39 protein-coding genes and 1 pseudogene (1 of these 40 cut by a window edge) are annotated in these 48,005 nt (G+C 69.7%); 22 read left to right on the forward strand and 18 right to left on the reverse strand.

The genetic code is table 11. The features are described 5' to 3' along the window. The 3 genes from ACTJKJ_RS13325 to ACTJKJ_RS13335 all read left to right on the forward strand — a co-directional run. Positions 1–1,042, forward strand: partial view of an efflux RND transporter permease subunit gene (locus ACTJKJ_RS13325; protein WP_440820740.1) — the end only. It extends 2,147 nt beyond the left edge of the window; only the last 1,042 of its 3,189 coding nucleotides appear in the window; its start codon lies beyond the left edge, outside the window; its stop codon occupies positions 1,040–1,042. A 195-nt stretch (positions 1,043–1,237) separates the two neighbouring features. Next, positions 1,238–1,459 carry an AbrB/MazE/SpoVT family DNA-binding domain-containing protein gene (locus ACTJKJ_RS13330; protein ID WP_091724734.1) on the forward strand — a complete coding sequence of 74 codons (222 nt, stop codon included), beginning with the start codon at positions 1,238–1,240 and terminating at the stop codon, positions 1,457–1,459. Between the two features lie 83 nt (positions 1,460–1,542). After that, a complete protein-coding gene (locus ACTJKJ_RS13335) occupies positions 1,543–1,770 on the forward strand; it encodes a hypothetical protein (protein WP_297382166.1) in 228 nt (75 codons plus the stop codon). A 58-nt stretch (positions 1,771–1,828) separates the two neighbouring features. On the opposite strand, the gene ACTJKJ_RS13340 is transcribed toward ACTJKJ_RS13335, so the two are convergent. Genes ACTJKJ_RS13340 through ACTJKJ_RS13350 form a run of 3 tightly spaced genes read right to left on the reverse strand, consistent with a single transcriptional unit; the run spans position 1,829 to position 4,604 of the window. Then, entirely contained in the window at positions 1,829–2,884 is a 1,056-nt protein-coding gene (locus tag ACTJKJ_RS13340) for an aldose epimerase family protein (RefSeq protein WP_440820741.1), read from the reverse strand. Next, a complete protein-coding gene (locus ACTJKJ_RS13345; protein WP_440820742.1) occupies positions 2,881–3,855 on the reverse strand; it encodes an SMP-30/gluconolactonase/LRE family protein in 975 nt (324 codons plus the stop codon). Before ACTJKJ_RS13345 ends, ACTJKJ_RS13340 begins: the two co-directional genes overlap by 4 nt. Beyond that, positions 3,852–4,604 (reverse strand): SDR family NAD(P)-dependent oxidoreductase, encoded by a 753-nt coding sequence (locus ACTJKJ_RS13350; RefSeq protein WP_297382172.1) that lies wholly within the window; start codon positions 4,602–4,604, stop codon positions 3,852–3,854. The genes ACTJKJ_RS13345 and ACTJKJ_RS13350 overlap by 4 nt, the downstream gene beginning before the upstream one ends. Positions 4,605–4,787: 183 nt before the next feature. Between ACTJKJ_RS13350 and ACTJKJ_RS13355 the strand changes: the two genes are divergently transcribed. The 11 genes from ACTJKJ_RS13355 (at position 4,788) to ACTJKJ_RS13405 (ending at position 17,037) form a co-directional block, all read left to right on the forward strand. After that, positions 4,788–5,717 (forward strand): dihydrodipicolinate synthase family protein, encoded by a 930-nt coding sequence (locus ACTJKJ_RS13355; RefSeq protein ID WP_091724729.1) that lies wholly within the window; start codon positions 4,788–4,790, stop codon positions 5,715–5,717. Between the two features lie 71 nt (positions 5,718–5,788). After that, positions 5,789–7,237 carry an aldehyde dehydrogenase family protein gene (locus ACTJKJ_RS13360; protein WP_183479730.1) on the forward strand — a complete coding sequence of 483 codons (1,449 nt, stop codon included), beginning with the start codon at positions 5,789–5,791 and terminating at the stop codon, positions 7,235–7,237. Positions 7,238–7,344: 107 nt separating this feature from the next. Beyond that, entirely contained in the window at positions 7,345–8,289 is a 945-nt protein-coding gene (locus tag ACTJKJ_RS13365; protein WP_440820743.1) for an arabinan endo-1,5-alpha-L-arabinosidase, read from the forward strand. A gap of 71 nt (positions 8,290–8,360) precedes the next feature. Then, positions 8,361–9,452, forward strand: coding sequence for an ABC transporter ATP-binding protein (locus tag ACTJKJ_RS13370; protein WP_440820744.1), 1,092 nt, complete (start codon positions 8,361–8,363; stop codon positions 9,450–9,452). Further along, positions 9,449–10,375, forward strand: a complete 927-nt coding sequence (locus tag ACTJKJ_RS13375; RefSeq protein WP_183491739.1) for a carbohydrate ABC transporter permease — start codon at positions 9,449–9,451, stop codon at positions 10,373–10,375. The genes ACTJKJ_RS13370 and ACTJKJ_RS13375 overlap by 4 nt, the downstream gene beginning before the upstream one ends. Further along, a complete protein-coding gene (locus tag ACTJKJ_RS13380; protein ID WP_091724724.1) occupies positions 10,372–11,208 on the forward strand; it encodes a carbohydrate ABC transporter permease in 837 nt (278 codons plus the stop codon). The genes ACTJKJ_RS13375 and ACTJKJ_RS13380 overlap by 4 nt, the downstream gene beginning before the upstream one ends. Beyond that, complete coding sequence (locus ACTJKJ_RS13385; protein WP_147240503.1) at positions 11,208–12,551, forward strand: extracellular solute-binding protein; 1,344 nt, start codon at positions 11,208–11,210, stop codon at positions 12,549–12,551. The genes ACTJKJ_RS13380 and ACTJKJ_RS13385 overlap by 1 nt, the downstream gene beginning before the upstream one ends. Before the next feature lies 1 nt (position 12,552). After that, positions 12,553–14,172, forward strand: a complete 1,620-nt coding sequence (gene arfA / locus ACTJKJ_RS13390; protein ID WP_440820745.1) for an arabinosylfuranosidase ArfA — start codon at positions 12,553–12,555, stop codon at positions 14,170–14,172. Positions 14,173–14,223: 51 nt separating this feature from the next. Beyond that, positions 14,224–15,177: a glycoside hydrolase family 43 protein gene (locus tag ACTJKJ_RS13395; protein WP_440820746.1), complete on the forward strand. Its 954-nt coding sequence runs from the start codon at positions 14,224–14,226 to the stop codon at positions 15,175–15,177. Between the two features lie 132 nt (positions 15,178–15,309). Beyond that, positions 15,310–16,071: a FadR/GntR family transcriptional regulator gene (locus tag ACTJKJ_RS13400; RefSeq protein ID WP_297382185.1), complete on the forward strand. Its 762-nt coding sequence runs from the start codon at positions 15,310–15,312 to the stop codon at positions 16,069–16,071. Positions 16,072–16,086: 15 nt separating this feature from the next. Continuing rightward, positions 16,087–17,037, forward strand: coding sequence for a LysR family transcriptional regulator (locus ACTJKJ_RS13405; protein ID WP_440820747.1), 951 nt, complete (start codon positions 16,087–16,089; stop codon positions 17,035–17,037). Between the two features lie 21 nt (positions 17,038–17,058). On the opposite strand, the gene ACTJKJ_RS13410 is transcribed toward ACTJKJ_RS13405, so the two are convergent. The 5 genes from ACTJKJ_RS13410 to ACTJKJ_RS13430 all read right to left on the reverse strand — a co-directional run bounded on the left by ACTJKJ_RS13410 (position 17,059) and on the right by ACTJKJ_RS13430 (position 22,745). Continuing rightward, positions 17,059–18,048, reverse strand: a complete 990-nt coding sequence (locus ACTJKJ_RS13410; protein WP_440820748.1) for a glycoside hydrolase family 43 protein — start codon at positions 18,046–18,048, stop codon at positions 17,059–17,061. A 37-nt stretch (positions 18,049–18,085) separates the two neighbouring features. Continuing rightward, positions 18,086–19,069 (reverse strand): galactofuranose ABC transporter, permease protein YjfF, encoded by a 984-nt coding sequence (gene yjfF, locus ACTJKJ_RS13415; protein ID WP_440820749.1) that lies wholly within the window; start codon positions 19,067–19,069, stop codon positions 18,086–18,088. Further along, positions 19,066–20,049, reverse strand: coding sequence for an ABC transporter permease (locus ACTJKJ_RS13420; RefSeq protein WP_147241643.1), 984 nt, complete (start codon positions 20,047–20,049; stop codon positions 19,066–19,068). The genes yjfF and ACTJKJ_RS13420 overlap by 4 nt, the downstream gene beginning before the upstream one ends. Before the next feature lie 201 nt (positions 20,050–20,250). Continuing rightward, positions 20,251–21,771 (reverse strand): sugar ABC transporter ATP-binding protein, encoded by a 1,521-nt coding sequence (locus ACTJKJ_RS13425; RefSeq protein ID WP_440820750.1) that lies wholly within the window; start codon positions 21,769–21,771, stop codon positions 20,251–20,253. Next, positions 21,771–22,745, reverse strand: coding sequence for an ABC transporter substrate-binding protein (locus ACTJKJ_RS13430; protein ID WP_440820751.1), 975 nt, complete (start codon positions 22,743–22,745; stop codon positions 21,771–21,773). The genes ACTJKJ_RS13425 and ACTJKJ_RS13430 overlap by 1 nt, the downstream gene beginning before the upstream one ends. 363 nt (positions 22,746–23,108) lie before the next feature. Between ACTJKJ_RS13430 and ACTJKJ_RS13435 the strand changes: the two genes are divergently transcribed. Both ACTJKJ_RS13435 and ACTJKJ_RS13440 read left to right on the forward strand, forming a co-directional pair. Beyond that, positions 23,109–23,543 (forward strand): DUF1801 domain-containing protein, encoded by a 435-nt coding sequence (locus ACTJKJ_RS13435; RefSeq protein WP_440820752.1) that lies wholly within the window; start codon positions 23,109–23,111, stop codon positions 23,541–23,543. Between the two features lie 211 nt (positions 23,544–23,754). Next, on the forward strand, positions 23,755–24,258 hold the full coding sequence (locus ACTJKJ_RS13440) for a hypothetical protein (RefSeq protein ID WP_440820753.1): 504 nt from the start codon (positions 23,755–23,757) through the stop codon (positions 24,256–24,258). Positions 24,259–24,391: 133 nt separating this feature from the next. Here ACTJKJ_RS13440 and ACTJKJ_RS13445 read toward each other — a convergent pair whose 3' ends face one another. Next, complete coding sequence (locus ACTJKJ_RS13445) at positions 24,392–25,303, reverse strand: pyridoxal-phosphate dependent enzyme (protein ID WP_440820814.1); 912 nt, start codon at positions 25,301–25,303, stop codon at positions 24,392–24,394. A 289-nt stretch (positions 25,304–25,592) separates the two neighbouring features. On the opposite strand from ACTJKJ_RS13445, the gene ACTJKJ_RS13450 reads away from it, so the two are divergent. Continuing rightward, positions 25,593–26,006, forward strand: coding sequence for an HD domain-containing protein (locus tag ACTJKJ_RS13450; protein WP_440820754.1), 414 nt, complete (start codon positions 25,593–25,595; stop codon positions 26,004–26,006). Positions 26,007–26,089: 83 nt separating this feature from the next. Here ACTJKJ_RS13450 and ACTJKJ_RS13455 read toward each other — a convergent pair whose 3' ends face one another. Next, positions 26,090–26,551 carry a carboxymuconolactone decarboxylase family protein gene (locus ACTJKJ_RS13455; RefSeq protein WP_297382204.1) on the reverse strand — a complete coding sequence of 154 codons (462 nt, stop codon included), beginning with the start codon at positions 26,549–26,551 and terminating at the stop codon, positions 26,090–26,092. Positions 26,552–26,804: 253 nt separating this feature from the next. On the opposite strand from ACTJKJ_RS13455, the gene pdxR reads away from it, so the two are divergent. Both pdxR and ACTJKJ_RS13465 read left to right on the forward strand, forming a co-directional pair. Continuing rightward, a complete protein-coding gene (gene pdxR, locus ACTJKJ_RS13460) occupies positions 26,805–28,256 on the forward strand; it encodes a MocR-like pyridoxine biosynthesis transcription factor PdxR (protein WP_440820755.1) in 1,452 nt (483 codons plus the stop codon). An 86-nt stretch (positions 28,257–28,342) separates the two neighbouring features. Beyond that, a complete protein-coding gene (locus tag ACTJKJ_RS13465; RefSeq protein WP_440820756.1) occupies positions 28,343–29,461 on the forward strand; it encodes a DUF4126 family protein in 1,119 nt (372 codons plus the stop codon). 10 nt (positions 29,462–29,471) lie between these two features. Here the strand turns inward: ACTJKJ_RS13465 and ACTJKJ_RS13470 are convergent, their stop codons facing one another. The 8 genes and pseudogenes from ACTJKJ_RS13470 to ACTJKJ_RS13505 form a co-directional block, all read right to left on the reverse strand. Continuing rightward, positions 29,472–30,617 carry a sterol desaturase family protein gene (locus ACTJKJ_RS13470; protein WP_440820757.1) on the reverse strand — a complete coding sequence of 382 codons (1,146 nt, stop codon included), beginning with the start codon at positions 30,615–30,617 and terminating at the stop codon, positions 29,472–29,474. Between the two features lie 117 nt (positions 30,618–30,734). Continuing rightward, on the reverse strand, positions 30,735–31,451 hold the full coding sequence (locus ACTJKJ_RS13475) for a MipA/OmpV family protein (protein ID WP_440820758.1): 717 nt from the start codon (positions 31,449–31,451) through the stop codon (positions 30,735–30,737). 300 nt (positions 31,452–31,751) lie between these two features. After that, positions 31,752–34,361 (reverse strand): beta-L-arabinofuranosidase domain-containing protein, encoded by a 2,610-nt coding sequence (locus ACTJKJ_RS13480; protein WP_440820759.1) that lies wholly within the window; start codon positions 34,359–34,361, stop codon positions 31,752–31,754. Next, on the reverse strand, positions 34,361–35,935 hold the full coding sequence (locus ACTJKJ_RS13485) for a glycoside hydrolase family 43 protein (protein WP_297382215.1): 1,575 nt from the start codon (positions 35,933–35,935) through the stop codon (positions 34,361–34,363). Before ACTJKJ_RS13485 ends, ACTJKJ_RS13480 begins: the two co-directional genes overlap by 1 nt. Positions 35,936–35,937: 2 nt before the next feature. Then, positions 35,938–37,491, reverse strand: a complete 1,554-nt coding sequence (locus ACTJKJ_RS13490; protein WP_310732150.1) for an alpha-N-arabinofuranosidase — start codon at positions 37,489–37,491, stop codon at positions 35,938–35,940. Between the two features lie 99 nt (positions 37,492–37,590). Then, a pseudogene (locus tag ACTJKJ_RS13495) lies at positions 37,591–39,331 on the reverse strand (IlvD/Edd family dehydratase). Positions 39,332–39,426: 95 nt separating this feature from the next. Continuing rightward, positions 39,427–40,395 carry a glycoside hydrolase family 43 protein gene (locus tag ACTJKJ_RS13500; protein ID WP_297382217.1) on the reverse strand — a complete coding sequence of 323 codons (969 nt, stop codon included), beginning with the start codon at positions 40,393–40,395 and terminating at the stop codon, positions 39,427–39,429. Between the two features lie 10 nt (positions 40,396–40,405). After that, a complete protein-coding gene (locus ACTJKJ_RS13505) occupies positions 40,406–43,036 on the reverse strand; it encodes a TonB-dependent receptor (protein ID WP_440820760.1) in 2,631 nt (876 codons plus the stop codon). Positions 43,037–43,469: 433 nt separating this feature from the next. On the opposite strand from ACTJKJ_RS13505, the gene ACTJKJ_RS13510 reads away from it, so the two are divergent. The 3 genes from ACTJKJ_RS13510 (at position 43,470) to ACTJKJ_RS13520 (ending at position 47,587) form a co-directional block, all read left to right on the forward strand. Next, the gene (locus ACTJKJ_RS13510) at positions 43,470–44,159 is read left to right on the forward strand and encodes a response regulator transcription factor (RefSeq protein ID WP_217648414.1); all 690 of its coding nucleotides are present in this window, start codon (positions 43,470–43,472) and stop codon (positions 44,157–44,159) included. A gap of 304 nt (positions 44,160–44,463) precedes the next feature. After that, positions 44,464–46,251 (forward strand): hybrid sensor histidine kinase/response regulator, encoded by a 1,788-nt coding sequence (locus tag ACTJKJ_RS13515; protein WP_440820761.1) that lies wholly within the window; start codon positions 44,464–44,466, stop codon positions 46,249–46,251. A 94-nt stretch (positions 46,252–46,345) separates the two neighbouring features. Then, positions 46,346–47,587 carry an MFS transporter gene (locus ACTJKJ_RS13520; RefSeq protein ID WP_440820762.1) on the forward strand — a complete coding sequence of 414 codons (1,242 nt, stop codon included), beginning with the start codon at positions 46,346–46,348 and terminating at the stop codon, positions 47,585–47,587. Positions 47,588–48,005 lie beyond the last annotated feature (418 nt).

Raw genomic sequence — 48,005 nt, forward strand, 5'->3', positions numbered from 1 at the left:
GGTCAACGTCGAGCAGACGACCGGCCTGCCGATGCTCACGGTGGACATCGACCGCGAGCAGGTTGCACGGCACGGCCTGAACCTGCTGGACGTGCAGGAGCTGGTGGCCACGGCCACCGGCGGCGCGACCGCGGGGACGCTGTTCGAGGGCGACCGGCGCTTCCCGGTCGTGGTGCGCCTGCCCGAGGCGCTGCGCACCGACCTGTCGGCGATCGAGCGGCTGCCGGTGCCGCTGCCCAAGGGCGCGGACGGCGCGGTGCGTTTCCTGCCGCTGTCGGCGCTGGCGACGCTGTCGCTGGCGCCGGGGCCGAACCAGGTCAGCCGCGAGGACGGCAAGCGCCGGGTGGTGGTCAGCGCCAATGTGCGCGGCCGCGACCTCGGTTCCTTCGTCGCGCAGGCGCAGCGGGCGGTGAGCGAGCAGGTGATGCTGCCGTCCGGCTACTGGCTCGGCTGGGGCGGGCAGTTCGAGAACCTGCAGTCCGCCAGCGAGCGCCTGCGCGTGGTGGTGCCGGTGGCGCTGGGGCTGGTCTTCGCCCTGCTGTTCGCGATGTTCGGCAACGCGCGGGATGGGTTGCTGGTGTTCTCGGGCATTCCCTTCGCGCTGACCGGGGGCGTGCTGGCGCTGTGGTTGCGGGGGATCCCGCTGTCGATCTCGGCGGCGGTGGGCTTCATCGCGCTCAGCGGCGTGGCGGTGCTCAACGGGCTGGTGATGATCGCCTTCATCCGGCAGTTGCGGGAACAGGGCCGACCGCTGGACGTGGCCATCCACGAGGGCGCGCTGACGCGCCTGCGGCCGGTGCTGATGACGGCACTGGTGGCCTCGCTGGGCTTCGTGCCGATGGCGCTGGCCACGGGCACCGGGGCGGAGGTGCAGCGACCGCTGGCGACGGTGGTGATCGGCGGCATCCTGTCGTCGACGGCGCTGACCCTGCTGGTGCTGCCGGTGCTGTACCGGTGGGCCTACCGGCGCGATGAGCCGGTGTTGATGCAGGCGTCTGCGCTGCCTGATCAGGGTCCGACGCGGGACCCGGTGGCGTCCTGAGGCGGGCGCTCCGACCCGGGTGATCCGCGCAACCCGGACGTCGGGAGACGACCCGCGTGGCGGCGCGCTGCCCCGCATCGGAGGCAGTGCGCTGCCTTGTCGAAGTCGGCGTGAGGCGATCTCGACACATGAGGGCCATGGAACTCCGCGGGCCGTCTTCCTAGAGTGGGCAGCTCACTTAGCAAGGAGAGGGCCATGCCCATTTCGACGATGTCCGCGAACGGACGCCTGACGGTCCCCCGGGAGATTCGTCAGGCGGTGAATGCCAAGCCGGGAACCGAGTTCCTCTGGGTCCTGATGAGGGACGGGACCATCCAGGTGGTTGCCAGGACGGTGACGTTCGAAGAGCTCGCCGGCATGCTGAAGCCCGCACCCGGCATCAGCGTGTCCGTGGAAGACATGAACCCGTTCCGATGATGTGTGCGGTCGACACGAACATTCTGATCCGGTTGATGCTGGCCGGCGCTGAACTCATGCGCTGAGGCCGCCAGGAGACTCAGGTGCCGATGACCCGCATGGAGATGAACGGCCGGATCCTCGTCCCGAAGGAGATCCGCAAGGCGACGGGCGCGAAGCTGGACACGCGGTTCTTCTGGGAGCTGCAGGAAGACGGGAGCGTGCGCGTGACCGTCAAAGCCGCTCCCGCAACTGTGGTCGTGGAGCCGTGGCCCAGGCGCGATGAGTCGTCCCACGACGAAAGAGACGACAACGCGCCCGCCGCGCTGTGATCTGTGGGGTCATCGACGACCGCACCGTGGTGCGGTCGTTCGTTTGACGAGCCCCGGCTCAGGCAGCGCCGAAGCGATGCAGCGTCACGCTGCGATAGACCTCGCCGGGTCGCAGGATCGTGGACGGCCAGTCGGGGCTCGCCGGTCGGTTTGGCGAGTCCGGATGGTGTTGCGTCTCCAGGCAGAGGCCATCTCCCTGCCGATAGAAGGCGCCCTCGCTGCCGAGCAGGCTGCCGTCCAGGAAGTTGCCGGAGTAGAACTGCATCGCCGGCTCGGTGGTCAGGACCTCCATGCTTCGGCCCGAGACGGGATCGCGCAGCCGTGCCGCCAGGTGCAGTCGACCATCGAAAGGCGCGTCCAGCACCCAGTTGTGGTCATAGCCCTTGCCGCGCTGCAACTGCGGATGCGCCTGGCGCAGCCGCGACTCGATCACCCGTGGCTCGCGGAAGTCGAAGGGTGTTCCGGCCACCGTCGCGATCGCGGTCGGAATCAGCGCTTCGTCCACCTCGCAATAGCGGCTGCCGAAGATCTGCAGTTCATGGCCCAGCACCGACCCGCGACCCGCCAGGTTGAAGTAGTCGTGATGCGTCAGGTTGACCACCGTCGGCGCATCGGTCGTGGCTTCGTACTCGATGGCCCAGCCCATCTCGTCATCGAGCCGGTACCGCACCACCGCCCGCAGCCGGCCCGGGAAGCCCTGGTCGCCCGCCGGGCTGTCGAGTTCCAGCCGCAGGCAGCTGTCGCTTTCGGCCTCCGCCCGCCACAGCAGGTGGCCGAATCCGCGTGGGCCGCCGTGCAGGCAGTTGCCGCCGTCGTTGGCCACCAGCGTGTGGCGTTCACCGTCCAGCCGGAAGGTGGCGCCCGCGATGCGGTTGCCATACCGGCCGACGATCACGCCGAAATGCGGATTGCGCAGCACGTAGTCCTCGAGCGTAGGCAGGCCCAGCACGACGTTGGCCGATTCGCCCCGCGCATCCGGCACCTCCAGCCGCGTGACGATGCCCCCATGGGTGATCGCCGACAGCCGCAGGCCGCGTCCGTTGTCCATCGTGAATTCATGCACCGGCCGGCCGTCGGGCAGGTGGCCGTAGACCCGTTGTTGAATCGCTGTCATCGTGTGTTGAACCGGTGAGGAACCTGGCCGCGATGGCCGTGTGGATCGAGCTCGAACAGCGCGCCGGCCAGCGGCTCATGTTCGCATTGCCGGCGCGCAGTCGTGACGAAGAGCCGGTCCAGCGCCGGCCCGCCGAAGACCGGACAGGTCGGCTGCGAGGCCGGCACGGACAGGCGCAGTGTCTCGCGGCCTTGCGCGTCGAAACGGATCACCACGCCATCGCCCCAGATGGCCGACCACAGGCCGCCGTCGGCATCGACCGCCGCGCCGTCCGGCTCGCCGCCGTCCATCGGCAACTGCGCGAAGACGCGGCGCTCCCCGAGCCGCCCGTCGGCGTGGTAATCCATCGCCCAGATCGTGCGGGTGGGGGAGTCCGTGTAGTACAGCGTGCCGCCGTCGGGGCTGAAGTTCAGCGAGTTGCCGACGATCCCCGGCGGCAGCGGCAAGCGCTCGATGGCCAGGCCGCGGCCGATGCCGACGCCCGCCATGGCCGCGCGGTAATAACCGCCCACCGCCGCGCCGTGCGGGTTGAACATGCCGAACACGAAACGCCCCTGCGGATCGCAGCGGCCGTCGTTGATGCGGGTGCGCGGCTCATCGGCCTCGACCGGCGTCAGCGGTCCGACCTCGCCGGTGGCCAGGTCGAACATCGCCACGCCCGAGGCCAGCCCCAGCAGCAGCTGCCCCGGCTGGTCGCACAGCGCGAAGCTGCCCAGTGGCTCCGGCATGGGCCATTCGGTGATCTCGCCGGCCAGCGCCGGCCCGCCCGTCTCGCGGGTGGCCGAGGCCTCGGCCCGCCAGCGGAAGAGCCGCTGGTTGTCGATGTCGGTCCAGTACAGCGCCTGCTCGCGCTCGCACCACAGCGCGCATTCGCCGAGCCGGTCCCGCCCGTCCACATGCACGCGGGCCGCTTCCGCCGCTCCGGCGGCGCCGCGCGGGGCGGCTGCCGGCGATGCCAGCCCGGCGCTCATGCCCAGCCCCCGTCGACGATGTAGTCCTGCGCGCTGCACATCGCGCTGTCGTCCGCCGCCAGGAACAGCGCCATGGCCGCGACATGGTCCGGCATCAGCGGCTGCTTCAGGCACTGGTTGGCGTCGATCTCCTTCTTGGTCTCGTCGTTGACCCAGAGCTTGAGCTGCTTCTCGGTCATCACCCAGCCCGGCACCAGCGTGTTGACGCGGATGTTGAAGGGCCCGAGGTCGCGCGCCAGCGAGCGCGTCAGCCCCTGCACGCCGGCCTTGGAGGTCGTGTACGCCGCCATGCCGCCCTGCATCAGCATCCAGCTGAAGGAACCGAAGTTGATGATCGAGCCGCCGCCCAGCGCCTTCATGTCCGGCGCCACCGCCTGCGCGGCGAAGAACTGGTGCTTGATGTTGACGGCCATCGCCTGGTCCCAGAACTCGGGCGTGACGTCCTCCAGCGGATGGCGCTTGTCGTTGGCGGCGTTGTTCAGCAGCACCTTGAACGGGCCGCCGAGCTGCTCGCGCAGCGTCGCGATCGCGGCGCGCAACTGCGCGATGTCGGTCAGGTCGGCCGCGACGAAGGCGCAACCCGGCAGCCGCGCCGCGAGCTCGCGCCCGGCGTCCGCGGCGATGTCGATGAATCCCACCCGCGCGCCCTGGGCGGCGAAGCGCTCGACCAGCGTCGCGCCGATGCCGGTCGCGCCACCGGTGATGAGCACGCGCTGCTCGCGCAGGCTGGGATAGAGGGCGCTGGTCATGGTGTCTCCGTCGTTGTCGGACGCGAGTGTCGCGCCCTTGTGGGTGTGTCGTGGTGCTGATTCTATAAGTCTGACTATTTGAGAAGTGAAGAAGCCATGAATGAGGGTTTGCACCGATACGTGAATCAATAAAGTAATACTTTAATTCGATCCAACAAGAATCACCGATCCTCTGGAGACAAGATGAGCCTGAGCTTCCCCCGGCCCTACAAGGGCGTGTTCCCGGTCGTGCCCACGACCTTCAACGCCCAGGGCGGCCTCGATCTGGAAAGCCAGAAGCGCTGCATCGACTTCATGATCGATGCCGGCTCCACCGGCCTGTGCATCCTGGCGAATTTCTCCGAGCAGTTCGTGCTCGGCGACGACGAACGCGCGGTGCTGACGCGCACGATCCTGGAGCATGTCGCCGGTCGCGTGCCGGTCATCGTGACCACCACCCACTACAGCACGCAGATCTGCGCCGAGCGCAGCCGCCTGGCGCAGGACCTGGGCGCGGCGATGGTGATGGTGATGCCGCCGTACCACGGCGCGACGCTGCGGGTGGGCGAGGCCGGCATCTTCGAGTTCTACGCGCGCCTGTCCGATGCGATCGACATTCCCGTCATGATCCAGGACGCGCCGATGTCGGGCACGCCGCTGCCGGCGCCGTTCCTGGCCCGCATGGCCAAGGAGATCGAGCAGGTCCGCTACTTCAAGATCGAGACCGCCGGCGCCGCCAGCAAGCTGCGCGAGCTGATCGCGCTGGGCGGCGAGGCGATCGAGGGTCCCTGGGACGGCGAGGAGGCGATCACGCTGTTGGCCGACCTGGATGCCGGCGCCACCGGCGCGATGACCGGCGGTGCCTATCCGGACGGCATCCGTCGCATCGTCGACGCCTACGCCGCCGGTGACCGCGAGACCGCCGTGGCCGAATACGGCCGCTGGCTGCCGCTGATCAACTACGAGAACCGCCAGGGCGGCATCCTGACCGCCAAGGCGCTGATGAAGGAGGGCGGCGTGATCGCGTGCGACGCACCGCGCCATCCGTTCCCGACGATGAACCCGCAGGTGCGGGCCGGCCTGCTCGACGCGGCAAGGCGGCTCGATCCGCTGGTGCTGCGCTGGGGCCGCTGAGTCCGCCTTCTTCTCCCTCACTTTCAGACCCGCCGTGACGCCGTGAGCGACGCGGGTCAGCAAGGACCGTCATGAGCGCCATTCCTGAATTCAAGAACTACATCGCCGGCGAATGGGTCGCCGGCGTGGACCAGCGGCCCAACATCAATCCGTCCGACACCAGCGACGTGATCGGGCTGTACGCGCAGGCCGACGCCGCGCAGACCGAGGCCGCCATCGCCGCGGCGCAGGCCGCGTTCCCCGCATGGGCGGCGAGCACGCCGCAGCAGCGCTTCGACGTGCTGGACGCGGTCGGCAACGAGCTGCTGGCGCGCCGCGAGGAGATCGGCCGGCTGCTGTCGCGCGAGGAAGGCAAGACGCTGCCCGAGGGCATGGGCGAGACGCACCGCGCCGCGATGATCTTCAAGTTCTTCGCCGCCGAGGCGCTGCGCTGCGGCGGCGAGACGGTGGCCTCGGTGCGTCCCGGCGTGTCGGTGGACGTGTTGCGCCAGCCGGTGGGCGTCGTCGGCCTGATCGCGCCGTGGAACTTCCCGATCGCGATCCCCGCCTGGAAGATCGCGCCGGCGCTGGCCTACGGCAACACGGTGGTCTTCAAGCCGGCGGAGCTGGTGCCGGGCTGCGGCTGGACGCTGGCGGACATCCTGTCGCGCACCGCGCTGCCCAAGGGTGTCTTCAACCTGGTGATGGGCGCGGGCTCGCAGGTCGGGCAGACGCTGGTCGACTCGCCGCGCGTCAAGGCCATCAGCTTCACCGGCTCGGTGGGCACCGGCCGCCGCATCATCGCCGCCTGCGCCGCGCGCCAGGCCAAGGTGCAGGCCGAGATGGGCGGCAAGAATCCGCTGGTCGTGCTCGACGACGCCGACCTGGACGTGGCCGTGAACTCGGCCGTGCAGAGCGCCTTCTTCTCGACCGGCCAGCGCTGCACCGCGTCGAGCCGCATCCTCGTCACCGAGGGCATCCACGACCGCTTCGTCGAGGCCGTCGTCGCCAAGCTGGGCACGCTGAAGATCGACCACGCGCTCAAGGCCGGCACCGACATCGGCCCGGTGGTCGACCAGCGCCAGCTCGAGCAGAACCTGCGCTACGTCGACATCGCGCAGCGGGAGGGCGGAACGCTCGCCTTCGGCGGCGATGTGGTCGAGCGCGAGACGAAGGGCTTCTACCAGCGCCCGGCGCTGATCACCGGCACGACCAACGCGATGACGATCAGCCGCGAGGAGGTCTTCGGCCCGGTGGCCAACGTCGTGCGGGTGCGCGACTACGACGAGGCGCTGGCGCTGGCCAACGACACCGAGTTCGGCCTGTCCGCCGGCATCTGCACCCGGTCGCTGAAGCATGCGAGCCACTTCAAGCTGCATGCGCAGGCCGGGATGGTGATGGTCAACCTGCCGACCGCCGGCGTCGATTACCACGTGCCTTTCGGCGGCACGAAGGGCTCGAGCTACGGGCCGCGCGAGCAGGGCACCCATGCCCGCGAGTTCTACACGACCGTGAAGACCGCCTACACCTTCGCCGGCTGACCATGCAAGGCGCGCAGCCCCGTCATCGTCCGCATCGACCTGCGCGTCGGGTCTCGCTCGCACGGGCGGCCAGCGTTGCGCTGACGGCCTGGCTCGCAGCGGCATTGATGGCGGGTTGCGCGCCCATCGCGCCGTCCGTCGCGTCGTCGGGTGGCGACCGGCAAGCGGCGGAGCTCGCCCCCGGCGCGCATGACCCGACGCTGATCGAGCGCGACGGCGTGCTGCACGTCTTCACCACGGGCAACGGCATCCAGCACCTGCGCTCGGAGGACGGCCGCGGCTGGTCGCGCCTGGCGCCGGCGCTCCAGCAGGCGCCGGCCTGGTGGGCCGAGGCGGTGCCCGCGCATCGCGGGCTGGACGTCTGGGCGCCCAAGGTCTTCGCGCTGCACGGGCGCTACTGGCTGCTGTATTCGATCTCGACCTTCGGCAAGAACCGCTCGGCGATCGGGCTGACGAGCAGCGCGTCGCTGGACGGGCCGTGGCGCGACGAGGGCCTGGTCGTGAAGAGCGTCGAGGGCGACGACTTCAACGCGATCGATCCCGACCTGTTCATCGATGACCGCGCGGCGGGTGGCGACGGCCGGCTGTGGCTGAGCTACGGCTCCTTCTGGGGCGGCCTCCGCGTGGTCGAGTTCGACCCCGCCACGATGCGGCCGACCGGGCCGACGCGCTTCATCGCGCGCGGCCACGGCAAGGACGGCGTGGGCAGCGGCGACGCGATCGAGGCGCCGACCATCGTGCGGCATGGCGAGTGGATCTACCTGTTCGCCTCGCACGACTTCTGCTGCCGCGGCACGGCCAGTACCTACAACATCCGCGTCGGCCGAGCGCGGTCGGCGACGGGCCCTTTCCTCGACCGCGACGGCCGGGCGATGCTGGACGGCGGCGGCACGGTGGTGGAGCAGGGCGCCGGGCGCTGGATCGGTCCGGGCCACCAGGACGTGGCCGGCCGCTGGATCGTGCGTCACGCCTATGACGCCGAGGACGGCGGCAAACCCAAGCTGCGCATCGACGCGCTGCGCTGGACCGAGGACGGCTGGCCCCAGCTGTAGGCGAATTTCATGCGGCCGGAGAAGATCGACACGATCCTCGGCCTTCCCATCAGGATTCAGGAGACATTCCGTTGGCAGCCCTCAAGCTGGAGCAGATCGGCAAGCGCTATGGCGCGGTGCAGGTCATCCCCGACCTGTCGCTCGACGTGGCGCCGGGCGAGTTCATCGTGTTCCTCGGCCCGTCGGGCTGCGGCAAGACCAGCCTGCTGCGCATGATCGCCGGGCTGGAGGAAGTGACCGCCGGACGCATCCTGATCGGCGGGCAGGACGTCACCCATGCGGCGCCGGGCCTGCGGCAGCTGGCCATGGTGTTCCAGCACTACGCGCTGTATCCGCACATGACGGTGCGCGACAACCTGGCCTTCGGCCTGCGCAACATCAAGCTGACCGAGGCCGAGATCGACCGCCGCATCCAGGAAGCGGCGCGGATGCTGGAGCTCGACGCGCTGCTGGCGCGCAAGCCGGGGCAGCTGTCCGGCGGCCAGCGGCAGCGCGTGGCGATCGGCCGCGCGGTGGTGAAGGAGCCGGCGATCTTCCTCTTCGACGAGCCGCTGTCCAACCTGGATGCGGCGCTGCGCGGCCGCACGCGGCTGGAGTTGGCGCAGCTGCACCGGCGCCTGGGCGCGACCATGGTCTTCGTCACCCATGACCAGATCGAGGCGATGACGCTGGCCACCCGCATCGTGGTGATGAATGCGGGCCGCATCGAGCAGGTCGCGCCGCCGGCGGAGCTTTACCGCCGGCCGGCGACGCGCTTCGTGGCTGGATTCATCGGCACGCCGGGGATGAACTTCATCCCGGTGCGGCGGCTGGCGGACCGGCAGGGACGGGCGGTGGTCGAGCTGCCGGGGGGCCAGGAGATCGGGACGCAGGTCGAGGCGGCGGTGCCGGGCAGCGAGCTCACGCTCGGCATCCGTCCCGAGCACCTCGTCACCGCGGCGCGCGGGCCGCTGCCGGCGCAGGTGGAGATGGTCGAGTTCCTGGGTGAGCGGACCCTGGCGCATGTGCGGTTGGTCGACGGCACCCGCGCGATCGCCACGGTCGCGGGCGTGTCGCCGACGGCCGGGGAGACGGTGCAGCTGGACCTCGCGATGGACGAGGCGCATCTCTTCGACAAGCAGGGACTGGCGCACCACGCGTCGGCGCAGGGAGCGGTGGCATGAGTCCAGAGGTCCCGAGCGGTGCGGGGACGCGCGCGGCGGTGGGCCTTCGCGCCTCGCGCCCGGCGCATGCGCTGTTCGTGCTGCCCTTCGTCGCGGTCTACGCGCTGCTGCTGCTCTGGCCCTTGGCCAAAGGCTGGTTCATCAGCTTCCACGACCACGACCTGCTGTCCAACGACAGCTTCTTCATCGGCTGGCAGAACTACCGCGAGCTGCTTGCCGACGACGTCTTCCACCAGGTCGTCTGGAACACGATCCGCTTCGTGCTGCTGAGCGTGCCGGTCTTCGTCGGCCTGTCGCTGATGCTGGCGCTGGCGCTGAACCGGCCGGGCAAGCTGGCCGCCTTCCTGCGCGCCGTCTTCTTCTGCGCCAGCGTCTTCTCCGTCACGCTGATCACGCTGGTCTGGCAACTCGCGCTGATGCCCGAGCGCGGCCTGATCGCGCAGGGCAGCGCCGCCCTCGGCCTGCCGCAGCTGCCCTGGCTCACCAGCGACCTGCTGGCCCTGCCCACGCTCGCGCTGGTGACGGTGTGGTGGATCATCGGCCTGCCGATGATGCTCTTCCTCTCGGCGCTGCAGCAGATCCCGTCCGACGTCTACGAGGCCGCCGCGCTGGACAACGCCAGCCGCTGGCGCACCTTGACGCATGTCACCTTGCCGGCGCTCAAGCGCACGGTCGCGCTGGTGGCCGTCATCGAGGTGATCCGCCAGTTCCAGGTCTTCCCGCAGATCATGCTCATGACCAACGGCGGTCCCAACAACACCACCCGGCCGATCGTGCAGTTCATCTACGAGCAGGCCTTCATGCAGCTCTCGCTGGGCTACGCCACGGCGGCGTCGCAGGTCCTGCTGGCGGTGATGCTGGTCGGCGTCAGCGTGCAGATGTGGCTGGAGCGGCGCGAAGCCGCGCAAGGAGCGCGTCGATGACCCCGATGTTGCGCAAGGGCTGGTTCGACCGCGCGGTGATGGCCGCGCTGGTGCTGCTGGCCGCGTTGTGGATGCTGCCGTTGCTGTGGGTGCTGGCGCTCTCGTTCAAGCCCAACGAGTTGCTGATGGTCCGCACCGACGTCTTCCTGGCGCCGCCCTACACCCTGGCCAACTACGCCGACATCCTGCAGACCTCGGCGGTGTTCCGCTGGCTGGGTAACAGCGCGCTGGTGGCGGCGCTGCAGACGCTGGGCGTGCTGGTGCTGTCCTCGCTGGCGGGTTACGGCTTCGCGCGCTGCGAGTTCCCGGGCCGGCGCTGGCTGTTCCCGCTGGTGCTCTTCGGCCTGGCCGTGCCCTCGCAGAGCGTCTTCATCCCGCTGCACCGGCTGTTCTCCGACTGGGGCCTGCAGAACACCTACGCCGGGCTGGCGCTGCCGGGACTGGCCGCGCCGTTCGGAGTCTTCCTGATGACGCAGTACTTCAAGGCCGTCCCGATCGACCTGGAGGAGGCGGCGATGCTGGACAACGCCTCGCGCTTCAAGACCTTCTTCAAGGTGGTGCTGCCGCTGACGCTGCCGGCGCAGGCGACGCTGGGCATCTTCACCTTCCTGGCCTGCTGGAACGATTACCTCTGGCCGCTGGTCATCGCGACCAAGCCGGAGATGTACACCTTGACGCGGGGCCTGGCTTCCACGCAGACCAACTTCGCCCAGTCGGAGGGATTGGGCTTCCTCATGGCGCAGGCGGTCTTCGCCGGCGCCCCGGTGCTGATGATTTATCTCTTCTTCCAGAAGCATCTGGTGACCGCCGTCGCGGGAACGGGGCGGTCGTGATGAAGCGCTCCCTGTTCATGGTCATGCTGGCCGGCGCGGCGGTGCTGGCCGGTTGCGGCGACAACCACGCCGAACCCGCGCCCAAGACCGAGATCACGCTGATGCGTTTCTTCGGCAGCTGCGACGCAAAGTTCGGCGCGGTGAACGACGCGAGCCAGGGCGTGGGCGAATGCGGCATCGTGACCGCGATGGTCAACGAGTTCAACGCCACCAACACCGACGGCATCCGCGTGAAGACGCAGACGGCCGAGTGGGCGCCGTACTACGACCAACTGACCGCGCGTCTGGTGGCCAAGGACATCCCGACGGTGGCGGTGATGCACGAATCGGCGCTCGGTGACTACGTTCGCCGCCGCCTGATCGAGCCGCTGGATGCGTCGCTGCCGGCACTGGGCATCGACGTGAACGACTTCACCGACCATGCCCGCCGCGGCGTGACGCTGAACGGCCAGATCTACGCGCTCCCCTTCGATACCTGGGCCTGGCTGTGGCACATCAACACCACGCTGATGGGGCAGGCCGGCCTGATGGGTGCGGATGGCAAGCCGCGCCTGCCGCATTCGCCGGACGAGCTGCTCGCGATGGCGCGCCAATTCAAGCAGCGGACCGGCAAGCCGCTGTTCGCCTGGGCCATCGTGAAGGAGACGGCGGCGACCAACCGCACCTTCCAGACGCTGATCGCGCAGCAGGACACGAAGCTGTTCAGCGACGACGGCCGGCGCATCGACATGCACCAGCCGCAGGTGGTCAATGCCCTGTCGCTGATGCAGCGGCTCTATGCCGAGGGGCATGTGAAGCCCAACCTCGACTACGGCGCGGCCAACCAGGCCTTCCTCAACGGCGAGGCCGGTGTCGTGGTGGTCGGCACCTGGACGATCGACCAGTTCCTGCGCGAGGCCCGCAAGCCCGAGTCGCCGCTCAAGGGCGGCTACACCGTCGTGCCGTTCCCGCAGCTGTACCAGCGGCCGGCGGTCTTCGCCGACGGTCACAGCTGGGCGCTCTTCAAGGGCGGCGCCGCCACGCCGGAGCAACATGCGGCGGCGCTGAAGCTGCTCCAGTTCATCTGGCAACGCAGCGCCGAATGGGCGCGCACCGGCCATCTGCCGGTGCGGCGCTCGGTGGCGCAGAGCGCGGCCTTCCGCGCGCTGCCGTTCCGCGAGAACCTGGCCGAGATCACCCGCACCGGCGCGTCCATGCCCAGCAGCGTGCCGACGCAGCGGGCGGTCGAGCTGCTGATCGGCGAGGACGTGAGCAACCTGCTGGTATCCGGCAAGCCCATCGCCGAGGTGCAGGACGACGTCGAGAAGCAGGTCAACAAGGCCTTGAAGAAGGTGAGGCGCTGAGATGACGTTCCCGAATGCCGCTGCTGCCGGCGCCCGCGCCGGCGCCGCATCGCCCGGCGCCGCGGGCGAGGGCTTCCCGGCCACGCTGACGGTGCACCGCGACTTCGCCATCGGCGCGCTCGATCGTCGCCTCTTCGGCGCCTTCGTCGAGCACCTGGGCCGCTGCGTCTACACCGGGATCTTCGAGCCGGGTCATCCAACCGCCGATGAACAGGGCTTCCGAGGCGACGTGAAGGCGCTGGTGAAGGAGCTCGGCGTCACGCTGGTCCGTTATCCGGGCGGCAACTTCATGTCGGGCTACGACTGGGAGGACGGCGTCGGGCCGCGGGACCAGCGGCCGCGCCGGCTGGACCTGGCGTGGTACTCGACCGAGACCAACCAGGTCGGCACCAACGAGTTCATGGCCTGGTGCGAGGAACTCGGCCTGAGCCCGATGTTCGGCGTCAACCTCGGCACGCGCGGCATGGACGATGCGCGCCGCTACCTCGAGTACTGCTGCCATCCCGGCGGGACGGAGCTGTCGGACCGGCGCCGCGCGCACGGCGTCGAGCCGCCGCATCGGATCCCGCTCTGGTGCCTGGGCAACGAGATGGACGGCCCTTGGCAGATCGGCCGCAAGACGCCGGACGAGTATGGACGCCTCGCGCAGGAGACCGCCAAGCTGATGCGCATGCTGCAGCCCGGCATCGAGCTGGCGGCCTGCGGCTCGTCGGCCTTCGACATGCCGACCTATGGCGAGTGGGAGGACCGCGTGCTGTCGCATTGCCATGACGAGGTCGACTTCGTCTCGCTGCACAGCTACTTCGTGAAGCCCTTCGCGCCGGACGGCGTGCTGCCGCCCGGTGCGGACACCAGCACCGAGAGCTTCTTCGCCCAGATCGAGACCAACGCGCGCTACATCGTGGCCACCGTCGCGATCGCCGATGCGGTCGCGGCGCGGCGGCGCTCGCGCAAGCGGCTGATGCTCAGCTTCGACGAGTGGAACGTCTGGTACCGCGCGCGGCACGGCCATCACCTGAAGCAGGGCGGCTGGCCCGAGGCGCCGCGCTTGCTCGAGGAGGTCTACACCGTCGAGGACGCGCTGCTGGTCGGCGGCATGCTGTGCATGCTGATGAACCATGCGGACCGGGTGAAGGTGGCCTGCCTGGCGCAACTGGTCAACGTGATCGCGCCCATCATGACCGAGCCCGGCGGCCCGGCCTGGCGGCAGACCATCTTCTGGCCCTTCGCGCTGGCCTCGCGCTTCGGGCGCGGCACCGTGCTGCGGCCGTCGATCGCGTCGCCGACCTATCCCCATGTCAAGGAAGGCGAGCTGCCCTACCTCGTGGCCAGCGTGGTCTGGAACGAGGACGACGGCACGCTCGCGGTCTTCGCGCTGAACCGTCACCTGGCCGCGCCCATGGACCTCGCGGTCGCGCTGCAGGGCCTGGGCGGCGACGCCGGGCTGGCGCTCGGCGAAGCCTGGGAGCTCCATGACCTGGACCTCCACGCCACCAACACCGTCGACTTGCCGGACCGCTTCCAGCCGCGCGCGCTGGGCGGCATCTGCGTCGATGGCGACACGCTGCGCGCGACGCTCCGGCCCGCGTCCTGGAACGTGATCGTCCTTCGTCCCCGCTGATCACCGGCTGCCCGGCGGTCGCCGATCCTCCTTCTTCCTCCTGTCGCTCCCATGTCGCTGAACTGGTCCCATCCGCTGATTCCCCAACGCGCCGATCCCCACCTGTCGCTGCACGACGGGCGCTACTGGTTCACCGCCTCGGTGCCGGGCTTCGATGCGATCGAGCTGCGCAGCGCCGCGCGCATCGAGGACCTGCCCGAGGCAACGCCGCGGATCGTCTGGACCCGCCATGCGCAGGGGCCGGCGAGCTGGCACATCTGGGCGCCGGAACTCCATCGCGTCGATGGTCGCTGGCTGATCTATTTCGCCGGCGGCGAGCGCGACGACATCTGGAAGATCCGCATGCATGTGCTGGAGAACGCACATGCCGATCCCACGCAGGGCGAATGGATCGAACGCGGCCAGATCCACACGCCGCTGGACGACTTCGCGCTCGATGCGACGACCTTCCGCCATGGCGGCGAGCAGTACCTGTGCTGGGCGGAAGCGGATCGCGCGCGGCAGGGCAAGACCAATCTCTACCTGGCCACGCTGGCCAATGCCTGGACGCTCAAGAGCGCGCCGACCCTGATCAGCGAGGCGGTGCTGCCGTGGGAGCGGGTGGGCTTCGCCGTCAACGAGGGGCCGGCCGTGCTGCAGCGTTTCGGCCGCGTGCTGGTCGCCTACTCGGCAGCGGCGACCGATGCGAATTACTGCATGGGGCTGGTGTGGGCCGATGCCCAGGCGGATCTGCTCGATCCGTCGGTCTGGCACAAGTCGCCGACGCCGGTCTTCGCCAGCGCCAACGGCCAGTACGGTCCGGGCCACAACAGCTTCACCACCACGCTGGATGGCCGCACCGACCTGCTGGTCTACCACGCGCGCGGCTATCGCGACATCGTCGGCGACCCGTTGCACGATCCCAACCGCCATGCGCGCGTGCAGCCCTTCGGCTGGCGCGCGGACGGGCTGCCGGACTTCGGCCAGCCTCAGCCCGACGGGCCGGTGCAGGCGGTGGACGCATGACGACGGGTCGATGCGCGAGGCGGCGGCCGGCGCTGCGCCAGGGTGGCTGCCTGCAACGCCTCGCGCCGCCCGCCAAGGGAGGATTTGTCGCGAGTCTCCCGGCCGGCCGCCCGTGATAGCCTGCCGCCCGATATGAAGACCCGCGCCGATCATTCGACCTACAGCCCCCGCGCCCGACGCGCCGAGGGCAAGAGCCAGCACGGCCGCATCGTCAGCGAGCTGGGCCTGGCGATCGTCTCGGGCGAGCTCGGCCCCGGCGACCGCCTGCCGCCCGAGCAGCAGCTGCTCGACCGCTACGAAATCAGCCGGCCGGTGCTGCGCGAGGCCATCCGGGTGCTGGTGGCCAAGGGCCTGGTGGTGTCGCGCCAGCGCGCCGGCGCGATCGTGCGCCCGCGCAACGAGTGGCATCTGCTCGACCCGGATGTGCTGTACTGGCTGATCCAGTCCAAGCCGCAGGCGGAGTTCCTGAATACGCTGATGGAGGTGAGGCGGGTGTTCGAGCCGGCCGCCGCCGCGCTGGCCGCCAAGGCCGCGACGCCGGACCAGCTCCATCGCATCGAGGAAGCCTTCGACGGCATGGCCGCGGCCACCGACACCGAGGAACTGCTCGAGCCCGACCTGGCCTTCCACCGCCACATCGCCGAGGCCACCAACAACGACCTGATGGCCTACATCGGCAACATGCTCTCGCTGGCGCTGCGCGAATCCATCCTGCTGAGCAGCCAGCTGCCCAACACCCACGAGCTCTCGCTGCCGCGCCACCAGGCCATCCTGACGGCGATCCGCAATCGCGACCCGCTGGGTGCGCGCCAGGCCACACTGGTGCAACTGCAGGAAACCGGCGACGACCTGAGCAACGTGCTCTCCGCCAAGGGCATCGTGGACCTGGCCTGACCGACCCCCGACGCGATGGACGACGCTCCCAATCCCAACTGGTTCCTGCGCGCGCGGCTGAAGACGCGCCAGCTGCTGCTGCTCATCGCGCTGGACGACCACCGCAACATCCACCGCGCCTCCGAGGCGCTGTGCATGACCCAGCCCGCCGCGTCCAAGCAGCTCAAGGACCTGGAGGACATGCTGGAGGTCAAGCTCTTCGAGCGCCTGCCGCGCGGCATGGAGCCGACGCTGTTCGGCGAGACCATGATCCGGCATGCGCGCATGGCGCTGACCAGCCTGGCGGCGGCGCACGACGACATCGTCGCGCTCAAGAAGGGCCTGACCGGGCAGGTCGAGGTCGGCGTGATCATGACGCCGGGCATGTCGCTGCTGCCGCGCGCGATCGCGCGGGTCAAGGCGCAGGCGCCGCTGCTGCGCATCGGCGTGCAGATGGAGACCAGCAAGGTGCTGCTGGACCAGCTGCAGCGCGGTGTGCTCGACTTCATGATCGGCCGCATCCTCGAGGAGGCCAGCGTGTCGGGCCTGCAGTACGAGGAGCTCAGCGGCGAGCCGGCCTGCGCCGTCGCCCGGATCGGGCATCCGCTGCTGCTGCGCGACGACCTGTCGCTGGCCGACCTGGCCACCCAGGCCTGGATCCTGCCGCCGCCCGGCAGCGTGCTGCGGCATCGCTGGGAGCAGATGTTCCGGCGCGCCGCGATCGAGCCGCCGGCCGATGCCGTCGACACGACGGCGCTGCTGGTGATCACGGCGCTGCTGCAGCAGACCGATGCGTTGCACGTGATGCCGATCGAGGTGGCGCGCTACTACGCCTCGCTGAAAGCGCTGGCGATCCTGCCGATCGAGCTGCCCTGCAGCATGGACGCGTTCGGCATCATCACGCGCGAGGGGCACCTGTTGTCGCCCGGGGCGCGGACGCTGCTGCAGGAGGTGCGCGGCGTCGCCAAGGAGCTCTACGCGCGCTGAGAGACTGAGGGACCGAGGGGCTCAGCCCCGGCAACCCGGCGAGGGATTCGCGGCGGGACCGGCGTCGGTCTGCGGGATGAATCGGATCGTGCCGTCCGGGTTGTAGTGCAGCTCCTCGATGGCGACGGAGCGGCGGAACTCGCCGCCACCGGGCAGCTTGGCGTTGTGATACGCGATGTAGCTCTTGCCGTTGAACTCGAAGATCGCCTGATGGATCGTCGGCGTTCCGTCGTTCTTCGCCATGATCACGCCGCGCGGCGTCCACGGGCCGGTGGCCGACGGGCCGGTCATGTACGCCGTCTCCTCGGGAAAATGCTGCGAGTAGGACAGGTAGTAGGTCGCGCCGTGCTTGTGCAGGTAGGACGCCTCGGTGAAGTCCTTGACCGGCACGACGTCGATGGAGCCGGCCAACGCCGTCATCGACGGCGCCAGCTTCGCGACCTTCAGCACCGTGTTGCCGAAGTAGAGATAGGCCTGGCCGTCGTCGTCGACGAACACGGCCGGGTCGATGTCGTCCCAGGCGATGTCGGTCTGGGTGGTCATGTCGTTGGTGACCAGGGCGGAGCCGCGCGCATCCTTGAAGGGGCCGGTGGGGCTGTCCGAGCTCGCGACGCCGATGGCGAAGCCGGGGACCGTCGCATGCTCGACGGTCGTGTAGAAGAAGTAGGTCGGCTTGCCGTCGACCACCCGCCGGGTGATGTCCGAGGCCCAGGCGCGGCCCTTGGCCCACTTGAAGTCCAGCGCCTTCATCGGCGAGCCGTGGTCGGTCCAGCGCACCAGGTCGCAGCTGGAATAGACCCGCCACTCGTTCATCACGAAGTCCTTGCCATCGGGCTTGGCTTCGTCATGGCCGACGTAGAGATAGACGCGGCCCTTGTCGACCAGCACCGCGGGATCGGCGGTGTAGAGCTGGGGGACGAGCGGGTTGGCGGCGCGTGCCGGCGCGGCGGTGATCGCGAGGGCGGCGACCAGCGCGGCCGCGAGGCAGGACCTGAACGCGGAGGGATTCATGCGGGAAGCAATCGAAGGGTAGAAGTCGGACGCCCGCTCAGGCCTGGCCCGCGGGCCGCGCCAGCAGGCGCTGCACGACGCAGAACACGAACAGCAGCGCGCCGATGACGATCTTGGTCCACCAGGAGCTGAGCGTGCCGTCGAAGGCGATCAGCGTCTGGATCACTCCCAGCACCAGCACGCCCGACAGCGCGCCGGCGACGTAGCCATAGCCGCCGCTGAGCATCGTGCCGCCGATGACCACCGCGGCGATCGCGTCCAGCTCCGCGCCCTGCGCATGCAGGCCGTAGCCGCTGAGCATGTAGAACGCGAAGAGCAGGCCGGCGAGGGCGGCGCACAGGCCGCTCAGGCCGTAGACCATCAGCTTGGTGCGCCCGACCGGCAGGCCCATCATCAGTGCCGACTGCTCGTTGCCGCCCAGCGCGTAGACGGCGCGTCCGAAGGCGCTGCGGTGCGCCAGCCAGATCCCCGCCACCAGCACCGCCACCGCGATGGCGGCGCTGGGCGAGATGAAGCCGCCGGGCACCGCCCATTGCGTCTGGGACACCAGCACGAAGGTGGGATCCTCGATGGTGATCGAATCGACGCTGATCAGGTAGCACAGGCCGCGCGCGAGGAACATGCCGGCCAGCGTCACGATGAAGGGCTGCAGCCGGAACGCATGGATGAGCGCGCCCTGCAGTACGCCAAAGGCCGCGCCGCCGCCGAGCACGAGCGCGATGACGGCCCAGGCCGGCCAGTGCGCGTGATGCAGCAGCCAGGCGGCGACGGTCGTGGCCAGCGCCAGCACCGCGCCGACCGAGAGGTCGATGCCGCCCGACAGGATCACCAGGCTCATGCCGACGGCCAGCACCAGCAGGTAGGCGTTGTCGATGATCAGGTTGAGCATCACCTGCGGCGCGGCGAAGCCGGTGTAGTGGGCGCCGCCGGCGGCGATCAGCGCCAGCAGCAGCACGACGGTGACCTGCGCGCTGAAAGCGGGCTGGCGGAGCCAGCGCTGGAAGAGGGCGAGGGGAGTCATCGGGCGCCTCCGCGCGGGGCGAGCCGGCGCAGCATCGGCCGCAGCTCGCTCGATTGCAGGATGCAGAGCAGGAACACGACGATGGCCTTGACCACCATGTTCACCTCGGGCGGCACGCCCAGCGAGTAGATCGTCGTGGTCAAGGTCTGGATGATCAGCGCGCCGATGAGCGCGCCGGCCAGGTGGTAGCGGCCGCCGGCCAGCGAGGCGCCACCCAGCGTCACGGCCAGGATGGCGTCGAGCTCCAGCAGCAGGCCGGCGTTGTTGGCGTCGGCGCTCTTGATGTTGGACGCGATCATCAGGCCGGCCAGGCCCGCGCAGCCAGCGGCGAAGACATAGGTGCCGAAGATGAGCGTCGCGGTGCGCAGGCCCGCCAGGCGCGAGGCGACCGGGTTGAGGCCCACCGCCTGGATGAACAGGCCCAGCGCGGTCTTGCGCAACAGCGCGATGGTGGCGAGCGAGAGCGCCGCCACCACCCACAGCGACACCGGCAGTCCCAGCAGGTAGCCGCCGCCCAGCACGAAGAAATCGTCGCGGTAGACGGTCAGGATCTGGCCGTCCGACAGCAGCTGCGCCAGGCCGCGGCCCGCCACCATCAGGATCAGGGTCGCGATGATCGGCTGCAGCTTCAGGCCTGCCACCAGCACGCCGTTCCAGACCCCACACAGCAACGCGGCGCCGAGCGCGCCGGCATAGGCGAGCACCAGGGGCTGGTCACCGTTGACCAGCATCGCCGCCACCGTCGCGGCGATCGCCACGACGGCGCCGATCGACACATCAATCCCGCGCGTCGCGATCACCAGGCTCATGCCCAAGGCCGCCAGCATCAAGGGCGCAGCACGGTTCAGGATGTCGATCAGCGGGCCGTACAGGTGGCCGTCCTTGATCTCCAGGTGCCAGAAGCCGGGCAGCAGGATCACGTCGATCAGCAACAGGATCGCCAGCGCGGCGATCGGGCGGAGCAAAGGGTGCTCGGCCATGACGGCGAAAACGCGGCGACGCTTCGGCGTCGGGAGAGCGCTCAGGGGGAGGGCGTCTGTCACGAGAGTCTTTCGATTCATGCGCTCTGGCATTCACTGCCGCGGTCGGGGCGTTGGCCGCCAGTGCATGGGGCCTTGGCGGCAAGCGCCAAAACCCCACGCACTGCCGTCCCCAACCACTACCTTCCTTCAACGGTTTTGCTACCGAGGACCATCGGCGGCGATCACTTCGAGGACCGAGCGTTCGTCGAGCTGGCCCCGTTCGTAGGTGCCGATCGCGCGGCGGTCGCGCAGGACGACGACACGATCGCTGCAGCGCAGGACCTCGGGGAGCTCGGACGAGATGAACAGCACCGCCATGCGACGGTCCTCGTCGTTGCCCTCGGCGCACAGGCGACGGACCTCGTCCATGATCTCCTCCTTCGCGCGAACGTCGATGCCGCGCGTCGGCTCGTCCAGGATCAACAGGCGCGGCTGCGTCAGCAGCCAGCGGGCCAGCAAAGCCTTCTGTTGATTGCCGCCGGAGAGCAGGCCGATCGGCGTCTCGATGTCCGCCGTCTTGATGCCCAGGCGCTGGACGTAGTCGGCAGCAATCGCCTGCTGGCGCTTGAGCGGGATCGCTCGCCACCAGCCCTGCCGCGCCTGCAGCGCAAGCACGATGTTCTCCCGGACCGAGAGCGCCAGCACCGCGCCCTCGAGCTTGCGGTCCTCGGAGCAGAAGGCCAGGCCGCTCGCGATGGCCTGTCGGGGGGACGCGAAGCGTTGGCGCTGGCCAGCGATCTCGATGTCGCCAGCATCGGCGGTGTCCGCGCCGAAGAGCAGCCGCGCTGCCTCGGTGCGGCCCGATCCGAGCAGGCCGCACAGGCCCAGCACCTCGCCCTCGCGGATCTCCAGGTCCAGCGGCTGCAAGGCGCCGCGGCGAGCCAGGCCATGGGTAGTCAGGGCCGGCGTGGTGGTCTGGGCGCAGGACGCCGGTGGTGCCGTCGAGGCGGCGTGCGGACCCACCATCTTCTGGACCAGTTCCAGGCGGCCGAGGTCGCGGGCGAGGTACTCGCCCTCGGTGCGGCCGTTGCGCATGACGGTGATGCGGTCGGAGACGGCGTAGACCTGGTCCAGGAAGTGGGTGACGAAGAGCAGGGCCATGCCCTGCTCGCGCAGCCGGCGCATGACGCGGAACAGGTGCTGGACCGCGGCCTCGTCGAGGCTGGAGGTGGGCTCGTCGAGGATGAGGACGCGCGCCGAGATGTTGAGCGCCCGCGCGATGGCCACCATCTGCTGGATGGACAGCGAGTAGCGCGCCAGCGGCGCGTCCACGTCGATGTCGAGCTCCAGTTCCGCCAGCAGCTGGCGCGAGCGCTCGCGCATGCGGCGCCAGTCGATCTGGCCCCAGCGCCGCGGATAGCGGCCGATGAAGAGGTTCTCCGCCACCGAGAGGTTGGGGGCGAGGTTGACCTCCTGGTAGACGGTGCTGATGCCCAGCGCCTGCGCGTCGGCGGTGGAGGGCGGCGCGATGGGGGCGCCGCCGAGTTCGATGCGGCCGGCGTCCGGCGCGTAAAGGCCGGTGAGGACCTTGATCAGCGTGGACTTGCCGGCGCCGTTCTGGCCCATCAGCGCGTGGATTTCGCCGGCGAAGAGCCGCAGCCCGACGCCGGACAGGGCCTGCACGCCGGGGAAGCCCTTGTCGATGCCGGCGAGCGAGAGCAGCGGAGCCGGGGCGTCCATCAGTACTTGCGGTTGGGGAGTTCCTTGGCCGCGACGTCGGCGGTGAAGACGCCTTCCTCGGTCGTGATGCGCTTGGCCACCGGCTTGCCGGCGACGACATCCTTGGCCAGCTGCATCAGCTGCGGGCCGAGCATGGGGTTGCATTCGACGGTGACGTTGAGCTTGCCCGCGGCCATGGCCTGGAAGGCGCCGCGCACGCCGTCGATGGAGACGATGGCGATGTCCTTGGCGGGCTTGAGGCCGGCTTCCTCGATGGCCTGGATGGCACCGATGGCCATGTCGTCGTTGTGAGCGAAGAGGACGTGGATCTTCTTGTCCTTGGCCTTGAGGAAGGCCTCCATGACTTCCTTGCCCTTGGCGCGGGTGAAGTCGCCGGACTGGGAGCGCACGATCTTCAGGCGCGGCTCGGCCTGGATGATTTCCTCGAAGCCGCGCTTGCGGTCGAGCGCCGGCGCGGAGCCGACGGTGCCCTGGAGTTCGACGATGTTGACCTCGCCGGTGGGGGCGTTTTTCTTGGCCCAGTCGACGAGCCAGCGGCCGGCCTTGCGGCCTTCCTCGACGAAGTCGGAGCCAATGAAGGTCACGTACAGCGAGGGGTCGCTGACCTTGACGGCGCGGTCGGTGAGGATGACCGGGATCTTGGCGTTCTTGGCTTCACGCAGGACGGTGTCCCAGCCGGATTCGACGACGGGGGAGAAGGCGATGACGTCGACCTTCTGGGCGATGAAGGAGCGGATGGCCTTGACCTGGTTTTCCTGCTTCTGCTGGGCGTCGGCGAACTTGAGGGTGATGCCGGCCTGCTTGGCGGCGTCCTTGATGGAGTTGCTGTTGGCGGTGCGCCATTCGCTCTCGGCGCCGACCTGGGAGAAGCCCAGGACGAGCGGCTTGTCGGCGGCGAAGGCGCCGGAAGCGGTGCCGGCCAGCGACAGGCCGAGCGCGGCCATGGCCAGCAGATGACGACGCGTCGTCTTCATGGTCGTTGTCTCCTCGTTGATGTTGCTGTGGAGGTCACGCCGATGGCCGGCGCACCTCGTGAGGTGACAGCGATCGTAGGGAGGCCAGGGATGCCGGACCAATCACATTTCTAGTGCCGGCGATGTCCTGATCGATATCACTCCGTGAGATCCCCGCCCAGATTCACTCCCTCCCCGCCGAAGGGCGGAGAGCGGATTCACTCCCTCTCGCCCGAGGTGTATGGACCGAGGCACGGAGAGTGGATTCACCCCCTCTCCCCCGAGGGGGAGAGGGAAGGGGTGAGGGGGCTCGATGCAGTCAGCGGGCGCCAGTGTGAAGGCGGTGTTAAGGTCCGCCGATCTCCTCGACAGACGGACGCGCGCATGACGAAGCAGAAGACGGCGAGCCCGGCCGCCACGGGCGTGCTGCTCGCCGGCGGCAATCCTCAGGTCCCGAAGGGCCACGGCGACGCGCCGGTGCAGGCCTACATCGCGGCCCTCACGGGCTGGAAGCAGATCGTGGTCCGGCGCCTGGACGCGCTGGTCACCGACGCGGTGCCCGAGGTCCGCAAGGCGGTGAAATACAACTCCCCGCTCTACGGCACGGACGGCGAGACCTGGTTCCTTGGCGTCCATGTGATGACGCGCTACGTCAAGGTGGCGTTCTTCAACGGCAGGTCGCTGGACCCGATGCCACCGGTCGAATCCAAGACGGCGCACGCGCGGTACCTGCACGTGAGCGAGCAGGAGTCGCTGGATGAAGCGGCGTTCGTGGCGTGGGTGAAGGCGGCGAGTGAGTTGCCGGGGGAGAGGATGTAGGCGGTCAAGGCGCGACCGAGCCAATGTCCATTCGGGCCTACCGGCAGGCCACGCCGTGATGAAAGCTTCCAGCGATTGATTTAGCATCGCCCCCTGCACGGAGAAAACCACCCCGCAGTCAGGCGTCATCGTCGGCGATCGACGAAGTTCAAATCTGGCTGCGCTCATGTCATACCGACCCGCCTTCCCCGTTGCACTTCAGCCGAAAGCGATGGCATTGCTCAAAGCAATGACTGCCTCGAGGCTCACCCCGGCGCATCAGGGATTCCAAGTCACGGTGCAAGGAGAGTTGCTCTCCGCTCCTGCCCGGCTCTATTGCTCGCCAAGCGACCTGCGGGCATTGATCGAAGAGGCCGCTGGCGACAGCCATGCCCTTGCGCTCTGCCTCGGGACAAGGCACTGGAATGGATACGTCCGTGAGGAGTGCTTGCGACAACTCATCTCGACGGACCGCCCTTGGGCCGCCCCATTCTTGGTCCAGCTGCTTGGCGAATACGTCATTGAGATCGTCGAAGTGATTGCGGATGCCATCCGGCAGGAGACCGTTCAGGACCTGTCCGACTTCGCACGGGAGAACCCGAGGTTCATGGCGATCACCAGGCAGAGGGCCACAAGCTATTGGGACTGCTACTTCCGCTGCCGCTTCCGGTCGCTACAAACCTCCCCCGCCATCACAGCCCTGGATGCGATCGAAGCGACGGCCCAATCCGCGTAGCCGCCGTCAAGATGGGGCGCCGTGGGCTTAGTTTGCTTCTTCAATCTGCAGCGCGAGGGTGCTCCGGTTTCATGAGCTCCGCAGCCGGCCCCGGCAGTGTGGGATCAGATGCGGACGCTGGTCGCTGACCGCCTCACCCCGCCCACGCCTGCAGATCCTCATACGTCGCACAAGCCCCGCCGCACAGGATCACCAGCACGTTTCGAGCTCCCTGCAACACAGGCACCGAGCGCTTCAGCGCCCCCGCGACCGCCGCGCCGCACGCCGGTTCGACGATCAGTCGATGCTCCTTCGCCACGGTGAGGCAGGCTTGCACCGCCTCCGTGTCGCTTACCGTGGTCGCGGTGACCGCATGCCGCTTCGTCCACGCGAAGGCCTGCTCGCTGACGCGCCGGGCGCCCAGCGAGGTGGCGATGCTCGTGATGGCGTCCAGCGTGACGAGCTCTCCCGCGGCGATGGCCGCATGCAGCGAATCCGCGCCGACGGTTTCGGCCGCGACCAGCGGTACGTCGCTCCATCCGACGGCGTGCATCCCCTGCAGCACGCCGCTCATCAGCCCGCCACCGCCGACCGACAGCACGACCGCGTCGGGCTTGGGCATCTGCGTGGCGGCCTCCTCGATCATCGTGGCGTGACCGTCCCACAGCAGCGGGTCGTCGAACGGATGGATGAACGCATCCGTCGGCTGGCGCATCGCCATCAGGAAATCATTGGCCTCCATCCAGCTCTTGCCGTGGACGATGACCTCCGCACCCTGGCGCCGGATCAGCGTCTTCGGCCACTCGCGCGTGGTCTCGGGAACGACCACCACCACCGGCAGCCCGAGTCGCCTGCCCGCATACGCGACCGCCATGCCCGCATTGCCGCCTGACGACGACAGCAATCGCTGCGCGCCGCGCGCCGCATGGACCTCGCAGGCATGGCCGACGCCGCGCAGCTTGAACGAGCCGCAAGGCTGCAGGGCTTCGAGCTTGAGCCAGACGCGTTGATCGGCGGTGCTGAAGGCGTCGGAGTCGACGGTCGGGGTGGTGATGTGGATGACCATGGGGCCGCATCGTAGGGCAGTGGCCGATCGAGCCCCAGGAGTCGCTACCATCGCGGCCACATGAATGCTCTCTTCGAACGCTCCTGGCGGCGCGCGTGGTCCGCCCTGATCGGCCCCGGCGCCGGGACCGGCGGCCCGGACGGCCCGGACGGCATCGCACTGCGCGACGAGCTGCTCGCCGGCTATGCCGAACCGCAACGCCGCTATCACACGCAGCAGCACCTCGAGGAATGCCTGGCGCTGCTCGAGCAGGTGCGCGATCTGGGCGGAGCACCCCGAGGAGGTCGAGATGGCGCTGTGGTTCCACGACGCCATCTATGACGTCAAGGGATCCGGCAACGAGGAACGAAGCGCCGAATGGGCGCACCGCGCATTGACCAGCGCCGGCGCGGCGGCCGCGGCGGCCGAGCGGGTACGGCAGCTGGTGCTCGTCACGCGGCACGACGGCGTGCCGGGCAATGTCGACGAGCAGGTGCTGGTGGACATCGACCTGGCCATCCTCGGCGCCGAGCGCCCGCGCTTCGACGAGTACGAACGTCAGATCCGCGATGAATACGCGTTCGTGCCCGGCTTCCTGTTCCGCCGCAAGCGTCGACAGATCCTGCGCACCTTCCTCGACCGGCCGGTGCTGTACAGCACAGCGATGCTGCGCGAGCGCCTCGAGGCACGCGCCCGCGAGAACCTGCGCCGGGCGATCGGTTGAACGCCGCGCGGTCAGTTGATCAACAGGCGACCTCAACGCCCGACGTCGTGTAGAGCGACGCGGCGCCGCAGTGAATCGCCGGCTCAGCGTGAGGCCATCGCCACCGCCTGCGGCGTGTTGCGGAAGCTGATCGCGAGGCGGTTGTAGGTGTTCATGAGGCCGATCGCGATCGTCAGGTCGACCAGCTCCTTCTCGCTGAACACCGCATGCGCTGCGGCGAAGTCGGCGTCCGGGACGCCGGTGCTCGCCACGCGCGTCACCGATTCGGCCCAGGCGAGCGCCGCGCGCTCGCGGGCATCGAACAGCGCGCCGCCTTCCTCCCAGGCCTGCACCAGGGCGAGCTTCTCGATCGGCACGTCCTTCTTCAACAGGTCGCGGGTGTGCATGTCCAGGCAGTAGGCGCAGTTGTTGATCTGCGAGATTCGCAGGAAGACCAGTTCCACCAGCGCGGCGGGCAGGCCGCTCTGGGTCACGTAGCCGTAGACGCCGCCGAGCGCCTTGACGCCGGCGGGCGAGACCTGGGTGTAATCGAGACGTTGGGTCATGAGGGACTCCTGAAGGGGGGAGGGCGGAATCGCCCGAGGCGGGGACGATGACACTGCCAACGGACCGCGTCATCGATGAGCGCCATTCTTCGCCGGCGGTGGTGCAACGCGAAGGCCCAAGATTCGCCAGAATCGCTGTACCACGAGCCGATACCTTTCCGTCTCGCCGTCTCGCCGTCTCGCCGTCTCGCCGTCTCGCGGTTTCGCCACTGCCGTCCCGTTCCGTGCCGTCCCCTTGCCTCGCAGGCCTCCGATGACCTCCTCGCCGCACGCGCCACTGCCGCTCACGCTCGACAAGTCCGCGGCCATGCCGCTCACCGACCAGATCCATCGCGGCATCTCGGCGGCGATCGAGCAGTCGGTGCTGACCCCCGGCATGCGGCTGCCGTCCTGGATCGACCTCGCGGCCCAACTGGGCGTGTCGCGCGGCACGGTGCGCGTCGCCTACGAGAAACTCGCGGCGGACCAGCTGATCGAGGCCTCGCGCGCCGCCGGCACCCGTGTCGCCGAGCGGCCGTCGCGGGCGCGTGGCAGCGACGAAGCGCTGGACCCGGGCGCCTTCGTGTCGATGTATCGCGAGCTGACCGCCGGCCCCGGGCTGTTCCAGCCGGGCATTCCCTCGCGCGACAGCCTGCCGGCCAAGCTGATGGCCCGGCTCCGGACGCGCGCGCTGGCGGCGGAGATCAGCGGCGCGGCGCTCTATCCCGACCCTCGCGGCGAACTGGCGCTGCGGCGCGAGATCGCCGGCTACCTCGCGGTGGCGCGCGGGCTGGTGTGTTCCCCCGATCAGGTGCTGGTCACCGGCGGCTACGCGGCGGGACTGGGCCTCGTCCTGCGCGCGCTCGGTCTCGAGGGGCGTCGCGCCTGGATGGAGGAACCCGGCTTCTTCTTCACGCGCCACGCGCTCGAGCTCGGGCGCCTGACACCCGTCCCGGTGCTGGTGGACGAGGAAGGCCTGGATGTCGACGCCGGTTGGCGCGACGCGCCCGATGCGGCGCTCGCGGTGGTCACGCCCGGGCAGCAGGCGCCGCTGGGCGTGACGATGTCGCTGCGCCGTCGACTGCGGCTGCTGGACTGGGCCGCCAGCACCGGCGGCTGGATCGTCGAGGACGACTACCTGAGCGAACTGCAACTGCAGGGCCGCGCCGCGCCGGCGCTGGCATCGCTGGATCGCCACGGCCGCGTCCTCCACATCGGCTCCTTCAGCAAGACGATCGATCCGCGGCTGCGACTGGGTTTTGTCGTCGCGCCCGCGTCGATGGCGGCGCGCCTGGGCGAGGTCGCCGCCTGCCTGGCGCCGCCGCCCGGACCGGCGGCGCAGCTGGCGGTCGCCGCGTTCATGCGCGACGGGCACTACCTGCGCCATCTGCGCAGGACCAAGCGGCTGTACCTGGCGCAGCGCGAGGGGCTGCTGCGGGCGCTGCGCGATCGCGGCCTGGGCGGCAACCACCCGGCGGCGCTGGCGGTCCTGGTCCGCACGCCCGACGGGGTGTCCGACCTTGCGGTCGCTCGCGCGCTGTTCGCCTTCGGCATCGCGCCGGCACCGCTGTCGGTCTGGTTCGCCCGGCCGGAGCAGGCCCGGTCCGGATTGATGCTCAGCGTGGCCACGGCACCCGCGACGCAGGTCGAGCGCGCCTGCGACCGCGTGGTCGAGACGCTGGCGCGATTCGCCCCGGCCGGGACGGCGCGGCGGCCGGCCACCTGAGGCGCACATCGCGCTGAGCGGCGACCGGTCGACCCGCAAGGCACGAGCCTTGCCGCAGTGCGGGCTTCGTCAGCCAAGGAGTCCCCATGAACACGTCACCTCCCTGTCGTTCCGACCTCCCGCTGGGCGCCGCGGCCGGCCTGGCCGGCGGACTGATCGGCGCCGCGGCGATGACGGCGTTCCAGGACCTGCTCGCGCGCGTGGGCATTACGTCCGGCGTGCGCGGCTGGCCCTCCACCGAGCGGGCCGCCGATCGGCTCGCCCGCCTGGGCGGCCGCCGGCTGCCGTCACGCCATCGGCCGGCGGCGGGCGAGGCGGTGCACTACACGGTGGGATCACTGGTCGGCGGCCTCTACGGCGCCGTGGCGGAACGCCAGCCGCAGGCCGCCTGGGGGCGGGGCGCTGCCTTCGGTATCGCCACCGCGACGCTGCTGGACGAAGGCCTGGTGCCCGCCATGCGCTTTGGTGATCCGGTCACGCGGGCGCCGGTCCAGTCGCATCCCTACTCGTATGTCTCGCACCTCGTCTACGGCGCGTTCACCGAGGCCGCCCGCCGCTGCTTCCGCCGACTCTTCGGCGATGCGCGAGCCGGCGCGGCGGTGATCCGCCAGGCGAAGGCGCGACGTGTCGCCATCGTCACCCGCCCGGTGGCGGACTCCCGCCGGACGCTGGCCATGGCCTTCCTGCTCGGTGCGACCGCGGGACCGCGCACCAGCGCGCCGCTGGTGACCGCGAGCTGGGCGGCCAGGCTCGGTTGGATCGACCTGAAGGACTCCCCGCTGGCGATGCTCGGCACGACGCCCGCGGTGGCGCTGACCACGCCGATGGCCCTGGGCGAGCTGATCGTCGACAAGCTGCCGTCGACGCCCGATCGCACCGATCCGCCCGGCCTCGCCGCGCGCGCGATCAGCGGCGCGATCTCCGGTGCCGCGCTGGCGGGTGGGCGTTCATGGCCGGCGGCGCTGGCCGGCACCGTGGGCGCCGTCGTGTCGACCTACGCCTGCCACCGGCTGCGCCAGCGCCTGTCGCGGACGCTCGGCCACGACGCCCCGGTGGCTGCGGCGGAAGACCTCATCGCCTTCGGCAGCGCGACGATGCTTTGCCTTGCATCGCTTGGCCAACAAGCCGACACCGCGCAGCTCGACGCGGCCTCGACTGAGGACTACGACGACGCGCTGTCAGCCCTGGGCTGGCCGCACAGCTGAACGGCCGGCGTCAGACCATCACCGCGATCAATCCGCCGCAAGCGACCATCGCGCCGAGGTAGATCGCCCACGCCAGCCACCGCGCTCTCCGGCGAGGCTCCGCCGCACCACGCGACAGCATCGCGCCCGCAGCCGACAGGCCGATCGCGATCACGGCCGCCGCGAGGAGATTGCGGCCTTCGCCCAGCTCGTCGCTGACGTCGAGCCAGACCGCCGACGCCACCGCCGTCACGAGCAGCAGGCTGGTCGCGCGCATCTTGTCGAGCAGGCTGACCGGTGGATCAAAACGCGGCTGCCGCAGCCGGGCTTCATCCGGCGGCGCGAAGGGCGCGAGTCCGGGCGGCGCCCAGCCGGGCGACTTGAACAACAGCCGCGCCCGATCCAACCAGCGCGGCGTGGCCCGCGCGCGGTCGAGCAGCTCGCCATAGAACTGCCCGACGGCCTGCAGCGGATACCAGCTTCGCAGCGGCTTGACCGTCCCGTAGACGCAGCGCTCGGTCTCCTCGGCGAAGGTACCGAACAGCCGGTCCCAGATCACCAGCACCGCGCCGTAGTTCTTGTCCAGGTAGCCAGGATTCACCGCGTGGTGTACCCGGTGGTTGGAGGGCGTCGAGAACACGCGGTCCAGCCAGCCGAGCCGGCCGATGTGCTCGGTGTGGATCCAGAACTGGTACAGCAGCACGAACAGCCCGGCGCCCAGGTAGAGGTCGACGGGCAGCCCCAGCAGCGCCATCGGCAGGAAGAAGGGCGCGCCCATCACCGCGTAGAAGCTCTCCTGGCGCAGCGCGGTCGTCAGGTTGAAATGCTCGCTCTGGTGATGCACCGCATGCGCGGCCCAGAACAGCGCGCTTTCGTGGCTGACGCGATGCAGCCAGTAGTCGCAGAAGTCGTAGACCACGATCGAGGTCGCCCAGCCCCATGCGCCCGACCAGGTCGAGGCCGGCAGCAGCGCCAGGTGCGGCAGGGCCCAGGCGTACAGGCCGCTCTGGAACAGCGGAGTCACCGCTGCCACCGCCAGGCTCAGCACGCCCTGGCTGAGGCTGCTGATCGCATCGGGCAGCCGGTAGTTGTCGCGGCCGGTGAGCCGGCCCCACAGCCATTCAAGCGCGATGCAGAGCCCGAACAGCGGGACGGCGATGAGGAGAACGCGATGCATGGCGGGCGGTGGCGGAAGTCGGTGACAGGCGCAGTGATGGGAGCAGTGATGGAAGCAGCGACGGAAGCAGTGGCGGCGAGCGGTGACGAGGAGCGGTGGCGACGGACCTGCGACCGCTCAGAAGCGATGCCACAGGCTCAGGCTGAAGGTCTGCTGCGACTTCGAGTTGGTCAGCGGTGACCGCGCCGCGTCGCCGACCAGGCGCGCGTTGAGCCACTGCCCGCTGACGGACCAGCGCTCGGAGAACTTGTGCTCGCCGCTCAGCGCCACGCTCCAGTCCATCATCCCGGCACGCGGGCGCCACTTGGGCAGGCCGCTGGCGAGCGACTCGCCGGGACCGACGCCGTAGCTGCTGCGCAGGTGCGCGCCGTTGGCCGCGGTCGCTGCCAGCGTCACCGCGATCAGGTCGTCGCCGACGGGGAGGCCGGAGGTGATGCCGAGCTCCAGCAACTGCCCGTCGTGATGACGTGCGCTGCCCCAGGACAGGCCCGATTGCAGCAGCAGCCACGGCGTCGCCTGGACGTTGGCGAAGGCTTCGGTGGTGACGCGCGGCCCTAGCCGGTCGATGCCGTTTGGCGTGAATCGCGACGGGCGGCCGAACTGCGGCCAGAGCCGGGCGCCGACCTGCCAGGTCCTGGCGGCCTCGGCGCCGGCGAGCAACGGCACGAGGTTCCAGCCGACGCCCAGGTCGGTCGATACGAAGGCGCCGCTGGGCGCGAGGTATTCCAGCGCCGGCAGGAGATCGTCGCTGCGCGAGCGGCTACCCGGCGCCGACGGCCAGCTGTGGGCGGTCGCCCCGCCGGACCAGCTCGCGGCCTCGGGCGGTGCGTCCATCAACACGAGGCTGCCGGCGGCCCAGCATCCCGCCGAGCCGGCCATGAGGCCGGCGCCAAGCAAGGGGAGGGTGGCTCGCGCGGCGCAGCGGAGGGCGGCGGCGCCGCGCGCGGGCGGGCAAGGGACGGAGCGGCGCATGGACGAAAACAGGTTGCGGGATTCTAGGAAGAGGTCCCCGCCGCAACCTTGCGGCAATCTGTCGCCGCGAACCGACCCGTTCCCGCCTCCCGGTCGCTCCGGTTGTCCGATGCGCTCGATCCGTCCGGGCCGCCTGGGTCGTCCGAGCGCCTGGAAGCGCCGTCAGTGCGCCGGCGCGCTGGCCCGCAACAGCCGCAGGTCGTAGATCCCGCCGGCGATCGAGCCGGGCTCCGCGACCAATCGCACCCGCACGGCGCCGTCCGCCGCTCGCGGCCAGTCCTCGGGCAACGGGAAGTCGCGGCTGTAGATCTCCGCGCCCGGAGCCCGGTCGGTGGCCTCGTCCGCGCGCAGCGTCAGATCCGCCAGCCGCCGGTCGTTGACCCAGACCGAGAACCGGCGGCCGTCATCCAGCGCCGAGAAGGCCAGCCGCAGCAGCCGGCCCTCGCGCTTGGGATCGTTCAGGCGATAGCTGAACCACGCGGTCGCATGGCGCCAGCGGCGGCCCTTGTTGAGGCCGGTCTCGATGCCCTCGCCAGCGAAGCCGTGGTCGCTCTCGGGCTGCTGCTCGCCGGGCGCGACCGCATCGACGGTGCGGGCCTGCAACGCCAGCCGTTCGCGCTCTTCCAGGGCCAGTCGCTCGCGGCGCGCCTTCGCCTCGGCCGGCGTGCTGCAGGGCCAGTACAGGACATAACGCGAGTCATGCACGCGGAAGAAGGGCTCGAGCACCAGGTCCGGCATCGGCGCGCCATCCGGTCCCTGCAGCAGCGAGCCGGCGCTGAAGCTCAGCGAGCGGCCCGGCACCGGCGCGAGCCGTCCGCCGAAGTCCGCCTTCGCGCTGACGAACTGCGGCGTCTGCGCCAGCGGCACGAGCGCGCCCTGCGCGACGTGGTCCATGCGCGCCTCGCCGGCCCGGTACTCGAGCCGCTCGCCAGCGATCGGCGTGGTCCGCGCCGCGAGCACGATCGGGCCGTGCAGCACCGCGACGAAGTCGCTCCGCGTGGGCAGGGCCTCGAGCGTCGTGCGCATCGGCAGGCGGACCTCGACGACATCGCCGGCGCGCCAGTCGCGCGTCAGCGCGACATAGCCGCCCGGCTGCCGGTCCGCGGCGCTCAGGGCAAGCGCTTCGCCGTTGACCTTGACCCGGAGCGCGCCCGGCGCGAGCCATCCCGGATGCCGGATCTTCAGCGTGAAGCGGGCCTGCGTTGGCGCTTCGTCGATGACGATGCGCGTCGTCGACTCGTCGGGGAAGCGCGTGTGCTGCGTCAGCCGCAGGCCCCGCTCGCGCCAGTCGAGGGACGAGGCCACGAACAGGTTGACGAACAGCACCGGCGCGCCCTCGGCATTCGATCCCTCGTCGCGCGTGTAGATGAACTGCCCGTGCCGCGCGTGGCTCTCCAGCCCCGAGCCGACGCAGCACCACATGCCGAGATCGACCTGCGAGTACACCCGGTAGTGGTTGGGCCGCATCGGCGTGAAGTAGACGAAGCCGCCCGCCGGATGCTGCGACGCGAGCACATGGTTGAACAGCGCGCGCTCGTAGTAGTCGGCGTAGCGTGCGCGCTCCTCGTCGCCGGCCGCGTGCGCGTGCAGCAGCTCGGTGAGCTTGAGCATGTTGTAGGTGTTGCAGGTCTCGGGACCTTCCACCTCGTCGAGCATGGGCTGGAAGTCGGTCAGCGGATGGAAATGCTCCCTGACGCTGTTGCCGCCGATGGCGACGCTGCGGCGCTCGCGCACCGTGGTCCAGAAGAAGCGCGCGGGCGCCAGCCAGTCCTTGTCCGCCGCGCCGGGGTCGCGCTCCTCGGCGATGCGGGCGAAGCCGATCACCTTGGGAATCTGCGTGTTGGCATGCAGCCCGGTCAGCGCGTCGCGGGGCTCGCGCAGCGGATCGAGGATCGCGCGGTGCGAGAAGCGCTCGGCCAGGCGCAGGTAACGCGCGCCGCCGCTCATCGCGGCGATGTCGGCGAAGACCTCGTTCATGCCGCCATGCTCGGCGCGCATCAAGTCCTGCAGTTGCGCATCGCTCAGCGGCTCGAGCAGGGCCAGCGCCCAGGCGCCCAGGTCGATGAGCATTTCGCGCGCGAGTGGCTCCTGCGTCAGCTGCCACGCGTCGCGCAGGCCGGCGAAGGTCTTGTGCAGGTTGTACCAAGGCACCCAGCGCCCGTTGACGGAGAAGCTGTCGACCTTGAGCTCCCCACGAGCGACCTCGCGCCAGGCGGCCTTGCCATCGGGGATGCCGCCGAGGTAGCCGTCGCCATGGGCGAGCTGGCACTGGCGGAGCTCGCGCAGCACCTCGACGAGCCGGCGATGCACCTGCGGGTCGCCGGTGGACGCCGCCATCATCGCCAGCGCCGACACGTAGTGCCCGCCCATGTGACCGTCCAGGGCGCTGCTCTCCCAGTTGCCGTAGGACGGCTTGGGCTGCGGCAGGCCGGCCTCGCGCCGGAAGGGCGCGAGCAGCCGGTCCGGATCGAGCGCCATCAGGTAGCGCTGGTCGACGTCCTGCGCCGCCTTCAGCGGGCCGTCGAGCAGCCGCACCTGCGACAGCGGCACGCGGGCGGCGGTCGACATGGCCTCGGTCGCGTGGCGCCGTGTGATCGCGGAAGCGGCGTCCTCGGAGGTGGACGCCGGCGTCGCGCCGGCGTGGGCCATCGCATCCGTCGCAAGCAGCGCGCCGAAGGCGGGACCGAGGAGCGCGCGGCCCGGGCCGCCCATCGCCGCTCCGGCCGCGCTCGCGACGCCGCAGGCGCACTGGCGCAGGAAGTCGCGCCGCATCAGTCGCCCGCGCGCGCGGCCCAGAGCGACACGCCGCCGCTCGACTGCGCAGTGAAGGTCACGACGAAGGCCCCGGCCTTGGAGTTCCACTGCCGCGACAGCACGCCGGCGAAGGTCCCTCCCGCGGTGCCGCTGCCGGTCAGCGTCAGGCTGATGCGGTTGTTGCCCTGATGCGTCCACGTCCCGCTCGCGCCGCCGCTGACCGTGCCGTCGCCGCCGAGCTTCACCGCGATGGCGCTCTTGGACACGGCCGTGATGTCGAGCCCGTGGTTGATCAGCTGGTAGCTGCCCGCCGCCTCGGCGGCGCCGACCGCGGCCGTCACCGCCGGCGTCGCCAGCGACAGCGGCGCGTAGCGGAAGGGCGCGGCGACCAGCCAGTCGTCGGCGTTGAGGAACATCTCGTGCACGCGGACCTGGTGCAATTCGCCGGTGCCCGGGAACCGGGTGTGGAAGATCAGGAAGTACTGCCCGGTGCCCGCGTCGAAGTAGGCCGAGTTGTGCCCCGGCGAGACGTAGCCCAGCGGCGTGCCCGTCTCTCCGGCCGCCAGGCTCCACTGGTGGCCGCCCATCAGTTTCTGGCCGTGCGGCGCGATGCTGGCGTCGTCGAACAGCGTGCCCGCAGCGCCCTTGACGGTGGCCATGTCGGTGCCGCGTCCGTCCAGATACGGGCCATCGGGATTGCGCGAGCGCGACACCCGCAGGTTGTAGCCGCCGTTGGCGTCCAGCCCGCCGAAGCTGCAGAACAGGTAGTAGTACTGCGAGGCCGGGCTGTAGAGCACGTAGGCGCCCTCGATGCGGGCGTGGTTGCCGCCCATCAGGTGCTTGCCGTAACCCTGGCCCGCGAGCGGCAGGCCGCTCGTCTTGTCGAGCTCCAGGATGAAGAGCCCGCCCGAGTACGAGCCGTAGACCATCCAGAGCCGACCGGTGGCGTCCTTGAAGACGTTCGGATCGACCACGTTGGGATGCACGGTGGCGTCGTAGATCGTGCCGTCCTCGCTGGGCAGGCCCCACTGGCCCGACTTCAGCAGGATCTGCTGGTTCACGTAGGGACCGGTGACCGCGTCCGCGATCGCCACGCCCAGCGCTGAGCGCGGCGAGTCGCCCTTGCAGGCGCAGTAGTACATGCGGAACTTGCCGTCGTCGAGCCGGGCCACGTCCGGCGCCCACAGGTCGGTGACCTGCGCCCAGGCGAAGGTGTCGGCCAGCGCCGTCGTGACCTTGTTGAACAGCGGATTGGCGTCGTTGACGCCGTCGGCGACCGGCGTCCAGTTCATCAGGTCGGTGGTCTTCGCCGCCGCGAGGTGCGAGCCGAACACGAGGAAGCTGCCGTCCACGCGGATCACCGACGGATCGTGCACCGAGATCTCGGTGAACGGGATCGCGGCCTGCGTCGGAGCGGGCGCGGGTGCTGGAGCCGGCGCAGGGGCCGGTGCGGGGGCTGGCGCGGGACTCGGCGTCGGTGCCGCGCTGACGTCGACGCTGGACGACCCGCCACCACCACCGCCGCATCCCGTCAGGACGAGCGCCACCGCGCCGCCCTGCGCGAGCAGGGTGCGTCTGTTGAGGGTGCTCATGCTCAGCCCTCCAGCGCGACGACGACGATGGACTTGGGCGGCAGCGGCAGGCTCAGCGCGCCGTCCTTCGCCTGCGCCTCGTAGGCCTTGGGCTTGACGGCCTCGGGCTTGGCGAAGGTGTTCTCGCTGTCCATGGCCTCGGCGCTCAGCACCTGGCCAACGGCGCGGCGCGCCGCGGCGCCTTGCACGGCCAGCTTCACCGTCTGCGCCTCGCGCGGGTTCACGTTGATCAGCGCCAGGTAGAGCTTGCCGTCCTTGCCGCGCGCGGCCGACGCGCTCACCGCCGGCAGCGACTTGCCGGCCAGCGCGTACTCGGGATTGCCGCTCAGCGTCGCCGGCAGCGTGGTCGCATCCTGGAACGGCGTGTACAGCGCGAAGGCGTGATACGTGGGCGTCAGCACCATGCGGGTCTTGTCCGTGTGGATCATGGCCTGCAGCACGTTGACCATCTGCGCGATGTTGGTCATGTGCACCCGGTCCGCATGCGCATGGAACATGTGGAAGTGCAGGGCGGCCAGCACCGCGTCGCGCAGCGTGTTGCGCTGGACCAGGAAGCCCGGGTTGGTGCCCGGCTCCGGGTCGTACCAGCTGCCCCATTCATCCAGGTAGAGGCCGATGCGCTTCTGCGGGTCGTTCTTGTCCAGGACCGCGATGTTGGCGGCGACGGTCTTCTCGAAGTCCTGCGTGTAGGACAGCAGCGAGATCCACTCGTCTTCCTTGAAGCCGGCCGCCGATCCCTTGCCTTCCCACTTGCCGCTCGGGAACACGTAGTAGTGATGGCCGATCGCGTCGAAGTTGAACTTAATGTTCTGCGTCGACAGCACCTCGGTCCAGCGCGTGTCGTTGGCATTGCCACCGCTGGCGATGAACTTCGGACGGTTGTTGTCCGGCGTCTTCAGGAAGGTCGCGACCTGACGGTACTGGTTGACGTAGTACTCCGGCGTCATGTTGCCGCCGCAGCCCCAGGCCTCGTTGCCGACGGCGAAGTAGCTGACCTTGAACGGCTTGTCGCGGCCGTTCTTGCGGCGCAGCTGCGCCAGCGTGGAGTTGCCTTCGGCCGTCATGTACTCCAGCCACTCGGCCATCTCCTGCGCGCTGCCGGTGCCCAGGTTGCCGTTGACATAGGCCTCGGCGCCGAGCTGCTCGACCAGGTCGAAGAACTCGTGCGTGCCGACGGCGTTGTTCTCGGCCACGCCGCCCCAGTGCGTGTTGACCTTCACCGGCCGCTTGCCGCGCGGGCCGATGCCTTCGCGCCAGTGGTACTCGTCGGCGAAGCAGCCGCCGGGCCAGCGCACCAGGGGCACCTTCAGCGCCTTGAGCGCGCCCACGACGTCCTTGCGCCAGCCGCGCACGTTGGGGATCTTGGAGTCGGGCCCGACCCACATGCCTTCGTAGATGCCGGTGCCCAGGTGCTCGGCGAACTGGCCGTACACATTGCGGTGGATCACCGGACCGGGCTTGCCCGCATCGACGGTGAGCTGAACATCGGCCGCGTGCGCGCTCCAGGCGAGCAGGGCGCCCGCGGCCAGGCCGAAGGCCGTCCTCTTCATGGTCATGCTTGTCTCCAGGTGTCGTTATCGTTTCGTCGGCACTCTGCGGTGCCGAAACGACGAAGGACCGTTCCCGGTCCTTCGTTCTTCAGTCCATGCGCACGGTCAGTGCGAGTGCCGCGGCACCGCGGAACCGCGGCAGCCACGCAGGAAATCGAAGTCGCAGCCCTCGTCGGCCTGCAGCACGTGCTGGACATAGAGCTTGCGGTAGCCGCTCTGGTCCGCGGGATCGGGCTGCTGCTTCGCGGCCCAGTCGGCCAGGCGCGCCTGCAGCTCCGCATCGCTGATGTCCAGGTGCAGCCGGTTGGCGGCGCAGTCGAGCTCGATCCAGTCGCCCTCGCGCACCACCGCCAGCGGGCCGCCGGCCTTGGCCTCCGGCGCGACGTGCAGCACCACGGTGCCGTAGGCGGTGCCGCTCATGCGGGCGTCGGAGATGCGGACCATGTCCTTGATGCCCTGCGCCAGCAGCTTGGGCGGCAGGCCCATGTTGCCGACCTCGGCCATGCCGGGATAGCCCATCGGGCCGCAGTTCTTCATGACGAGGATGGAGTCCGCATCGACTTCCAGGTTGGGATCCATGATCCGCGCCTTGTAGTCGTCGAAGTCCTCGAACACCACGGCCCGGCCGCGATGCTGCATCAGCGCGGGCGTCGCCGCCGAGGGCTTGAGCACCGCNCGCGAGGTTGCCACGCAGCACGCAGATGCCGCCGTCCTCGATCAGGGGCTTGGCGATCGGGCGGATCACTTCCTCGTCATAGATGGGCGCGTCGTGGCAGTTCTGCCAGAGCGTCTTGCCGTTGACGGTCAGCGCGTCCTTGTGCGGCAGCAGGCCGTTGTCGCCGAGCCGGCGCAGCACGCCCGGCAGGCCGCCGGCGTAATAGAACTCTTCCATCAGGAAGCGGCCCGAGGGCAGCAGGTCCACCAGCGTGGGCGTGCCGCGGCCGATGCGGGTCCAGTCCTCCAGCTCCAGCGGCACGCCGATGCGGCCGGCGATCGCCTTCAGGTGGATGACCGCGTTGGTGGAGCCACCGATCGCGGCGTTGGTGCGGATCGCGTTCTCGAAGGCCTCGCGCGTCAGGATCTTGGAGAGCTTCAGGTCCTCCCAGACCATCTCGACGATGCGCATGCCGGAGAGGTGCGCCAGCACGTAGCGGCGCGCGTCGACCGCCGGGATCGCGGCGTTGTGCGGCAGCGAGGTGCCCAGCGACTCCGCCATGCAGGCCATCGTCGAGGCCGTGCCCATCGTGTTGCAGGTGCCCGCTGAGCGCGAATGGCCCGCCTCGGCGGCGATGAAGTCGTGCATCGAGATCTCGCCGGCCTTGACCTGCTCGTGCAGCTGCCAGACGGCGGTGCCCGAGCCGATGTTCTTGCCGTTCAGCTTGCCGTTGAGCATCGGCCCGCCGGTGACCACGATGGTGGGCAGGTCCACGCTGGCCGCGCCCATCAGCAGCGCCGGCGTGGTCTTGTCGCAGCCCACCAGCAGCACGACGGCATCCATCGGATTGCCGCGGATCGATTCCTCGACGTCCATGCTGGCCAGGTTGCGCGTGAGCATCGCGGTCGGGCGCAGGTTGGACTCGCCGTTGGAGAACACCGGGAACTCCACCGGATAGCCGCCCGCTTCCAGGATGCCGCGCTTGACGTGCTCGGCCAGCTTGCGGAAGTGCGCGTTGCACGGCGTCAGCTCGGACCAGGTGTTGCAGATGCCGATGATCGGCTTGCCCTCGAACTCATGGTCCGGGATGCCCTGGTTCTTCATCCAGGACCGGTACATGAATCCGTTCTTGTCCTGGGTCCCGAACCATTCGGCGGAACGCAGCTTGATCTTCTTCTTGGCCTCGGTCATTGCAGGTAGTGGGTGATGTCTCCGTGAGCCATGCTAGGGAGACAGGTGATTCGGATCCAATCAAAACTTCCGGGATTCCGATATCGAATCGGATATCACGCCAATCCGGCGTCGCCGAAGTCGGGCATGCCGTCCGCGGTCCATCCCAGGTGCTTGACGAAGGTGTGGCGGTCGGGGTTCCAGAGCGGATCGCCGACGATCTCGGTGTAGGTGCGGGCGTGGTAGACGAGCAGCACCGTGCGCCCGTCCTCGTCCAGCGCGAAGCTGTTGTGCCCCGGGCCGAAGATCGGCTGGGTGGGGCTCGTGGTCAGCACCGGCGCCGGCGACTTGGTCCAGCTCGCCGGATCCATCGGATCGGCGGACTCGTCCATCCACAGCAGGCCCATCGCGTAGTTCTCGTCGGTCGCGCTGGCCGAGTAGCTGATGAAGACCTTGCCGTGGCTGTGCAGCACCGACGGGCCCTCGTTGACCAGGAAGCCGCGGCATTCCCAGTCGAACTCCGGCTTGCTCAGCATCACCGGTGCGCCGGCCAGTTGCCAGGGCGTGCGCATCGGCGCGATGTAGAGGTTGGAATTGCCCGGGATGTCGAGCGCCTTCTGCGCCCACAGGTAGTAGAGCTGGCCGCGATGCTCGAAGGTCGTCGCGTCCAGGCAGAAGGTGTCGATGCCGGTGTCGATCTGCCCGAGGAACTCCCACTCGCCGGTCATCGGATCGGGGGACCGGTTCCGCAGCGCATACATGCGGTGCTGGAACAGGCCGCCGACGATCTCGCGGCTCGGCGCCGCCGCGAAGTAGAGGTACCAGGCGCCCTGGCGGAAATGGAGTTCCGGCGCCCAGACCAGCTCGCTCCAACGCCCCGTGTCCGGCTTGCGCCAGACCACCCGCGGCGTCGCGTGGGGCAGGTCCTGCCACGCGTCCGCGGCGCGCAGCTCGATGCGGTCGTACTCCGGCACCGAGGCGGTGAAGAAGTAGCGCGCGCGGCCGTCCCCGTCCACGTGACGGGTCAGGTGGGGATCGGCCCGCTGCGGGATCAGCGGGGACAGGACTTGCGGGTCGTCGAGCATCGCGGCGGGATCAGAGCTTCCAGCGCAGGCCCACGGCCACGGTGCGGTCGTAGTAGCGCACGTCACGCACCAGCGACGGGTCCTTGTCGAAGTAGTCGTGATAGGCCTGGTTGAGCAGGTTGGTCACGTCCAGCGACACCGTCATCTGCTTGGTCAGCTCGTAGCCCAGCGACAGGTCGAGGGTCTTGAGCGGCGCCACCCACAGCTGGTGCTGCGTGCTGCGGTACGGCGACTCGGCCAGGAACTTGTCGCGCCAGTTGTAGGCCAGGCGCGCGTAGATGCCGTTGCGCTCGTACATGCCGACGATGTTGTAGGCCTTCTTGGACTGGCCGAGGAAGGGGCCGTCGGTGCCGTCGGGCTGCGTCTGCTTGCCCGTCATGAAGGTGAAGTTGGCCTCCATGCCGAAACCGCCCAGCCAGCCCGGCAGGAAGTCGTAGAACTGGCGGTAGCTCAGCTCGTAGCCATGCAGGTTGGCGCGGGTGACGTTGATCGGCTGCGTGACGTTGTAAGGCACGCCGTTGATCGTCGTCTGCGTCGTCTGCGTCATGACGCGGTTCTTGAACTTGTGCTCGAAGACCGTGCCGGTGACCGAGCCGGTCTTGGCGAAGTAGTACTCGAGCGCCAGGTCGGTGTTGTTGGACTCGGTCGGCTTCAGGTTGGGGTTGCCGCCGGCCAGGGTGCCGAAGGTGGTGCCGCCGCCGGGAGGCGTGTTGGTCTGGCCCGGGTTGTAGTCGACGAAGTTGGGACGCTCGATCGTCTTGCCCCAGACCAGGCGGCTGACCAGGCGCGGGGTCAGGTCGGCGCGCAGCGACAGCGTCGGCAGCGTGTCGGTGCGCGAGGTGTCGACCAGCACCGGCGTGATGATGTTGGTCGATGCATCGCGGGAGTTGCCGCGCAGCGTCTGCTCGGTGCGGACCACGCGCAGGCCGGCGACGCCGGAGACCGGCACGCCCCAGGCGTCGAAGCCGAACTTGGCGCGGCCGTAGAGCGCGCTGGTCTTCTCCGTGTCGTCGAAGAGCGTCATCGGGTCGTACGGCGTCAGCGCCGTGCTGCCGGTCAGCATCTGGCGGAAGCCCTCGCCGTTGTCGAGCAGCCAGTCGCGGGACGCGAAGACGTACTGCTTCACGCCGAAGTCGCCGTAAGTCCTGGGCGAGACCTCGTAGATGCCGGGGAAGTTGGTCAGGGTCTGTCCCACCGCCGAGAACGAGGTCGTCCACGGCATGTTGGTGTTGATCGACATCGCGTCGCGCTTGGCCAGGCGCACGCCGGTGCTGAGCTCCTTCAGGAAGCCGTCGCCCATGTCGTAGTCGGCATCGGCGCGCCAGTCGGTGGACTTGCCCTCACGGCGGCCGCGCACGTCGACGCCGCCGTTGACGCGGAAGTTCGCGGCGTCGGTCAGGTCCAGGCCCGGGTAGTCGATGTAGCCGCCACCGCCTCGCACCGCGGCGACGGTGCTGGTCGGGCTGTAGCCGGTGTCCAGGATGCGGTTGACCCAGTCGATCACGCTGCGGGTGCGGGCCAGTTCGGTGCTGACCTTGAGGCGGTCGGTGAGGCGCCAGTTGCCGCCCAGCGCCAGCTGGTTGTTGCCGACCTCGTCATGCTTGGCTTGCGTGGAGGTGAAGCCCCAGCCCGGGTAGTTGGTGTTGGTCGCGGTGTCCAGGTTGTCGGTGCCGGGCTTGGTCGTGATGACGGTGCCGGGCACCGGGCGCCAGGCGCCGTCGTTGAACATGCCGATGCCGCCCACCAGGAAGGACAGCTGATAGCGGTGGTCGATGCGGGTGCCGAAGCCTTCGAGGTAGATCTCCGAATCCTTGTTGGGCTTCCACTGCAGGGCGAAGTTGCCGGCGACGCGCTTGCGGTCGCCCAGCGCGAAGACGCGCCCCATCGAGTCCGTGCCCAGCACCGGGTTCGCGCGACCCGGCACGACGATGGATTCCGGGTTGCCGACGAAGCCGGTCTCGTCGTGGTACTGCCCGCGCTGGTAGGACAGGCCGATCAGCGCGCCCATCTCGCCCAGGTCGGTCTTCCAGCGGTTGGAGGCCATGCCGGAGATGTCGGGGTTGTTGGTCTTGGCCTTGTCGCGGTGCTCGCCACGGGCCGACAGCACCAGCTGCGCGTCCTTGAAGTCCAGCGGGCGATTGGTACGCACGTCGATGACGCCGGCGGTGCCGCCCTCGGGCAGCGAGGCTTCCTGGGTCTTGTAGACGTCGATGCGCTTGAGCATCGTCGCGGGCACGTCCGACAGGTACAGGCTGCGGCCCGAGTCCGAGAAGAATTCGCGTCCGTTGAGCAGCGTCACCACGCCGCCCAGGCCGCGCACGATCACGCCGCTGGCTTCGCCGTTGTTGCGCTGGATCTGCACGCCGGTGACGCGGCCAAGGATCTCCGCGACGTTCTTGTCGGGGAACTTGCCGATGTCCTCGGCGACGATGGAATCCACCACCTGGTCGCTGTTCTGCTTGATGGTCTGCGCCGATTCGGCCGAGCGGCGCATGCCGCTCACGACCACGGTTTCCAGCTTGGCGTCGTCCGACTTCTTCTCGTCGGCCGGGGGCTGGCTCTGCGCCTGGACCTGGATCGCCGCCCCGAGGAGGGCGGCCGCGGCCACGGTGGTCCGCAGCCCGAAGGGAATCTTGCTCATGTTGTCTCCGTCGTTTTTCTGGCGTGTCAACCCGGTGACCGGGCGACTCCACAACCGCCGTGGGGTTGTTGTCGAGCGGAGCAAATGCTAGGGAGCCGAGTGATCCCCGGCCAATCACATTTTCCAGTTGGCCAATGCTATTTCCGGCATCAGGGCAGCCCCCGATATCGCCCGCGCGGCGGATGGGCGTCCCCACCGAACAGGGGGTGGTGCGGATCGGCCAAGACCTATAAATAGGGGAGGGGCCTGACAACGTTGACGAATCGCACCAGCAACATGTCGTCACAAGTGTTTCGGGCGCAGCCCCTCAGGGTTCCCCCTGAAGAGGGGGCGACGCAAGTGACCATCGGCCTATCATGCGGGCCTTCTCCGGTGATCAAAGGGTGACGACGGCCGAACCGGAGACGATCGGTCAGTCAACAAGGGAGGCCCTATGGAAGCAGTGTCCGTTGCCCGTGCATTCGAGGCAGCAGGAAATGGCGGCTACACGATGCCCGCGCTCAAGCGCCGCGTGTTGCTGGTCGACGATCACGAACTGGTGCGCGCGGGCATCCGCACGCTCTACCAGACGCTGGACGAGATCGACATCGAATGGGTCGAGGCCGCGTCGCTGCAGGAAGGCCTGCTGGCCTATGGCGAGCGGGGCGCGGTGGACGCGGTGCTGCTGGACCTGAACCTGGGCGACTGCAAGGGCCTGCAGGGTCTGCGCCAGTTCATGGAAGCCTTCCCCGACGCGCGCGTCGTCGTGTTCAGCGGCACGCAGGATGAATTCGTCGTGCGCCAGGCGCGGGCGCTGGGCGCCGTGGGCTACCTGCCCAAGGGCGCGCTGATGGCCGAGATGCGCAGCACGCTGCGCACGCTGCTGGCCGAGGGCCAGCGCCATCGCTCGACCCAGGCCGGGTCGCTGTTCCCGCGCTTCCCGTCCTCCGCCATGTATGACCGCGTGGCCGAACTGGGCCCGCGCCATCTGGAGATCCTGGAGCTGGTGCTGTCCGGCTGCAGCAACCAGGAGATCAGCAACTCCACGCAGCTGTCGCTGGGCACGGTGAAGAACTACGTGTCCTCGCTGCTGCTGGCGCTGGACGTCAAGTCGCGCTCGCACATGATCAGCCTGTTCCGCTGAGGTGGCCACGGCTCACCGAGGCGATCACCCGGGCGAGGAACGCGCGCCCGACACCACCTTTCCGCCGACCGAGATCCTCATCGACTCGCCGGGCGTCGACGACGTGCCGGCGAGCGCCGTTTCTGGCGGCCCGCCCCGCCGCGACGGCGGTCACGGGGCCGCCGGCCCAATGAACTTGCCCCCCGCCGCGACCCCCGCGAGCCCACCCTCGGGGGGGATGTCGGGCGGGACACCGGACGAGGAGCCGCCGGCGCCTCCCCCGCGCCAGAAGCGCTCCCGGCGCGCGCCGCGTCCCAGCCTGTTCGTGGCCGTCGCCGGCGCCGCGTCCGCGACCGACGAGGCCTTGCAGGAAGGCCGCCGACGCGAACGCCGCGCGATCGCCCGCCGGCTGCAGGATGCCGGCTTCGACGAGGCCTGGAGCCACTGGCCGTGGTTGCTGATCGCGGTCGCGGTGCCGCTGGTGTCGGCGCTGCTGCGCGGCACGCCGACGACCGGGATGATCGTCTGGATCATCGGCGTGGTCGCGCTGGCGGTAGGCTGCGTCTTCACCGCGCGGTCGATGTCCTACCGCGGCGCCAAGGTCGACGCACGCACCGGTTTCAGCGACCGGGACGGGCGACGCCTGCTCTACCTGCAGGCCGCCGGCTGCCTGGGGCTGCTGTGCCTGCATCCCTGGCTGGCGGAGTCGCCGGGATCGCGCGGCCTGCTCACCGGTCCGCTGCTGGCCGCGACCGCGGCGGTGGTGGGCGTGCTGCTCGCGCCGATGGGGCGCTGGGCGGCGGTGATCGCGCTGCTGCCGGCCTCGGAGGGCGTGGCGCGGCTGTTCGATCCGGCGGCCCGGCCCGGCGCCGGGCCGGTGTGGTTCCTGGCCGCGGCGGTGATCGGCGGCCTGGCGCTGCTGGAGCATTACCGCTGGCAGCGCGCCAAGCGCCTGCTGATGGAACAGGACCTGCACGTCAGCACGCTGGAGCAGGACCGCGACGGCGCCATCCGCGCCGACCAGGAGAAGAGCCGCTTCCTGGCCATCGCGAGCCACGACCTGCGCCAGCCGGTGCATGCGCTGGGGCTGTTCGCGGCCAGCCTCGAGCGCCGGCTGCAGGGCACCGAGGAGGAGCCGCTCATCCGCAACGTGATGCGCTCGATCGAGGGCCTGGAGCGCTCCTTCAACGCGATGCTGGACATCTCGCGGCTGGACGCCGGCACGGTCGAGCCCAACCTGCAGCACTTCCCGCTGCGCGACCTGTTCCGTCGCCTGCACATGCATTACGCCGGCCAGGCGGAGGCGTCGGGCCTGGGCCTGCGCTTCTCGCCGGGCGGCAAGTCGGTGACCAGCGACCCGCAGCTGCTCGAGCGCATCCTGGGCAACCTGATCCAGAACGCGATCAAGTACACGGAGGAGGGCGGGGTGGTCGTGGTGGCCCGCACCACCGAGGAGTCCCTCAACCTGGAGGTCTGGGACACCGGCATCGGCATCAAGTCCAGCGACCTGCCGCGGATCTTCGCGGAGTTCTACCAGGTGGGCCAGAGCGAGCGCAGCCGCACGCAGGGCCTGGGCATGGGGCTGGCGATCGTCAAGCGCCTGGCGCACCTGCTGGGCTACCGGCTGATGGTGGCGTCGCGGCCGGGGCGCGGGACGATGTTCCGGCTGAGCGTTCCGCTGGGCGGGCTGCCCGAGATCCCCGAGTTCACCACCGCCGCGGACACGGTGCCGATGCCGGTGATGGAACCGCGCTCGGTGCTGGTGATCGACGACGAGGAGTCGATCCGGCTCGGCCTGCAGCTGCTGCTCGAGGAATGGGGCTACGAGACCATCATCGCGGCGACCGCGGGCGAGGCGGCGGATGCGGTGCGGGCGCGGGCGATGCCGCCCGACCTGATCCTGTCCGACCTGCACCTGGGCGACGGGCCCGACGGCATCGCGGCGATCCGCGCCGTGCGCGAGCTCTGCGCGCTGCAGGTGCCGGCGATCCTGGTCACCGGCGACACCAGCCGCGAGGAACTGCGCCGCGCCACCGAGAGCGGTCACACGGTGCTGTTCAAGCCGTTGCAGCCACGCAAGCTGTTCAACGCGCTGCGCGGCATGGTGTCCTGAGCGCCTGACTTCGTGCGCCCTCGCCGGGGGCGACCCTCGCGCGCGGTCCACGCCGCGCCGCCTACAGTAACGGCCTCTTCACGCCCTGCCGAAGATGTCCGCCGACACCTCCTCCACGAGTTCCTCCACGACCTCCGCCTCGAGCGCCCCGGCGCCGACGCCCCGCCGCCTGTCGGCGGCCGCCTGGGCGCTGCGCATCCAGTTCTTCGTCTCCGGCGCGTTGTTCGCGACCTGGGGCGTGCACGTGCCGACGGTGAAGGCGCATTACGGCCTGGGCGAGCAGTCGCTCGCGATCGCGATGCTGGCTTCGGGCGTGGGCGCGCTGCTGGCGCTGACGCAGGCGGGGCGGGTCGTGGCGCGCTTCGGCCCGCGCGGCGTCGCGGGCGTGACCGGCGTGCTGTGCGCGGCGGGCGTCTCGCTGCTGATCGTGCCGAGCGCCTACCTCGGGCTGGTGCTGCTGCTGGCGCTGTTCGGCGCGACGGCCAGCCTCTTCGACGTGGCCATCAACGCCGAGGCCACGGAGATCGAGCACCTCGCGGCACGGCCGCTGATGAGCGGCTTCCATGCGATGTTCAGCCTGGGCGGCATGGTCGGGGCCGGCGTCGGCAGCCTGCTGCCGCTGCTGGGCTGGGCGCCGCAGACGCATCTGCTGGTGGCCTGCGGCGTCGGCATGGCGCTGATCGTCGGCGCCTGCGCGGCGATGCTGAAGATGCGGACCGAGCCCGGCGAGAAGCAGCCGCTGAGCCTGCCGCGCGGCGTGCTCGCGCTGATCGGCACGCTCGCGGCGCTGGGGCTGATCGCCGAGGGCGCGATGTACGACTGGAGCGTGCTCTTCATGAAGCAGGAGCGGGCCAGCGACGCCAGCGTCTCGGCGCTGGGTTACGCGAGCTTCAGCCTGGCCATGGCGCTGGGCCGTTTCGGTGGCGACTGGGTGCGGGCGCGTGTCGCGCCGGTGCCGCTGATGGTCGCGAGCGGGCTGCTCGCCGCGGCCGGCATGGCCACGGCGCTGCTGGTGCCGGTCGCGCCGGCGGGACTGCTCGGCTTCGCGCTGGTGGGCCTGGGGCTGTCGAATGTCGTGCCGGTGCTGTTCAGCGCCGCATCCAAGGTGCCGGGCGTCAGCGCGGCGCACGGCATCGCGGCGGTGTCGTCGCTGGGCTACCTGGGCATGATGGCCGGGCCGCCGCTGATCGGGATGATCGCGGAGCACTCGTCGCTGACGGCGGGCTTGTCCTGCGTGGTCTTCTTCGCGCTGATCATGGCGATCAGCGCCAACCGCGCGCTGGGCGTGACGCAGCAGCGCGGCGCCACCGGTGCGCCCGCAGGCGCCGCGGACTGAAGGCAAGCCAAGGGCGCCAAGGCGCCAGGGAGCGAGGACGGGCGCGACCGCGAGGCCTGTAGGCGATCGCCTGACAGCCGCATCGGGCGATGTCCTCCGCGACGATGCGCCGTTGCCCTCGTGCCCGCGGATGCGGACCTCCGTACAGTAGATCCTGACAACGGAATTCGAGCTTCCGTTGTTCATGCTTCTCTCTCGCATGGTCCGTCTTTTCCCTCTGCAGACGGACGAACTTTCGGCCCCGGTCTCACGACCGGGGCCTCTTTCTTTTGGCGCGTCCAGGCGATCGTCCGGCCTGCCTAAGATGCGCGCCATGGACAGCACGACAACGACGCAGCGCCTGCGCATCGACTGGCGCGGCCGGCCGACCGACATCGACTACGCCTGGGTCAACGACACCGCCCGCGGACCGGCCGGC

The sequence above is a fragment of the Roseateles sp. 22389 genome (assembly GCF_052044995.1).
Classification (GTDB): domain Bacteria; phylum Pseudomonadota; class Gammaproteobacteria; order Burkholderiales; family Burkholderiaceae_C; genus Roseateles.

Coding starts and splice junctions, on each gene's coding strand:
- ACTJKJ_RS13330 (WP_091724734.1), top strand. CDS start 1,238: ATGCCCATTTCGACGATGTCCGCGAACGGACGCCTGACGGTCCCCCGG.
- ACTJKJ_RS13340 (WP_440820741.1), bottom strand. CDS start 2,884: ATGACAGCGATTCAACAACGGGTCTACGGCCACCTGCCCGACGGCCGG.
- ACTJKJ_RS13345 (WP_440820742.1), bottom strand. CDS start 3,855: ATGAGCGCCGGGCTGGCATCGCCGGCAGCCGCCCCGCGCGGCGCCGCC.
- ACTJKJ_RS13350 (WP_297382172.1), bottom strand. CDS start 4,604: ATGACCAGCGCCCTCTATCCCAGCCTGCGCGAGCAGCGCGTGCTCATC.
- ACTJKJ_RS13355 (WP_091724729.1), top strand. CDS start 4,788: ATGAGCCTGAGCTTCCCCCGGCCCTACAAGGGCGTGTTCCCGGTCGTG.
- ACTJKJ_RS13360 (WP_183479730.1), top strand. CDS start 5,789: ATGAGCGCCATTCCTGAATTCAAGAACTACATCGCCGGCGAATGGGTC.
- ACTJKJ_RS13365 (WP_440820743.1), top strand. CDS start 7,345: ATGGCGGGTTGCGCGCCCATCGCGCCGTCCGTCGCGTCGTCGGGTGGC.
- ACTJKJ_RS13375 (WP_183491739.1), top strand. CDS start 9,449: ATGAGTCCAGAGGTCCCGAGCGGTGCGGGGACGCGCGCGGCGGTGGGC.
- ACTJKJ_RS13380 (WP_091724724.1), top strand. CDS start 10,372: ATGACCCCGATGTTGCGCAAGGGCTGGTTCGACCGCGCGGTGATGGCC.
- ACTJKJ_RS13385 (WP_147240503.1), top strand. CDS start 11,208: ATGAAGCGCTCCCTGTTCATGGTCATGCTGGCCGGCGCGGCGGTGCTG.
- arfA (WP_440820745.1), top strand. CDS start 12,553: ATGACGTTCCCGAATGCCGCTGCTGCCGGCGCCCGCGCCGGCGCCGCA.
- ACTJKJ_RS13395 (WP_440820746.1), top strand. CDS start 14,224: ATGTCGCTGAACTGGTCCCATCCGCTGATTCCCCAACGCGCCGATCCC.
- ACTJKJ_RS13400 (WP_297382185.1), top strand. CDS start 15,310: ATGAAGACCCGCGCCGATCATTCGACCTACAGCCCCCGCGCCCGACGC.
- ACTJKJ_RS13405 (WP_440820747.1), top strand. CDS start 16,087: ATGGACGACGCTCCCAATCCCAACTGGTTCCTGCGCGCGCGGCTGAAG.
- ACTJKJ_RS13410 (WP_440820748.1), bottom strand. CDS start 18,048: ATGAATCCCTCCGCGTTCAGGTCCTGCCTCGCGGCCGCGCTGGTCGCC.
- yjfF (WP_440820749.1), bottom strand. CDS start 19,069: ATGACTCCCCTCGCCCTCTTCCAGCGCTGGCTCCGCCAGCCCGCTTTC.
- ACTJKJ_RS13420 (WP_147241643.1), bottom strand. CDS start 20,049: ATGGCCGAGCACCCTTTGCTCCGCCCGATCGCCGCGCTGGCGATCCTG.
- ACTJKJ_RS13425 (WP_440820750.1), bottom strand. CDS start 21,771: ATGGACGCCCCGGCTCCGCTGCTCTCGCTCGCCGGCATCGACAAGGGC.
- ACTJKJ_RS13430 (WP_440820751.1), bottom strand. CDS start 22,745: ATGAAGACGACGCGTCGTCATCTGCTGGCCATGGCCGCGCTCGGCCTG.
- ACTJKJ_RS13435 (WP_440820752.1), top strand. CDS start 23,109: ATGACGAAGCAGAAGACGGCGAGCCCGGCCGCCACGGGCGTGCTGCTC.
- ACTJKJ_RS13440 (WP_440820753.1), top strand. CDS start 23,755: ATGGCATTGCTCAAAGCAATGACTGCCTCGAGGCTCACCCCGGCGCAT.
- ACTJKJ_RS13445 (WP_440820814.1), bottom strand. CDS start 25,303: ATGGTCATCCACATCACCACCCCGACCGTCGACTCCGACGCCTTCAGC.
- ACTJKJ_RS13450 (WP_440820754.1), top strand. CDS start 25,593: ATGGCGCTGTGGTTCCACGACGCCATCTATGACGTCAAGGGATCCGGC.
- ACTJKJ_RS13455 (WP_297382204.1), bottom strand. CDS start 26,551: ATGACCCAACGTCTCGATTACACCCAGGTCTCGCCCGCCGGCGTCAAG.
- pdxR (WP_440820755.1), top strand. CDS start 26,805: ATGACCTCCTCGCCGCACGCGCCACTGCCGCTCACGCTCGACAAGTCC.
- ACTJKJ_RS13465 (WP_440820756.1), top strand. CDS start 28,343: ATGAACACGTCACCTCCCTGTCGTTCCGACCTCCCGCTGGGCGCCGCG.
- ACTJKJ_RS13470 (WP_440820757.1), bottom strand. CDS start 30,617: ATGCATCGCGTTCTCCTCATCGCCGTCCCGCTGTTCGGGCTCTGCATC.
- ACTJKJ_RS13475 (WP_440820758.1), bottom strand. CDS start 31,451: ATGGACGCACCGCCCGAGGCCGCGAGCTGGTCCGGCGGGGCGACCGCC.
- ACTJKJ_RS13480 (WP_440820759.1), bottom strand. CDS start 34,361: ATGCGGCGCGACTTCCTGCGCCAGTGCGCCTGCGGCGTCGCGAGCGCG.
- ACTJKJ_RS13485 (WP_297382215.1), bottom strand. CDS start 35,935: ATGAGCACCCTCAACAGACGCACCCTGCTCGCGCAGGGCGGCGCGGTG.
- ACTJKJ_RS13490 (WP_310732150.1), bottom strand. CDS start 37,491: ATGACCATGAAGAGGACGGCCTTCGGCCTGGCCGCGGGCGCCCTGCTC.
- ACTJKJ_RS13500 (WP_297382217.1), bottom strand. CDS start 40,395: ATGCTCGACGACCCGCAAGTCCTGTCCCCGCTGATCCCGCAGCGGGCC.
- ACTJKJ_RS13505 (WP_440820760.1), bottom strand. CDS start 43,036: ATGAGCAAGATTCCCTTCGGGCTGCGGACCACCGTGGCCGCGGCCGCC.
- ACTJKJ_RS13510 (WP_217648414.1), top strand. CDS start 43,470: ATGGAAGCAGTGTCCGTTGCCCGTGCATTCGAGGCAGCAGGAAATGGC.
- ACTJKJ_RS13520 (WP_440820762.1), top strand. CDS start 46,346: ATGTCCGCCGACACCTCCTCCACGAGTTCCTCCACGACCTCCGCCTCG.